This is a genomic window from Marinobacter alkalisoli, assembly GCF_045449795.1.
Lineage (GTDB): Bacteria > Pseudomonadota > Gammaproteobacteria > Pseudomonadales > Oleiphilaceae > Marinobacter.
In genome coordinates this window covers 1-57,671 of the sequence record NZ_JBJJLB010000016.1, presented here as the reverse complement: position 1 = coordinate 57,671, position 57,671 = coordinate 1, and the positions used below count along the sequence as shown (strand labels likewise).

The following is a 57,671-nucleotide window of genomic DNA, read 5'->3' as shown; positions in this document are numbered from 1 at the left end:
AGCATATTGGGCGCCCGCATGTACTGGTCTGCGGCTATCCCCATGTGGGACAGGTGAATACCGGCACCCACGGACCACTCGTCATTGATCTCATAACCAATGGTGGGGGCCAGGTAAGTGGTCCTTTGCAGCGCTGTCGCCTGGGGCTGATAGCGGCCCGGATCGTCCTTGTCCCGGTAAAAACCGGCCGCCAGCGGCAGATAAAATGCGTTGGCGAAAGTCAGCTTGGAGCCCGGCGGATTAATGCTGATGCCCGCCGATGGCGCGATAGCCGGGCCCGGAGGCGCGCGCAGAATGCCATACCCCGGCAGGTACAACGCCACATTATTGGTGTGACTGTGGCTATTGGCGACCGGGTCCCGTTGTTCACCAGTGAGCGGATCGGTCTCCAGGCCATCAATACCGAATATTTCATAGCCATCCGGGGCATGGAAATCGGCATCGACATCGAGGTAAACACTCATCAGGTTTACTTCAAGCTGGCGTCCGTCCAGCTTGGTCAGACCCGCCGGATTGTAATGAATCGCCATAATTCCGGGCGGATCTGCCGTAACTGCGTTCCCCAGCGCCAGGGCCTTGGGGTGAATCGTCAGGTTCTGCGCGAGCTGGGCCTCGGCACCACACGAGATGGTCGCGGCGATCACCGCCCCGAGAATCTTCTTGTTGTGGCTGGTCATTCCCATGGAATCTTCCCTTCCCGTAAAACGTCAGCGGCTTCGATCACTCTTTGAGGCCGGAGAATTTGATGGGCAGGGACACACCCAGAGAAAAGTCCGGGGCATCCTCGGTCAGACCAATACCAAGGCTGGTATTCACGATGGTGGTGTCACTGACGCGGGTACCCAGTGAAAGACTGAGAAAGCCGGTCATCTGGTCCTGGGCAACCGCCTGGTCACCATTGGAAAAACTCAGGATGGTTTCATCGCTGTAACTGAGCTGGGCTGACACGCTGAGGGAAATATCGTAGGACAGGGAATAGGCAAACCCGGCTGAGCCTGACAGGCCGAAACCCGGCTCCACCTTCTCCAGCAACCGCGCCCCGCGAACCTGCTGCAGGCCGGATTCAGTCAGTTTATAGGTGGCGCTGAGGGAACCGAACACGACCACCGGGTCCAGCACCTTGGACAGACTCGCGCCGCCACCGATCGAATAATAGCCACTGCCAGTGGAGAGCTGCTCGTTAATATCAATTTCGTAGGGGCTGACACCCGTCTTCGAAGTGAGCGTTCCGAACAGGGTGGTGGACATCTTGCCCGGGACGTACGCAAACGGTTGCCAGCGGGCGGTAAAGGAAATATCCCCGAAATCGTAAACGCTGAGTTCGTCCTGGGTGTCGTACTTGACCACCAGCGGTACCCGGGTGCCAATCGTCAGGTTGTCCAGGAACCCATAGTCATAGGAGAAAGCGTTGGTGAAGTTGTGGGTGGCCGATGGCACGACATCGAGATTACGAACCGAACCGTTGGTAATGGCCAGGTCCAGCCGCTGATCAGCGGTGTAGCTGTAATCAAAGGAATAGTTCAGGGAATGGGAGCCTTTTTTCTGCAGCGAGTAGTTCTTCTCGGTTGCCTGAAAAACCTCTTCCAGTTGACGGGTGGAATCCTCGTCACCCTCCTGTTTCGATAGTGCCTCCCTCGCCTGGTCGACACTGCCTTCCTGTGACATCGCCATCCCGGGCAACAGGCCGGCTATAGAACAAAGGATAAAACCTCGCACAAACCAACGATTCATCCTGACTCCCTTAAATTCTGGTTTTATTATTCCTGATCCCCGGACACTGAATCCGGGCCATTAATTCCGGCGGTAATGAAGCTGCTTGCGCGTGTTCTCCACGCTGCCATCCGGATTGTTTTTCTGGCGTTCAAGCAGATTCTGAATGCGCCTGGCGGTTGATTCATGGAACTCGGGGACCTGCTGCAGCGCGAGCAGGGTCATGGTCTGGTCGTCTATGAAACGCAGATCCTCTTCCTTGAGCTCCAGGTAATCCAGCGGTTGGTCGCTACCCGGAAACACGATGAACAGCACGTTGTCATCCCACTTCTCTTCAAATTGGGCCAGGGTGAAGGAAATGTTCCCCACCGCCGGGTCAGCGAGATAGGCCCGATCGTCGCGAATGGTCCGGAGCACAACAAAATGTTTGAAGCCGGCGTGGTGAATCGGAACGATGGCGGGGTGGTCCAGGTCAATCAGATCGTCAATGCTGGCCTTGAATCCGCCGGAGGGATATCCCAGCGCTGTCACCAGGCGTTTCATGTCCAGCATGGAAAAGGCACGGCGCTGAACAATCCGTTCGCTCTCCCCGTAATGAAGCAGGCCTTCCATCACCTGGCGTTCGTTCAACGTCCGCCCGAGGTAGAAGTTCAATACCGTGGTGAGCGCCGCGCTGCCGCAACTGTAGTCATAGGCCTGGCGGACAATGTTACGGAACTTCTGCTCTACCAGTGGCTCTACCCGGACATCCGAACGCAATTCCACCGGCCCGCTGTCAACATCCTGTTCAATGACCACCGTGCCTCTGTCATAGGGCTCCACCACGGTTGCTTCCTGCACCATGGTAAAAGTTAGAATGGATCCGGCGAGCACCAGCAGCATGTCAGAAGAAGTCCCTGGTTATTATTGGTTTCGGTCTGTCGCACGTATTATTGAGTTACACGTTGTTACGGTAAGATACCGAAAAGCCCAGGGCCTTAAAGATAACTGTGCCTCAAATCTGTCGCTGCAGAAGAGGCCGTGGGGAAAGGTTTTGAGAACTGGTTCAAGGCATTGCCACCACAGGCACAGAAGTTGACTACCGGGGCGAAAGCCGGTATCACACCCATTGAAGTTGCCAGTAACCCAACCTGAAGATCCTGATGACAACAACACTTAACCCGGGGCGCCTGACATTTATCGCTGCCAAAAACCAGCGGCCCTTTTTACCTGCATCACTCCTGCCCAGGGAGAAATTCGATGATCTGCTGCACGGGCCGGAACCCATCAGTCTGCTGCTGGTTCATGCGCCAGCCGGCTATGGCAAAACCACCTGTATCGCCGAACGGCTTCAGGTACTTGAGACCAGAACCGCCTGGTATCGACTGGAGAGCAGTGACAACGATCCCGCCCGGTTTGCCGGCTATCTGGCCCAGGCGTTTGAGGTCCAGTCACCGGGCGCCAGCTCCGGCACGCTGGAAACGCTGCAAACCAGCGGCTACTCCGGACTGGAAGCCTTTCTGACCGATCTGCTGGCCGAGTTACCTCAGGACGATGAACCTCTGTACCTGGTCCTTGATGATTATCATCTGATTGAAAATCAGGCTGTCCACGACAGCCTGCGCTTCCTGCTTCGCCATCTTCCCTCCCACGTCACCCTGGTGCTGATAAGCCGCACCCTGCCCCCCGTCGGCGTCGCCCAGCTGCGCATGCAGGGACGGATGGGCGAAATCACTGCCCGTGACCTGGCGTTCAGCGCGGACGAGGCCCAGAGATACTTTGAAAAACGTTTGCCCTTCGAGGTTTCACGGGAAAGTATTGAGCGTGCAGTCAGGCGGGTGGAAGGCTGGATATCGGCACTGCAGTTGCTGTCTGCCTCAGCGGTTACCAGCATCGAGTTCGGTGACTTCGTGGACCAGTTGGAACACGGCAACCAGCATATCTTCGATTACTTTGATGAACTGCTCGGCCAGAGCCTGACCGAGCAGCAACGGACGTTCCTGCTGCGCACCAGCATCCTTGACCGCTTTAATGCCGCCATGGTCATGCGCGTGATGAATGACAACGATGGCCAGGCCCTGCTCAGCAGTCTTTTGGCCCTGGGGCTGTTTATCACGCCCGTTGACAATTCCGCTCTGTGGTTCCGTTACCACCCGCTGTTTTCAGTCTATTTACGCCACCTGCTGAGCTGCACTACCCGGGAGAACCAGCAGGAGCTCCATCAACGCGCAACCGATGCGTGGCTGGACCTGGATCACGCGGAAGAGGCCGCAAAACACGCCATTGCTGCGAAGGACTCAGACCGCATTACCCGAGTACTGACTGCCCATGGCCGCAAGTTCTTCACTGAAGGGCAGTTCAGCCTCCTCCAGCGCTGTCTGGACACCCTGCCCCAGGATGTCATTGCACAGGACCCGACCCTGACACTGCTGCGAGCCTGGGTTGCGCAGGGACAATACAGGTTTGATGAAGTCGAGAACTGGCTGTCTGCGGCGGAAACCCGCCTGCAGGCCTCGATGAACGAAGACACCCAGCGGGCGATCGAAGGCGAGTTCAGCGCCATTCGCGCCCAGGTTGCGATGAACTACGGGGACCATGAGCGGGCCCTGGCACTGGCAAAGGAAGCGATCAACCAGGAAGCCCGGTTTCTGCCAACCTCCCGGGTTGCGGCGGCGTCAGTGATCGGTGAGGCCCTGTTCGTTCAGGGCCAGCTTGAGGAGGCCCTGGAACGGATGCAGGATACCGAGCACCTCGCCCGCACCCACCATGCACACCAGAACGTACTCTGGGCCCTGTGTCAGCAGTCCGAGATCAGCGTTGCCATGGGGTTACTGCAGAAGGCCTATAACATTCAGGAGCGGGCATTCCAGTACGCCGAGGAAAACCACCTCAATCATCTGCCCATCCTTGAATTCCTGTTCCGGATCCGTAGCCAGATCATGTGGGAATGGCATCACCTTGAGAGTGCCGAACGTTGCGCCCTCCAGGGTATCGAGATTCTCGAAGCCCAGGGCGAGCGCTGGTATGTGCAAAGCCATACCTCGCTGGCAAAAGTCGCGCATGCCCGCGGCCGGCAAACTCTGTGCGCCGATTACATCGCCCGTATCCAGAAAATGCTGGCCGCCGGCGACTACCACCTGGACTGGGTCGCTAACGCCCATGCCACAATGCTGACCTACTGGGACGCGGTGCGCGATCATGACTCGATCCAACGGTGGCTGACCATTGCCCCGCCCTGCGACCCTACCGCTGCGACCAACCACTTCCACCAGTGCAACGGCCGCAACCAGGCAAGGGCCCTGATGAGCCTCGGGCAGTTCGAACAGGCCCTGCCGTTGCTGAACGCACTTACCGAAGTGGCGGAAAGGATCGGCCTGAGAACCGATCTCAACCGCAACCACATTGCCCTGGCCTATCTGTACTGGCAAATGGAAAGCCGGGACCAGGCCCTGACCCACATGAAAAGGGCGTTAACACTGGCCAGCACCACCGGTGCCGTGGGAAGTTTTCTGCGCATGGGGAAGGTGCTGATCGTTATCCTGAAGGCGCTGATCAATGAAGGCACCATTGACGGCATGGAATTGCAGCGTGCCGAGCGGCTGATTCAATTGGCCCAGCAGCAGCGGGATTTCAGCCGCGCGATCCGCATTTCACTGGACGAAGCCATTATCCAGGACATTATCGATCGGCCGGATGTGCCGGAGCTGATCCGGACGTCTCCCCTCACCCGCCGGGAATGGCAGATCCTGAGCCTGATTCATGCAGGCCTGTCCAATGACCAGATTGCGGAGCATCTGAAGGTGGCCTCCACCACGGTGAAAACCCACATTCGCAGCCTGTACCAGAAACAGAACATCAGCCATCGCGCCGAAGCCATTGAACTGGCCAAGGACCTTCTCAGCAAGATTCAGGGGGAGTGAACGCAAGTCAACGGTCCACGCGCCCTGAACAAGGCCGTCGGGCCGTTAATCCTCAGCACATTGTACGCAGACCGTCGTGTAGGGAAGCACCTGAAGGCGGCGCGGGTCGATTGCTTCACCACAGTGCTCGCACTCATCCCCCAAGCCTTCAGCTATGCGCGCGAGGGCATGTTCAATCTGACGGAGCTCGGAACGGGTTTCCGTTTCCAGGGAGTCCACCACCTCGTCATTCTGGGTCTGCACCGCCTGCTCTTCAAAATCCTTTTCCAGGGCGCCATCCTCACGGTGTTGGTGGGCTTCGAAACGGGAAAGGCGGGCCTTGAGATCCGCCCGAAGGGTTTCAAGTTCTGATTGTCGGTTAGTCATGGCAAACCTCCGCGGCTATCGGCCAATCCTATCATTGAGCCATAGACCTAAATGATAAGCTGAACCTTCCAGGAATGATTGTCAAAATTGCAATGCGGGTAAAGTCCGGGCCTCGCTGAGCCGCCAGAGATATGGCACTATCTCGCCCATCACTTCGGCGGAGCAAATCGGATGCTATACACAACCACAGCGGCAATAGCTGTCGCCCTCATTCTGTTCACCTGGCTCGGCGTTCGGGCCAGACTGGCGGACGGCGGTCTGGATGACTTTGTCACCGCCAGAAACTCTCAGGGCGCACGAGCGCTGGGTTTCAGTTTCCTGGCGTCTGGCATGGGCGGGTGGATACTGTTCGCGCCACCGGAAGTCGGTGCCCTGGTCGGTCCCCTGGCGCTGGCCGGCTACGCACTGGGGGCCGCCTTGCCGTTCATCGTATTTGCCTTTTGTGGCCCTGCGATCCGGCGCTTCCTGCCTCAGGGCCGGAGCATTGGAGAGTTCGCGCAGGCCTGCTACGGCAACAGTGTTCGCCGCTATGTATCACTTATTTCCGTGCTGTATATGCTGTGCTTCCTCACCGCAGAACTTACCGCCATTGGTGCCATCACCTCCATGCTTTCAAATATAAACGGCAATATCGCAGTGGTGGGTGTTGCCGCTGCAACTCTGATCTACACGGCTTGGGGCGGTTTGCGGGCAAGTCTTGTGACTGACCAGTGGCAGGCGTTCCTGCTGATTGCACTGCTGGTGATTGTCGGTGTGGTGGCAACTGACCGGCTGCCGGAAGTGAGCATGGAGCACGCCGCTTCGGTGCCGGTGCCCAGTGCACTGGCCGTGGCACTGACGCTGGTCATCGCGGTGACTGCCGCCAACCTGTTTCATCAGGGTTACTGGCAGCGCCTATGGTCCGCCCGCGATACCTCGTCCCTCCAGCGCGGTGCGTTCTTTGGCGGCATCATTACCATTGCCGTGGTGGCCGTGGTCGGATCGCTGGGAATCGCGGCGGCAATGAGCGGCATGGACCTGGGCTCCCCTCCCATTCCATTCTTTGCCATGCTCTCAGGTGCACCTGCCTGGCTGACCATCCCGGCCCTGGTACTGGCGCTGACCCTGGTCGCATCCTCTGTGGATACCCTGCAGAATGCCCTGGCCTCATTGGCGGTTACCGAAAAGAAAGGGCTGTCTCTCACCTCCGCACGCTGGATTACGGTATTGCTGATGATTCCCGTGGTGCTGGTGGCGCTGCAGGGCATCTCCGTGCTCCGGCTGTTCCTGATCGCCGACCTGCTGTGTGCAACCGCCGTGATTCCGGTCCTCATGGGATTGTGGAAAAAAATGTCGACCACCGCAGCCGTAGGCGGGGGGCTGGCGGGACTGGTCGGTGCCATCCTGCCCGGCTGGATCGGCGGTGGAACCCTGGGTGCCGGGCTGGAGGCAGCCAGTTTCCCCGGGGCCATTCCAACCCTGCCCCCCTTCCTTGGAGCGCTGTTGTGCTCTGTGATCGTCAGCGTGGTGCTGGCGACCCTTGCCGGCCGGAAACAGGCAACCTAAGCTCCCAGGACTGGCCGGAGAGTTTCAGCTGTCCGGCCAGCCCCGCCAGTTTCGATCATCTGCCTGAAATGGAGGCCGATCCTGCCTCCGCCCTCCTACTCCCCCCTCCTCCCCCCATCTACGCCAACAAAAAGTCAGACAGGAGGATGAACGCTTGCCAGCCCCACCGCACTATGGACGGATACGGAGTAAATAATAATTTTCACCATCAGGGTGTAAGCGAGGAAATATGATCAGGAACCCGGACTGGTGGCGCGGCGCCGTCATCTATCAAGTGTATCCACGCAGCTTCTACGACTCGAACGGTGATGGTATCGGCGATCTTCCCGGAGTCACCGCCAAGCTGGACTATATCGCCAGCCTGAATGTGGATGGGATCTGGCTGTCACCGTTCTTCACGTCGCCCATGAAAGACTTTGGCTACGACGTTGCCGATTACCGTAACGTCGACCCGATCTTCGGCACCCTGGAAGATTTTGACAACCTTATTGCCGAGGCCCACAAACGCGGCCTCAAGATCATGATCGATCAGGTGCTCAGCCATTCCTCCGACCAGCATCCGTGGTTTGTGGAAAGCCGCGCCAGTCGCGATAACCCCAAAGCGGACTGGTATGTGTGGGCTGATCCCAAGCAGGACGGCACAGTGCCCAACAACTGGTTATCCGTTTTTGGAGGCCCGGCCTGGTCATGGGACAGTCGCCGCAAGCAGTACTATCTGCATAACTTCCTGACCAGCCAGCCTGACCTGAACTTCCACAACCCGGAGGTGCAGGCTCAGGTGCTTTCTGATGTGAAGTTCTGGCTCGACCGTGGCGTCGACGGATTCCGCCTGGATGCCATTAACTTCTGCTTCCATGACGGCAAGTTAAGGGACAATCCGCCCAGTGAATCAGTCGCAGAGGGTTCCATTGGCGTTCGCCAGGAGAACCCCTACGCGTACCAGTTCCACAAGTACGACAAGACCCAACCAGAGAACCTGGATTTCCTCAAGCGTCTGCGTGCGTTACTCGACCAGTACCCCGGCACGACCACCGTGGGCGAAATCGGTGATGACCATTCACTACAGACCATGGCGGACTACACCAGTGGTGGCGACAAGCTCCACATGGCCTACTCGTTCGACCTCCTGACCGAACAGCACGGCGCGGATTTCTTCCGCAAAACCGTCAACACTATTGAAGACAAGCTCACCGATGGCTGGCCCTGCTGGGCGATCGGGAATCACGATGTGACCCGGATCGCCACTCGCTGGGAGGTGACATCCGACCAACAACTGAAGGCTTACATGGCCATGCTGCTGACCCTCCGCGGCAGCGTATGCATCTACCAGGGAGAGGAGCTGGGGCTGACCGAGGCCGAGCTGGCCTATGAGGATCTGGTCGACCCCTACGGAATCAATTTCTGGCCGGAGTACAAGGGCCGTGACGGTTGCCGTACGCCGATGGTCTGGCACAACCAGAAAGCCCACGGTGGGTTCTCCGATGCACAACCCTGGTTACCGGTTTACGAGAATCATTACAGCGCTGCTGTTGCACTCCAGAATGAAGACGAACACTCGGTTCTCGAAGCCTACCGTACGTTCCTGGGTTGGCGACAACACCAACCGGCCCTGCTCAAGGGCGACATCGAGTTTCTCGAATCGCCAAAGAACACCTTGCTGTATGCCCGCAGCTATGAGGGTGAAACCCTGTTCATTGCCCTGAATCTCAGCAACAATCCGGTGACGATCAACCTCCCGCAAGGAAGTGCCCAACTGGCGGGAAGCCCGGACTTTGTCGGTGGCCAGTGGCATGGACAGGAACTGCAACTTGGGGCCTGGGGCGTGGACATCGCCCGAGGCTGAGATAGCATTACACTGATCAAACAAGAAGAGTCTAGTTATGGCCAGCGTAACCTTACGCAACATCTGCAAGAGTTATGACGAAATCCAGGTTACACGTAACGTAAACCTGGATATTGAAGACGGTGAATTCGTGGTTTTTGTCGGCCCTTCCGGCTGTGGCAAATCCACGTTGCTGCGCATGATTGCCGGGCTGGAGGACATTACGTCCGGCGACATGTACATCGGCAACGACCGCGTAAACAACCTGCCACCCAAGGAGCGGGAAGTAGGCATGGTGTTCCAGTCCTACGCGCTCTACCCTCATATGGACGTGGCGGAGAACATGGCATTTGGTCTGAAGCTTGCCAAGACCAATAAAGCTGAAATCAACCGCCGGGTCGAGGATGCGGCAAACCTGCTGCAGCTGGACAAACTGCTTGAACGCAGGCCCAAGGACCTGTCCGGCGGCCAACGCCAACGGGTTGCCATTGGCCGTACCATTGTTCGCGAGCCGGCGGTATTCCTGTTTGATGAGCCGTTATCCAACCTTGATGCATCACTGCGCGTACAGATGCGTATCGAGATTTCCCGGCTGCACAAACGTCTTGACGCCACCATGGTCTACGTAACGCACGACCAGGTGGAAGCCATGACCATGGCCGACAAAATCGTGGCTCTGGACAACGGTGCCATTGCCCAGGTCGGCAAACCCATGGAGCTTTACCACTACCCCGCGACACGCTTTGTTGCCGGCTTTATAGGTTCGCCGAAGATGAACTTCATTGACTGCACGGTTGCATCCGCAAGCAGCCAGTCCGCGACCGTCGTATTGCCCGGCAACCATCGCCTGGAGGTGCCGGTCAATGGCTCGGAGCTCTCCGAGGGGGAAACGGTTACCCTGGGTATACGCCCGGAGCATCTGAACGAAAACCAGGAGGCTGACATGTACCTGGAAGGTGAAGTTCACGTGGTAGAGCGCCTTGGGTACCAGACTCTTGTGCACCTGGTAATCGATAACGTTGAAGGCGTTCTGACCATGCGGACCGACGGCAGTAACCCGGTACAGGAAGGCGCACCAGTAACTCTGGGCATGAACGCCAACAAGTGCCACCTGTTCCGTCAGGACGGCAGTGCCTGCCCCCGTCTGTTCCAGGAACCCTGCATAGATTTCTGAACTTTACTGACACCATTCCGGGGGCTGCAACAGCCCCCTTTTTTTTTGGCCAAAAAAAAGCCCGGTCAGTAGGGGGGATTCAGCCTGACCGGGTCGCGAAAGTTAACGCTGGAAGACGCAGGGATCGCGGAAAGGCCGTGCGGGATCTTCCGTCACGGCCTGGGAGAGAGACTTCAGAAAAACCAGGAGAACAGCAACGGCATCATCCCTTGACGCCACCGGCGGTCAGACCGCCCACAATCCATTTCTGGCAGTAAAGGAAGATCAGTGTGATGGGCAGCCCGGAGAGCACCGCTGCAGCGGCAAAATCGCCCCACAGGTAGTTCTGCTCGTACAGGTATTGTTGTGCACCTACCGCCAGAGTCAGCTTATCGGTATCAACCAGCAGTACCGACGCCATCGGGTACTCCATGATGGTCATAATAAACGCCAGGATGAACACCACCACCAGGATCGGCACGGACAATGGCAGAAGTATGTAACGGAACGCCTGCCAGGTGGTGGCCCCGTCCACTATGGCCGCCTCCTCCAGAGAGCGGTCGATGGAATCGAAGTAGCCCTTGATGGTCCATATATGCAGTGCCATGCCCCCCAGAGAAGCAACGATGACGGCTCCATGGGTATTGAGCCCCAGCCAGCTGACGTGATTGCCTATCTTGTCAAACAGGGCATACAGCGCCACCAGGGACAGCACTGGTGGAAACATCTGGAAAATCAGCATGGACTTGAGCACAAAGCCCTTGCCCGCAAAGCGCATGCGGGCGAAGGCATAGGCGCTGGTGGTGGACAGCGCCAGGATCAGCACGGCGGAAACCACCGCAATTTTGATGGAATTCCACAGCCACAGCAGTACCGGGAACGGAGGCTGAGTCACTGTGCCATCTTCCCCGGTATAGGGAATGCCAAGCGCCAGATACCAGTGCTCCAGCGAAGGATTCTCCGGCAGCAGGCTGCCGGAAGCGAAGTTACCGCTGCGGAAGGAGATGGAAATCACCATCAGCAGTGGAAAGAGAATGATCACGATGAATCCCAGCATCCCGAGATGGGACGCCAGAACGCGATACTTCGTGGAGCGGGGTTGAACCATCGCCATGGGTAGCTCCTTATACTTTGACTTTGGACAGTTTCAGGTTGATCAGCGACAGGGCGCCAACCACCAGGAAGATGGCTGTGGCGATGGCAGCCGCCAGGCCAAAGTTCTGTCCGGAATCCTGGAACGCAATGCGGTAGGTGTAGCTCACCAGTAAGTCAGTGGTGCCTGCAGGTGTGCTGGCGCCGATAATATCGGGCGCACCACCGGTCAACAGGGCGATCAGGACGAAGTTATTAAAATTAAAAGCGAAGCTTGCGATCAACAGCGGCATCAGCGGCTTGATGATCAGCGGCAGGGTGACATTGAACAGGTTATTCACCGGCCCTGCCCCATCCATGGCGGATGCCTCGTAAAGATCCCGTGGAATCGCCTGAAGCAGGCCCATGGTAAGTAACATCATGTAGGGGTAGCCAAGCCAGGTATTCACGATCAGGATCATGGTGCGGGCCAGAGCCGGGTCACTGAACCAGTCTGGCCGTATGCCAAACAGCCCCTCCAGCACCAGGTTGATCTCACCGAAGTTCTGGTTGAACAGGCCCTTGAACACCAGGATCGAGATGAACGCCGGCACCGCATAGGGCAGGATCAGCATGGTGCGATAGAAACCCTTGCCGCGGATCTGGTCCCACTGCAGCAGGTTTGCCAGCAGCAACCCAAGCGCCAGGGTAAACACCACCGTGGCCACCGCAAAGGACAGTGTCCACACGAAAATCTCGAAAAATGGCCCGCGAATAGTCGGGTCGGACACCACCTTCAGGTAGTTGTCCCAGCCAATATTCACCGTCCATCCCGGAGACAGGGCTTCACCATCGGCACTTCGGTAAAAGCCGGTGTCGTGATCCGGAAAATAGGTCACATCCGTCTGATTGTTGGTGATGCTGCCATTGTCGTGCAGGGTGAACTGACCACTGATCGCCGCAAATGAACGCAGGCTGGCCATGCTCAGCGCTCGACCGTCTTCGGTCAGCAGATCCAGTTGCGACAGCTCCGATCTGAGCTGAATGATGTCCCGTATCGCCAGTGGGTCTCCCACCGGCTTCGTTGAGGCGGGCAGAACCGGCACGTCCGTTTCCGAGCCGTCCAGCTCCATAGGTGCCGTGACCAGGTTCTGGTGCTCACCCTCCAGGTAAATCACGTAACCGGCATCGGTTTCGTACAAGCCGTAATCATAGCGAATGTCACTGGACTGATAGGTCCGGTCCAGCAGGTTATCCTGTACCTGCTCGAAGCTCAGGAGATTACTGGCACTGTAGTTGGTAAAACCAATGCCTACGGTGTACATCAGCGGGAAAATAACAAACAGCCCCATGCCGGCAACAGCAGGAAAGATGTAGCGGTGGGCGTAAAGTTTCTTGTTTACGAAAACAAATACCGCCGATGCCGTCAGCACCAGGAACAGCATCGCAAACACAAATTCCTGCTGGGCGTAGAGTGCCAGTATCAGGTAAAGCGCCATTCCCACCAACGCGGCCAGAGCGCCCCATTTAAGAGTCATTCGCATCATTGGAAGTCTGCTTTCGTGTCCATAGGAGGACAGGGATTCCGTTATCATTGTAGTCAGCCTGTTTAAAGCCGTCGCACCGATCGGCGACGGCAGATGTTCAACAACAGGTCAGCACAACCCAAAACACCGCCAGCCCGGTGGCTGACGGCGCTTTCGGCTGCTGCATTACCGGGTAATGCGCTGTGCTGCGGAGTTCAGGGCATCCTCAACGGATTGTCTTCCAGAAGTGATGTTCTGCAGAGCCGGCCCCATGGATGACCAGAACGCGCCCATGGCGGGCACATTCGGCATCGGCTCACCCAGTTCGGCGTTTTCGAAGGTTGCCGCGATGTTGGGATCAGCCGACAGCTCTTCCATGAATTCCTTGTTGGCAACGGCCCCCAGGGGTACGTCGTCATTCACCATCTTCAGCCCCTTGACCGACAGCGCATAGCTCTCCAGGAATTCAACCGCCAGGTCCTTGTTCGGGCTTGCGGAACTCAGCGTTGCTGCCATGACACCCACCATCGGCTTGCTTGGCTGGCCATCAACGGTTGGCAGAGTGGTCACACCAAAATTGATACCGCTCTTTTCCAGGTTGCCCCAGGCCCAGGGGCCGTTGATCATCATGGCAACCTCGCCCTTGTTGAAGCCGGACTCCATGGCGCTGTAGTCCGCACCACGGGGCATGACGTCCTCTTCAATCAGCGTGGCCAGCATGTTGGCGCCTTTCAGGGCACCTTCGTTGTTAACACCGGTATCTTTCACGTCATAGCTGCCATCGTCGTTTTGGGCGAAGATGTAACCACCAGCCGCGGCAATCATCGGCCAGGTAAAGTAGGTGTTGTTGTAATCCCAGAGAATGGCGCGCTTGCCATCTTTGGCGAGTTTCTCGTTAAGGGCGGGGAGATCCTCGAACGCCTTCGGCGGCTCGGGCACCAGATCCTTGTTATAGATCAGACCGATGGACTCGACCGCCATGGGGTAGCCGTACTTCTTGCCATCCACGGTGACCGCATCCCAGGTGAAACCGAAGTTGGCATCAACCGTCTCTTGGGACGGCTTAACCTCAGAGATAATGCCACTCTGAGCCCATTCCCCAAATCGGTCGTGTGCCCAGATGAAGATGTCCGGGCCATTACCGGTGGCGGCGGACTGCTGGAACTTGTCGGTTGCGCTGTCCGGGTGAGCCACTTCGACGGGAATACCGGTTTCTTCGGTAAACCAGTCGCCCACTTCCTGCAGGCCGTCATAGCCTTTGTCGCCGTTGATCCAGATCAGGAGCTTACCTTCCTCGATCTCGGCGTGGGCAGGAGCGGACAAACCAAAGGTTGCTGCAACAATGGAAGCGGCGAGCGTGCTGCGGATAAAAGTTCGACGATTCATCAGGTGATTCCTCTGCTTGTTCTAGCCTTATTCTTGTTGTCCGCCCTGGCACGAGGTTGGCCGGGCGGGCTTAACGCAAATCTTTTTATTGCGAGTAACCGAACTGTGTTGCAATTTGCCGTTGCTGGCATCAGCCCTGTTTTCATTCCCTGAGGCGTAGAACGGGGGAGTAGTGAGGAGGAGAAAATTCCGTCTACCCCCCTCCCCTCAACTCTGGTTTGATTGCGGTACCACAACAATAAACGGAACCGGAGCTCATTGCATGAACCGCCACCCGAAAAAACTCAGGTTAACCGCCAGCCTTGTGACGTGCCTCTCCCTTGCCGGCTGTGCCGGCGGTCAGTTAGAGACCACCGCCCTACCCTCCGGCAATCCGTCTGCTGCAAACGGCGACGGCCTGTGTATCGCCACCCAGTCGGCAATGACCGTTTCCGTGGGTGACACGTTTGCCGACGGTGAATGGGTGCGGGATTTCTACAGCGGCGAGAGGGCCCGGGTTGAAAACGGCGAAGTCACTTTGACACCTGCCCCGGAAGCCGAGGGCCTGTTATTGCTTGAGGCGGCAGATGCCCCCCAACAGAGTTTCAACTGGGCCGGTGCCACGGTGTATTTTACCGTGACCGACCGTTTCGCCAACGGCCGGACCGATAATGACCGGAATTACGGTCGCCAGCCCGACGGCAAGGACGAAATCGGCACGTTCCATGGCGGGGATTTTGCCGGCCTGACCGAAAAGCTGGATTACCTCGAAGCGCTGGGCGTCAATGCCGTCTGGATCACCCCGCCCTTCGAGCAGATTCACGGCTGGGTGGGTGGCGGCGACCGGGGAGATTTCCAGCACTATGGTTACCACGGCTATTACGCCCTGGACTTTACCCGGCCCGACGCCAACTTCGGTACCCGCGAGGAATTCCGCACCCTGGTGGAAGAAGCCCATGCCCGCGGCATTCGAGTGGTGATGGACGTGGTCATGAACCACCCGGGCTATGCCACACTCCAGGATATGCAAACCTTCAATTTCGGTGGGCTGCGGGAAGGTTTCGAAAAGCACCTGCCGGACCCGTGGGGCCACTGGCAACCGGAGTCCTGGGAGGATTTCCACGCCTACCACGCCCTGATCGACTACGACCACCCCAACTGGAGCAACTGGTGGGGCAAGGACTGGGTTCGCGCCGGCATCGGCGACTATGATACACCGCCGAACGCCTCCATTGACCCGGTTCGTGGGTCCCTGGCGTTTCTGCCGGACTTCAAGACCGGATCCGCCAAAACGGTTGACCTGCCGGTGTTCCTCCAGCACAAAGAGAACACCCACGCCAGACAGCTTGATGACGCTACCGTGCGGGATTACCTGATCACCTGGCTCACAGACTGGGTGCGGGAATTCGGTGTTGACGGTTTCCGGGTGGATACCGCCAAACACGTGGAGCCGGAAGCATGGCAGGAACTGAAGACCGAAGCCCAGAAGGCACTGGACACCTATCGCAGCAAGAACCCCGGGCAACCGCTGCCAGCGGAGGACTTCTGGATGGTGGCGGAGGTCTTCCCCCACACCGTCACCCGCAGCAGCTACTTTGATGCCGGCTTCGATGCGGTGATCAACTTCGACCTGCAGGAAGAAGCCCTTGCCGGTGCCGCCTGCCTGCCGGAGATGGAGCCCATCTACAGCAATTACGCAGACAAGATGAACAGCGACAAGCCATTCAACGTGATGAGCTACATCTCCTCCCACGACACCCAGTTGTTCAGCCGCATTGCCGATAACGATCCTGCCATGCAGAAGCGCGCAGCCAGCGCCTTGCTGCTCACACCGGGCACCAGCCAGATATTCTACGGGGATGAGACCGGCCGCCGATTCGGGCCTACCGGATCAGACGGCCACCAGGGCACCCGTTCGGATATGAACTGGGCCGACCTCGAAAACGGCAAAGCCGAACCGGTTTTGTCCCACTGGAAAAAGCTGGGGCAGTTCCGGGATCGCCATCCGGCCATTGGTGCAGGCGAGCACAAGCGACTTGGCACCGAACCCTACGTTTTCTCAAGAACCCATGGCAACGACCGCGTGGTCATCGCCTTCGGCAAGGAGTAACCGTGCAAAACACCCCAATTGAAGGATTCACACCGGAAACACCCCTGATTCTGGGGATGATGCGGCTCCACGACCATCCCGAACTCACCCGGCCGGCAAAGCTGGCCGATTGGGTATCAGCACGCGTGGATGAAGGGCTGACTGTGTTCGACCACGCCGACATCTACGGCGCCGGCGAATGTGAACGGCTGTTCGGTGACGCACTGCGGGCACATCCAGCCCTGGCCAAACGGGTTCGCGTTATCACCAAGGCAGGTATCGTACCGGCTGGCAAGGACCGTTCACCTTGGCAGGTAAAGCACTACCGTGCCGAAGCCGGTTACCTGGAGAGCGCCATCAACAAGGCCCTTGCGTCACTGGCCCTGGAGCAGATTGATACTTTTCTGATCCACCGACCTGACCCATTGCTGCAAGCGGGGGAAGTAGCCCGGGTCCTGGAAAACGCGGTATCGTCGGGAAAAGTGCGCCAGATCGGTGTGTCCAACTTCCTGCCGGACCAGTGGCGATGGCTGGCCCGAAATACCGACCTGCCACTGGTGTGCAACCAAAGCCAGTTGTCCCTAGACCACACCGGCCCGCTGTTTGATGGCACGCTGGAAGCTCACCTTACTGACGGGATGCGCTGGCTGGCCTGGTCTCCACTGGGTGGAGGTAACCTGGCAGAGCGGATTCCCGCCGATGTTCTCGACAGGGCGCAGCAGGAAACCGGACTGGATGAAACCGCACTGGCCATTGCCTGGTTGCGCCAGATTCCGGGAACGCCAGTGCCAGTGCTGGGTTCCATGAACCCTGACCGGATCCACTCCGCCCTTCAGGGTGCCCAAAGCCTGCTGCCCCGCCCGCTCTGGTACCGGCTTCTGGAATCCGTTCGCAACAGGGCTGTGGCCTGATACAACCGGATAAGACCCACCGACCCGACGGTGTCAGGTCAGCCGCTGTCCCGGGAGGCTAGGGACAGCGGCAGCGCACTGCAGGCATTAACTCTCGCGAGCTTCTTCCCAGGTCTTCAGCAATTCCTCGTAGCGAACGGTTTTGCCTTGCGGCTTTTCGTTGTCCAGCTTCGGCTTGGGCGCACCTGGCTGATCCAGCCAATATTGCGGGTCACGCGGCTCGTTCAGCTTCGGGCCACAGGTTTCCATTACGTTGGCGCGCTCGAGACGATGCAGGACACGATCCTGAGCTTCCGCCAGACCATCCAGTGCTTTCTGGGGCGTTGCCTCACCGCTGGCAGCCCGGGCAATATACTGCCACCACAGCTGGGCCAGCTTCGGATAGTCAGGCACGTTAGTGCCAGTGTCAGTCCACTGAACCCGGGCCGGACTGCGGTAGAATTCCACCAGGCCACCCAGCTTTGGCGCCAATTCAGTCATCTGCTGAGAGTTGATGTCAGACTTACGAATCGGGGTCAGGCCAGCGATGGTCTTTTCAAGAGAAACTGTCTTGGACACGGTGAACTGGGCGTACAGCCACGCCGCCAGACGACGCTCTTTTGGCGTGGATTTCATGAAGGTCCAGGAACCCACGTCCTGATAACCCAGCTTCATGCCCTCTTCCCAGTAGGGTCCACGAGGGGAAGGCGCCATACGCCATTTCGGTGTGCCGTCTTCATTAACGACTGGCAAGCCATCCTCGATCATGCTGGCGGTAAAGGCGGTATACCAGAAGATCTGCTGGGCAACGCCACCTTGCGCTGGTACCGGGCCGGCCTCGGAGAAGGTCATGCCCTGCGCCTCGGGCGGAGCGTACTTCTTCAGCCAGTCAACATACTTGTGGGTCGCGAAGACTGCTGCCGGGCCGTTGGTGGCACCACCCCGGCTCACGCTGGAGCCCACCGGATGGCACTCTTCAACGCGGATACCCCATTCATCCACCGGCAACCCGTTTGGAAGTCCCTTGTCGCCCGCACCGGCCATGGAGAACCAGGCATCGGTGAAACGCCAGCCCAATGAAGGATCTTTCTTGCCGTAATCCATGTGGCCATACACGCGCTCGCCATCTATTTCCTTGACGTGCACGGTGAAGAACTCGGCAATATCTTCGTAGGCAGACCAATTAACGGGAACACCCAACTCATAGCCGTAGAGATCCTGGAACTGCTCCCTCAGATCCTCACGCTCGAACCAGTCGGCGCGGAACCAGTAAAGGTTGGCGAACTGCTGGTCTGGCAACTGATAGAGTTTGCCGTCAGGACCCGTTGCAAAATCCAGTCCGATGAAATCATCAAGATCCAGCGTAGGCAGCGTCACGTCCTTGCCCTCACCGTTCATGATGTCCTCGACGGCCATAACCTTACCGTAACGGAAATGGGTACCAATCAGGTCAGCGTCGTTTACCCAGCCGTCATAGATATTGCGGCCGGACTGCATCTGAGTCTGCAGCTTCTCGATAACATCCCCTTCCTGAATCAGCGTGTGAGTCAGCTCAATGCCGGTGATCTCGCTAAAAGCTTCTGCCAGTACCCTGGATTCATATTCATGGGTAGCGATGGTTTCGGAGACAACATTGATCTCCATACCACGGAAAGGTTCGGCAGCCTTGATAAACCACTCCAGCTCCTTCATCTGCTCTTCTTTGCTCAGAGTCGAATTCTTGAATGCCTTATCAATCCACTTCTCGGCGGCATCAGAATACTGATCTGCGCTGACCTGAAAGCTAAGCCCCAACCCCACCGAGCCGATAGCAGCACTCAGGAGCAGGGTTTTCGGATATTTATTGTTGTTGAACATATCCAACCTCGTTCATTTTGTTTTGGTTTGTTCGAAACGCGACGTCTTTACTTCACTACACTGCGTTCCGGTTTTCCCTGTATAGCGTTTTGACCGCTGTTACTGACACCGGAGCCGAACCCACGTATTCGCTTCCGATCATTAGAAATGAAAATAGTTCGTTATAGAAATTTTACAACCGTTCTCAACGAGCAATTACAAAGATCTTTTAGCCATCCCTGGCAAACGAACATTTGACGTAACTCCCTGTCATTTCCCATCACCCCCAGCGCAACAGCACCAGGAGCCAGAGCACCGAGACCGCCAGCGCAACCCAAAGGGTGATATCGCTGACAGCCAGAAATGCCAGATGAATGTATGCCGCAGAAAGCAGACCTATGAAAAGCCTGTCTCCACGTGTTGTCGAAATTGGCAGGAAGCCCTTACGTTCCGTGCAAGGCGACACAATTTCGTAAACGGTCATCACGGCCAGTATTCCGGCAATCACTGCAAAGAAAATGGCTACGGACGGTGTCCAGTTCATCCACGCAATCATGAGAACTCTCCCTATACCCGGCCCAGCGCGAAGCCTTTGGCGATGTGATTACGAACAAACCAGACCACCAGTACGCCTGGAACAATGGTGAGTACACCGGCTGCTGCCAGCACGCCCCAGTCAATACCGCTGGCCCCGACCGTTCGGGTCATGATGGCGGCGATGGGTTGCGCATCCACGGAGGTCAGTGTTCTTGCCAACAGCAGTTCCACCCACGAGAACATGAAGGCAAAGAACGCGGCGACACCAATCCCCGACCGGATCATCGGCAGGAAGATCTTCACGAAGAATTTCGGGAAACTGTAGCCATCAATATAGGCCATCTCGTCGTATTCGCGCGGTACACCAGACATGAAGCCCTCCAGTATCCAGACCGCCAGCGGCACGTTGAACAGGCAGTGCGCGAGCGCCACGGCAATGTGGGTATCGAATAACCCCACCGACGAATAGAGCTGGAAGAACGGCAAAAGGAAGACCGCAGGCGGCGCCATACGGTTGCTGAGCAGCCAGAAAAACAGGTGCTTGTCACCCACGAACTTGTAGCGACTGAACGCATAGGCGGCCGGCAGGGCAACCAGCAAGGTGATAGTCATGTTCATGGACACGTAGATCATCGAGTTGATGTATCCCGAGTACCAACTGGAGTCCGTGAATATCACCGCATAGTTATCCAGCGTGAAATTCTGCGGCCAGAAGGTGAGCCCTCCCAGAATTTCACGGTTGGTTTTGAACGACATGTTCAAAAGCCAATAGATCGGGGTCAGCAAGAGCACGATGAACAGCGTCATCCCGATGCCCTTGGAACGTGAGTAGCTCATCACTCTCTCCTTATTTTTCTTTGTCGAGGTGAGTTATGGCGGTAAAGAACAGCCAGGACACCAGCAATACGATCAGGAAGTAGATCAGCGAGAATGCCGCCGCACGGCCTATATCAAACTGACCAATCGCCATGGTTGTCAGTGTCTGACTCAGGAAGGTTGTCGAGCTGCCAGGCCCGCCACCGGTGAGAACAAAAGGCTCCGTATAGATCATGAAGCTGTCCATGAATCGCAGCAGCACCGCAATCACAAGCACACTTTTCAGGCGAGGCAACTGGATGTAGCGGAACACAGCCCACTTTGACGCACGGTCAATTTCCGCCGCCTGATAGAAGGCCTCGGGAATGGCCCTCAACCCTGAATAGCACAACAGCGCAACCAGTGGCGTCCAGTGCCACACATCCATCAGCAACACCGTCAGCCAGGCATCCACCGTGTCGCCGGTGTAGTTGTAATCAAGACCGAGCGTGTTCAGGGCCCAGCCAAACAGGCCGATATCACCGCGACCGAAGATCTGCCAGATGGTGCCCACCACATTCCAGGGAATCAGCAACGGTATGGCCAGCAGGATCAGGCACAGCGAGGCCTTGATGCCGGACTTCGGCATCATCAGCGCCACACCAATACCAAGGGGAATCTGGATAGCCAGCACGGCACCGGAAAACAGGAATTGCCTGAGTAGCGACTCTCTCAATCGCTCATCAGCGAGCACTTCCCGAAACCACTCAGTGCCTACGTAATAGGCGTTACCCGGACCGAAGATGTCCTGAACTGAATAGTTCACAACCGTCATCAGCGGTATCAACGCTGAAAACGCAACAAGAATGAATACTGGCAGTACGAGCCACCAGGCACGATTGTTGGGAACCTTATTCATTGGCCCTTCTCCTCCACCAGAAACTCGTCCACGTACAGCTTCAGCCACTTTTCCGGGAAGCTGAGCTGAACCTGGCTGCCAACATCGAAATGCTGGTCCTCCGTCAGTCGGACTTTCAGTGTTTCGAAATCCAGCTTTACCGTCATGATCTTGTAGGTGCCCAAGTCCTCGACATCCAGCACCTCGGCTTCAAACGTATCGTCTGCCGCAATATCCGATGCCTGGATAAACTCCGGGCGGATACCGATCTTGAGATTGTTGGATTGCAGTCGCTGCAAAAGCTCAACCTGCCGGGCATCCATCGGTAGCACCGTACTGCCAAAGCAAACGCCTCGGGGGCATCGCTCCACCTCAACCAGGTTCATGCCGGGGCTGCCGATGAAATACCCCACGAAGGTGTGGTTGGGCTGCTCAAAGAGTTCCGTTGGCGTTCCGAACTGGACAATCTGGCCGTCGTACATCACCGCGATCTTGTCAGCGAAGGTGGATGCTTCCAGTTGGTCGTGGGTGACGTACACCATGGTGATGTCGAATTGCTCATGGATCTGTTTGAGCTTGCGGCGCAGTTTCCATTTGAGCTGGGGATCGATCACCGTCAGCGGCTCATCGAACAGGATGGCGGAGACATCGCCCCGAACCAGGCCACGCCCCATGGAAACTTTCTGCTTCTGGTCCGCGGAGAGGTTCTTGGCCTTTTTGTGCAGCTCGCTCTCAATTTCCAGAATCCCGGCAATTTCGTTCACTTTGGCCTTGATCTGGGACTTGGGCACACCGGTATTCTTGAGGGGGAACGCCAGGTTCTGGAACACCGTCATCGAGTCGTAGATAACGGGAAACTGGAAAACCTGGGCAATGTTCCGGTCCCGCGGAGACAATTCATTGACCCGCTTGCCGTCGAACAGCACATCGCCTTCGGAAGGCTGGAGCAGTCCCGAGATGATGTTCAGCATCGTGCTCTTGCCGCAGCCGGAGGGCCCCAGCAAGGCGTAGGCACCGCCCTTCTCCCAGACATGGTCCAGATGGCGGATTGCGTAGTCATCGGGCCCCGCCGGCGTATCGCTGTAACTGTGGGCCAGAGACTTCAAATGAATTTCAGCCATCAGATCGTCCCTCCTGTTACCTGCGTCGGGGTATGCACAAGCTTTTCGTCTTTATCGAATACAAACAGCTTGTGAATAGGCAGATAGATCTTGATGGGCGACCCGGTGTGATACTGGTGTACCCCCATCAGTTGCATCACCATCTCGAAGTGCCGGTTACGCACGTGCATGAAGGTTTCCGAGCCACTGATCTCGCTGAGTTCCACCTCCATGGACATCTCAAGGTCGTCCTCATTGTTGGGAACAAGCCCGATATGACTTGGCCGGATACCAAACCAGTAATCACCGGGCTCGATTTTCGCCAGCTCCCGGGTCAGTGCATGGTGAGAATATTCATCAAAGGTGACCTCGGTGTCGGTAACGCGCCCTTTGATCATGTTCATGGGCGGCTCACTGAACAGCTGCGCTGCCAGGGTGTTCACCGGGTTGCGGTAAACCTCCATGACCGGGCCGGACTGAACGATGCGCCCCTGGTCGAGCAGCGTGGTGACGCCCCCCAGCGCCAGCGCTTCGTTGGCTTCGGTGGTTGCGTAGATCGCAATGCACTGGCGTTCACGGAACAGATCCCGCAGTTCAGCGCGCAACTCCTCACGCAGTTTGTAGTCGAGGTTCACCAGGGGCTCGTCAAACAGAATCAGCGTCGCGTCTTTGACCAGCGCCCGGGCCATCGCTGTGCGCTGTTGCTGACCGCCGGACAGTTCCAGCGGATAGCGCTTCAACAGCGGGTCAATCTGCAACATGTTCGCGGTTTCTTTCACTCGCCGATCAATCTCACTCTCCTTCATCTTTGCCAGACGCAGGGGCGAGGCGATGTTTTCGTAAACCGTTAGATTGGGGTAGTTGATGAACTGCTGATAGATCATCGAGACATTGCGTTGCTGAACGCTTTGCCCGGTCACATCATGGCCGTTATAGATGAGGCGACCTTCGTCAGGCTTGTCCAGACCGGCCATCAGCCGCATCAGTGAGGTTTTACCAGCCAGAGTGCGCCCGAGCAGTACGTTGAACGACCCCGCCTCAAACGTGATGTTCGCGTCCCGGATGTAATCGACTCCATCCACGGCACGGGAGAGATTCTCCAGCGTTAAGGACATAGGCTTTCCTTTGTTGTTCTTGTTACACGTTATTCGCCGGCAGCTGACCGACGGAAATTCGATTTCGAATACACAAAGGCAAAGCCCGTACCAGTAAGGGCCATAATTAGGAACGAAATCCTATATTATTGTTTTTAATAGATTTAATATTGCATGTAATTTCATTACTGAAAACAAAAATGTTCGTTATCAAACTTTTTGTTCAGTTTGAACATTGACCTGAACAATCATTGAGCACATTATTGAACACCATTGCGAACAGATTCGTTGTACCCACCGGCCTGGACGGCCACCACAAAAACAAAACGAAATCGCAGGAACGCGGAGGACTCGCGTGAAACCACAACACGAACGGACGGAATACCGGTCTACCATTGCCGATTCCTGGAACCGCTGTCTCGGCTATGGGCTCCACCACGACCATGAACCTGAGCCGGCGAACCTTGACGACCAGGCACGTGAAGCTCTGGAACATGACTACGAAGCATTACTGAGCACCACAGAAACAGAAGTGCTGCCCTACTACGACAACATCATGTCCAACAGCCGCTGCCTGATCCTGCTTGCGGATTCCGAAGCCCAGGTATTGAAGGGCTGGGGCGATCGCCGTGTTACCGAGAGCTACCGGCACCCCTGGTTCAGCGCAGGGGCAAGCTGGCATGAGCGTCATGCCGGCACCAATGCCATCGGCACTTCCATTGCGATTCGATCGCCGATACAGGTGCAGCGAAACGAACATTTTCTCAAGCTGAACCGCGGCATCATCAGTTCCGCCGCCCCCATCTTCGATACCGACAGAACCCTGGTGGGTGTACTCAGCGCCTTCAGCGACGCCTACCTGCCCCAGGCCCACACCCTGGGAATGGTCCGGCTGCTATCGCAATCCGTGGAGAACCGTCTGATTGTCCGGCAACTGGGGGGAGACCATTTTATCCTTACCCTCAACACCACGGCGGATAACATCGACAGCCCCTGGTCCGGTCTGATCGCGTTTGATCAGACCGGGCGTGTTATTGCGTCCAATCAGCGGGCCGACCAGTTGCTCGGTGAACCGCTCTCCGGACGCAACCTGAACTCCCTGTTTATAGAAAACCGGAGCCAGATACTGAACCATTCCCACAACACGCCCCTCCAGCTCACAACCACCCAACGGGTGCGATTGTCGGGGCTCCTCAAACGCCCGGCATCGGTTCGCGCCCCCGGCCCGAAGCCGTTAGGTCCCGCGCCCCGACCCAGGCCATCGGAGCCTCGCCAATCCGGCGTTTCCCCGGGTGGTATCGAGTATGGCGACCCACGGGTCCGACGCTGCGCCAGCCAGGCCGGCAAGGTGCTGGAACGGGGGGTTCCGATACTGATCTGTGGCGAAACCGGTGTTGGCAAGGAAGTGATGGTCAAAGCCCTGCATGGGACCAGCAAGCGGCGGGGCCAGCCTCTGGTGTCGGTCAACTGTGCGGCTATTCCCCCGGAACTCGTCGAATCCGAGCTCTTCGGTTACGAGGCCGGTGCGTTCACCGGCGCCCGCGCCCAGGGCTCCCTTGGGCTGATACGAAAGGCCGACAAGGGCATCCTGTTTCTCGACGAGATCGGTGAAATGCCGCTTGCCGCTCAGTCCAGACTGCTGCGGGTACTGCAGGAACGGGAAGTTACGCCGGTGGGGTCGACAGAGCGCATCCCGGTGGACATCCTGCTGGTGTCGGCCACCAACCGCCCGTTATCCGACCGGATCGACAGCGGTGATTTCCGTGCTGACCTCTATTACCGCATCAACGGTTTATGCGTTGAACTGCCGCCACTGCGGGAGCGGATGGACAGGCGCGAACTCATCCGCAGAATTTACCAGGAGCACCGCGATGACGGCCAGCCTGCCTCCCTGAACACGGAGGTGATGGCGGCACTGGAAAACCATCCCTGGCCCGGCAACATTCGCCAGCTGGTGAACATCGTTCGTGTGGCTGTTGCCATTGCAGACGGCGATGAAGTGCAGCTCTGGCACCTGCCGGAGGACTTTCTGGCGGAATACGAAGACCGTAAGGAAACGACGCAAAAGCCGGTATTCGATGCCTCGTCGTTCCGCGAAACGCCCCAGGCCAACGATAACTCCCGCAACGACACCATGAACCAGACCCTCGTGGTCTATCAGCAGTGCATGGGAAACGTGTCTCGCGCTGCCAGGGAGTTGGCCGTCAGTCGCAACACCCTGTACAAACGCCTTCGGGATCTTGGGGTGAGGTAGTCAGAGTTTACGGATGGCCGTGCTCCAGCCCTCATACAGCTTGTCGCGCCGGGCCTTGGTCATCACTGCCTCGAAGCTTCGGTCGCAACGCCACATACTGCTCAGGTCATCGAGGGACTTGTAAACGCCAGCCTGAAGGCCCGCCAGGTAGGCCGCCCCGAGAGCCGTGGTTTCCACCAGCGCCGGTCGGTCGACCCGCGCCCCCAGAATATCCGCCAGGAACTGCAGTACCCAGTTGTTGGCAACCATGCCACCATCCACACGCAGGGTGATGGGCCGGATCCCGTCCTTTTCCATGGCTTTCTGCAGATCCTTGGTCTGGTAACAAACCGATTGCAGGCCCGCGGTCACAATTTCCTTTATACCGGTATCCCGGGTCAGCCCGAAAATGGCGCCACGGGCATTGGGGTCCCAATAAGGGGCGCCCAGCCCGGTGAAGGCCGGTACCAGATAGACACCGTGGTCCACCGGCGTGCCCTCAGCAAGCGGCTCGGTCTCGCATGCATCTCTGATCAGCTGCAGGCCATCGCGCAACCACTGGATGGCAGCACCGGCGATAAAGATACTGCCTTCCAGCGCGTAGACCGGTTTGCCATTCAAACGATACGCCACGGTGGTCAGCAGGCGGTGCTCCGACGTCAGTGCCTTGTCGCCAGTATTTAGCATCAGAAAGCAGCCGGTCCCGTAGGTACTTTTTGCCATGCCGGTTTTAAAGCAGGTCTGTCCAAACAGCGCTGCCTGCTGATCACCGGCCATACCCATGACCGAGACACCATCCAGACGCCCGTTACCCACAATCCGGCCGAAGTCCGCCGCCGAATCCATGACATCGGGTAACAGGGATTCCGGTATCCCGAACAGATCCAGCAGCTCCTGATCCCATTGCTGATCATGGATATTAAAGAGCATGGTTCGGCTCGCGTTGGTGGCGTCAGTACGATGCACCTTACCGGCAGTCAGGCGCCAGAGCAGGAAGCTGTCGATGGTGCCAAAGGCCAGCTCGCCCTTTTCAGCCCGTTGCCTGGCCCCGGGGACGTTATCAAGAACCCAGCGAATTTTCGTCGCCGAAAAGTAAGGATCGATCAACAACCCGGTTTTACTGTTCACCGACGGTTCCCGGCTCTGTTTTTTCAGGGTTTCGCACCATTCTGCGGTTCTCCGGTCCTGCCAGACGATGGCTGGATAGACCGGTTCACCGGTCGCCCGGTCCCAGAGTATGGTGGTCTCTCTCTGATTGGTGATTCCAACGGCAACCACCTCGTCGTTTTCGCTGCAGCCCTTGTCCATGACGTCATCACAGGTTTCCCTGACCGTGCGCCATATATCCTCGGGGTCGTGCTCTACCCAGCCGCTGGCGGGGTAGTGCTGGGAAAATTCCTGTTGGCTAACGGCGTGTATATTGCCGTCCAGCGTGAACAAAATGGCGCGAGAACTGGTGGTTCCCTGATCGATCGACAGAATGTACTGAGTCATGGTTGCTTTGCCTCGGGTGTTCTTATTTTTTCGCATTTTTACTTTTCTGAAAACAAAAGCCAACCCTTTTCACTAACGCGAAACACCCATACCGCCACAAGCCCCTAAAAAGGCTGCATAAAGACGTAAAACACTCTAGACTGACCGGGAGCAATGAATCGCTATTTCGTTCGTTACAGAAAACCGAACGCCGGAGGAAGTTGAATGGCACAGCGACGCAGGCAGGATCTGATCATGGAATTGATCCAGCAAAACGGCTTTGTCACGACAGAACAGCTGGTGGACCAGTTTAAAGTCACGCCGCAGACCATTCGCCGGGACCTGAACGATCTGGCCAGCCAGAAAAAACTCCGTCGCCACCATGGCGGCGCCGGTATCGATTCCAGCACGATGAACACCGCCTACCAGGCTCGCAAGATCATGGATCTGGAAGCCAAGGAACGTATCGCTGAAGCCCTGGTGGAGATGATTCCGGACAACTCCTCCCTGTTCATCAACATCGGAACCACCACGGAAACCATCGCCAAGGCGCTGCTCGAAAAAAACAACCTTCAGGTGGTAACCAACAACCTGCACGTTGCCTCTATTCTTTCCGCCAAGGAAGACTTCCATATCATCATCGCCGGCGGTGAAGTCCGGAATCGCGATGGTGGCATTGTGGGTGAAGCCACCCGGGACTTTATCAATCAGTTCAAGATGGACTTCGGCATCATAGGGATCAGCGGCATTCACGCTGACGGCTCATTGCTGGACTTCGACTACCGGGAAGTCCGCGTTGCCCAGTCCATTATCGAAAATTCCAGCCAGGTTCTGCTCGCCGCCGACCACTCCAAGTTTGGCCGCAATGCCATGGTTCGTCTTGGCAGCATCGCCCAGGCCGATCACGTGTTTACCGACGAGCCGCCTCCCGTCGAGATCCGCCAGTTGTTGCGCGAGAACAACGTGGAACTGCACCTGGTCTGACCGTCCCTGCTGATTACGGTTTTCGCTTCCTGAATGCTATTGAGAAGGCCCCCTGCTTGCTCGCCCTCTCCTTTTCGTTTTTTTTCTTTATTTTCCTTTACGAATATATCTTGCTTTCGCATAATGGATGAACACGTTATTGGCGTCAGGAGATGACACAGGATGGCCGAGGAGAACAACCAATTCGACGTTGTCGTTGTGGGAGGCGGTGTTAACGGAACGGGGATCGCAATGGATGCCGCGGGCCGGGGTCTCAAGGTGTTGCTTTGCGAAATGAATGACCTCGCCTCGGCGACATCCTCGAGCAGCAGCAAGCTGATCCACGGCGGATTGCGTTACCTGGAGCACTATGAGTTTCGACTGGTGCGGGAAGCCCTGGCAGAGAGGGAGTCCCTGTTGCGAAATTCTCCCCACATCATGTGGCCAATGCGCTTCCGGCTGCCCCACCGCCCTCACCTTCGCCCCGCCTGGATGATCAGAATGGGGCTGTTTCTCTACGATCACCTCGCCAAGCGGGAAGTTCTGCCGGGGTCGCGGTCCATCAGGTTCGATGAAAAGGACCCGCTCAAATCTGACATCACCAAAGGATTCGAATACTCCGACGGCTGGGTCGACGACGCCCGCCTGGTTGTACTGACGGCCAAGAAGGCACAGGAATACGGCGCTACCATTCTGACCAGAACCAAGTGCATCAACGCCGAGCGCGGAGCGGATTCATGGAATGTCTCGCTTCAGGACCTGAACGACGACCGCATTCAACACGTGTCTGCAAAAGTCATTGTGAACGCCTCCGGCCCCTGGGTAAGCCGCCTGTTCAGTGAGAGCCTCGCCATGAAGGCTCCGAAAGTCATTCGCATGGTCAAGGGCAGCCACATTGTTGTTCCCCGCCTGAACCGCGAGACAGAGGCTTATATTCTTCAGAACGAGGACGAGCGCATTGTTTTCGTCATCCCCTACGAGGACGAGTTCTCCCTGGTTGGCACAACCGATGTGGACTACGAGGGGGATCCGAAGAAAGCAAAAATTTCATCGGAAGAAACCAGCTACCTGCTGGATATTGTTAACTCCTACTTCAAGCGCCAGCTGACAGAGAGCGATGTCATCTGGTCCTATTCCGGTGTTCGCCCGCTGATGGACGATGAAGAAGGTGATGCCAAGAAAGCCTCCCGGGACTACTCGTTTGAGGTCAGCGCCGAAAAGGACATGGCCCCGGTAATTTCCGTATTTGGCGGCAAGATCACGACCTATCGCAAACTGGCAGAAGCCGCGACAGACAAGCTGTGTCAGTTCTTCCCGCACGCCAAAGGCCCCTGGACCAAAAACAGCGTTCTGCCCGGTGGTGACTTTGAAAACCACGACACCCTGGAGGCTCGCATATCCACGGATTATCCATGGCTTCCAGAAGTCGTCTACAGCCGGTATGTGCGCACCTATGGGACCAATGCCTATGACATTCTGGGCGGCGCGACATCCATTCAGGATTTGGGCTTCCGGTTTGCGGGTACGCTCTATGAACGGGAAGTGGAATACCTGATCAGACACGAATGGGCAATGACGTCAGAGGACATCCTTTGGCGCCGCACAAAACAGGGGCTATACGCCACTGACGAAGATGTCCGCGAGCTGGAAAGGTATCTGTCGGCTCAGGCAACCCCGCAGCCACAGACCGCGACTCTACACGACAGCGCGTGACTCGTTCTTTCAGGCATTATGCGTGGAAAAAGGCCCGAGAATGTCCCCGACCCGTTGCTGCAGTGCGGGTATCACATCCTTTTCAAACCAGGGGTTCTTTCGCAGCCAGAGATTGTTGCGGGGGCTGGGATGAGGCAAAGGTAATACTTCTGGCCAGTGCTTTTCCCAGTCCTTCACATTGTCCGTCACGGATTTTCGCGGTCCAGACAAGTGCCAGGCGTGGGCATACTGCCCGATCACCAGCGTCAACTCTATGTGTTTCAGTCGTGCCAGCAACGCTTCCCGCCAGGCTGGCGCGCATTCGGGACGCGGCGGAAGATCACCCGATTTGCCGGTACCGGGGTAACAGAATCCCATGGGCAATATCGCCAGCGTGCTCTCATCGTAGAAGACGTCACGACCAATCCCCATCCAGTCCCGCAGCCGGTCGCCGCTGGGATCATTGAACGGCAATCCGGTTTCATGAACCCGCCGGCCCGGCGCCTGCCCGACCACCAGTATCCGCGAGGATTCACTGAGCTGCACCACCGGTCTCGGCCCCAGTGGCAGGTGTTCCTCACAAAGGGTGCATCGACGAACCCTGGTAACCAATTCGTCAAACGACAACGAAGGGTAGAACTCTGTCATGACACCTTCCTGGCCCTCTTGATGGCGTACATGGCCTCATCCGCCCTCGCCAATAATTTGTCCGGATCACTTTCGCCAGCGCGACTGGTCACCCCGCCCACACTTGCCCCGGCATAATCCAGGGACTGCTCCGGCAACTCGAACTGCCCCCGGGTCGCGGCCCTCAGTCGGTCAAGGAACGCCTCCAGGCCAGATCGATCTTCCCCCGCCCTGGCCGCCGACAACACCACAAATTCGTCACCGCCGTAACGACTGGCCAAATCCCCCGAACGGATCACCTCCCGCAAGCGCTTTGTCATGCACTGCAAAAAGTGATCACCTGCATCATGCCCATAGTCATCGTTAATCTGCTTGAAGTTATCCAGATCGATAAAAGCAACATAGACACTGCCGCCGTTTCGATGGGTAGCAGCCAGCATTCGTGCCAGCTCTTCCACCAGATAACGGCGATTGGCCAGCCCGGTCAGCGGGTCATGAAGGGCATACACCGAGAGTTCCTGGTTGGCTCGCTCAAGCTGCTCGTAATACTCTGCCCGGTCCGCCAGCAGAGACAGGTAATTGGAACAACTGATGATGATCTGCCGGTCGTTCTCCGGTTCCGCCGGCACCTGCTCAAGGATCAGCAGAATACCTGCCACCCGCCCCTGATCTGTCTCAACACTGACCAGCGCGGCACTGGCATCGCTCGACAATCCTGCCTCCGGAGGAAGCGTTTCCAGTGCTCCCGGCCCATCAGCACTGACAAACGGGTCAGGGTGGACATTGTCGAACAGCGCATCTGTCAGCGGGATCAAGGCATCGGTCTTTTTAACAACCTCCAACCAGGCACTATCGGCCTGAACCAGGGCGCTGACGCTCTGGCCACTTCGGACAAACGGCACCGCCCTGAACCAGCCCCCGCGTTCCTCGAGCAAGGACGCGGTGTGTATCAACGCGGAGTCCAGGGTATCCGACCGGAAACACAATTCACCGATCTCAGAAATCAGCGCCAGCGATTGCAGCTTTTTCTCGGCCTTATTGGCCCGACGGATGGAGGCCTTGGCAGCAGCGTCTCTGGCAATCTGATAGGCAATCAGCTCGGAGCAGAGTTCCAGTAGATCAAATACCTCCTGATCTACCTTCGTGGCGCGGCTACTCGCACCGCAGAGAGTGCCGTAAATGCTCCCGTCCAGGTTACTGACGGGAACAGAGAGATAGGTCTTCAGGCCCAGCTCCCGAGCAGCCTCGGAATCACCCCAGACACTCTCAACGTCCTCGGTAAAGTACAGCTTTTCATCCATTGCGCGCTTACACAGAGTATCCAACCAGGGAATCTGCATTCCTTCCGGGAGATTGATACTTCCGGAGTTGTCCGCGAAAAGAATGACCTGAACACCTTGAGATTCATCAATCATCGTCAGGTAGGTGGATTCCAGGCCGGTAATGCGTTGCAACAGCAAAAGAATGGGACGGGTAAGTTGTTCCAGGTTTTCGGCACCCGACAATGAGCGGGCGAAATGGGTCAGTAACAATTCCATGCCGGGTAATGACTACTTGTATTGATGGCAATTTGGTACGTCTGTATCTGCCCGTACCTGTTAGCTCCAGAATAGACTCTTCCGTTGGCCACGGCCATACCCTGGACGGTCACCGGCCTTGTATGACTCGCGATCCTGGCATGGAATTATCCGCTTACACCTCCGGATTTGTCAGTGCTTCCGCTGCGCCCAGCAGACCGGTGTATGGCTCGGTCACTACAAACACCGGTGTAGCTTCCAGCAATGGTCGCATGCGCCCCTTATCCTCAAAGCCATTGCGGAACGGACTTTCCAGAAAGAAGTCGAGGAAGCGGGGCAGAATACCACCACACAGATACACCCCCCCGGTACCACCCAGGGTCAGCACCCCATTGCCGGCCACCCTGCCCAGCAGTTCACAGAAATGGCGGAGAGTATGGCGGGCCAGTGCGTCGTTATCCTCCAGCGCCGCTGCTGTGACTTTTTCCGGTGCATCCAATGCTGCGGGAACGCCCTGTATCTCAGCATGGGCCTGGTACAGATTCAGCAACCCCTGCCCACAAAGTATTCGCTCCACAGACACCCGGCCAAAACGGGCTTTCAGAATACGCAGGATTTTCATCTCGTCTTCATCGGTGGGCGCAAAGTCCACATGCCCACCCTCGGTCATCAGCGGCACCCAACCTTCGTTGATTGGCACCAGACCGGATACCCCAAGACCGGTTCCAGGCCCTATCACCAGCCTTGCACGGCGACTGTCGCCCGGTCCGCCGCAGACATGCACAAGATGTTCTTCCGGAACGTGAGGAACGCCCAGTGCCATGGCAGTGAAATCATTGATTACCTTGAAGGTCCGCCATCGGAACTGCTGGCGGACCTCATCGGTATCAAAACACCAGTGATTGTTGGTCATTCGCACCCGCGTCCCCGTCACCGGGGACGCCACTGCAAGACAGGCCTCTCCGACCTCGGAAACCCCAACCCTGGCGAGATAATCAGTCACCGCATGGTCGAGGTTACGGTAATTACCGCAGGCCAGGACTTCGATAGCCCGGGGCTGGAAACTGCCACGCTCTACCAGTGCAAAGCGCGCATTGGTGCCACCGATATCGCCCACCAGGGAGTAATGTGTTGCCGTCATGCCTCGTGATTCCAGAAAAAGCTGGCGCCTTCCTCGGGGTTGCTGGCCGCACGACGCATCCAGCCAAACAGCTCCCGACCGTAGCCGTGATGATACCCAGTAAGATCTGCTTTTACAGGTTCACGGGCGGCAAATTCCTCTTGGTCCACTTCGATGGACAGCCTGCCCCTTTCGGCGTCCAGGCAGACCAGATCGCCATCCCTGACCCGGGCCAGCGGACCGCCGTCCAGCGCTTCGGGGTAGACGTGAATGGCGGCAGGCACTTTACCAGAGGCGCCGGACATGCGGCCGTCGGTCACCAGGCCGACCTTGAACCCCCGGTCCTGAAGCACGCCCAGGTATGGCGTCAGCTTGTGCAGCTCGGGCATGCCGTTGGATTTGGGCCCCTGAAAGCGGACAATCACTACGCAGTCCTTGTCGAGGCTGCCGGATTCAAACGCTGCTTTCAGGTCGTTCTGATCGTTGAATACCACTGCGGGCGCTTCCACCATCCTATGCTCACGCGCAACGGCAGACACCTTGATCACACCCCGGCCCAGATTACCGTCCAGCACCCTCAGCCCGCCATCCGGCGCAAACGGTTCCGCCGCGGAGCTGAGCACATCAGGCAGCAGGCTTTTTTCGGGCGCTGGCTGCCAGACCAGTTGATCGCCTTCCAGGTCCGGCATTTGGGTATAGCGATCAAGGCCATGCCCTACAACCGTTTCCACGTCGTTGTGGAGGTAGCCGGCATCCAGCAGCTCGCGAATCAGGAACGGCGTGCCGCCAGCCTCGTGGAACGCGTTTACATCTTCCTGGCCGTTGGGGTAAATGCGGGTCATCGATGGCACAACGGAAGACAGCTCCGCGTAATCGTTCCAGTCGATGATAATGCCCGCTGCCCGTGCAATGGCGATCCAGTGAATCGTATGGTTGGTGGAGCCACCGGTCACCAGCAGTGCAACGAGGGCATTTACAATGCTCTTCTCGTCAACCATGTCGCCCAGACCAAGCTCGCCGCCGTGGGGCTTGGACAGTTTAATGACCTGCTCCGTAGCGGCCCGGGTGAGCCGGTCACGCAGTGGTGTATTCGGATTAACAAAGGCCGCGCCCGGCAAATGCAGCCCCATCACTTCCACCAAAAGCTGGTTGCTGTTGGCGGTTCCGTAGAAGGTGCAGGTGCCCGGGCTGTGGTAGGACTTGCTCTCGGCCTCCAGCAACTCGTCCTTGCCCACCTTGCCTTCCGCATACAGCTGGCGAATCCGCTGCTTCTCCTTATTGGGGAGCCCTGACGGCATCGGGCCGGCGGGCACCAGAATGGTCGGCAGGTAGCCAAAGCTCAGGGATCCGATCAGCAGGCCCGGCACAATCTTGTCACAAATACCCAGTAGCACCGTGGCATCAAACATATTGTGACTCAGGGCCACCGCTGTACTCATGGCGATGGTATCCCGGGAAAACAGGCTCAGTTCCATACCCGGCTGCCCCTGCGTAACCCCATCACACATAGCGGGTGTGCCGCCGGCAACCTGGGCAACCGACCCCATACCCCGGGCCGCTTCACGAATCACATCCGGGAACTTTTCATAGGGCTGATGGGCCGAAAGCATATCGTTGTAGGCAGAAACCATGGCCACATTCGCCTTGTTCATAAACTTCAGGGTGTCTTTGTCCCCCTGACTGCAGGCGGCGAAACCATGGGCCAGGTTACCGCAGGAGAGAGAGCTCCGGTGCGGCGACTGGGCCTTGAGTTCGTTCATGCGGTTGAGATAGTCCTGCCGGCTGGCACGGCTGCGCTCAATGATTCTCTGTGTAACCTTGTCAACGGTCGGATGCATGGTGGGCTCCGTAGCAAATATTATTAATATCGTCACTTTTAGACGTAATTTTACTTTCTTTATTGGATGATTTCATCCATTAATCGTTCATTTCTTCTCTTTTTGTTGTTATATTTACTACATCACAATCGGAAATCGAACAAAAAATAACCACAAGAGGAGTCAGAGAATGACTATTCGCATCGCAATCAACGGTTTTGGTCGCATAGGCCGCAATGTCCTTCGCGCCCTTTATGAAAACAACTACCGGGATCAGATTCAGGTCGTTGCCATCAACGATCTGGGCGACGCTGAAACCAACGCACACCTGCTCAAGTATGACAGCGTTCATGGCCGTTTTGACGGTGTGGTCAACCATGACGCAGAGTCGCTGACTGTTAACGGTGATCGCATCGCTATTACCGCCATCCGCAACCCCGAAGAGTTGCCATGGAAGGATTTCCATATTGACGTGGTCCTCGAGTGCACCGGGCTCTTCACCAAACGTTCCCAGGCCGAGGCACATTTAACGGCGGGCGCTCGCAAGGTGATCATTTCGGCGCCCTCGCCCGATGCCGATGCCACCGTGGTTTACGGCGTTAACCACGACAGCCTGACTGCAAGCCACGACATTATCTCCAACGCCTCCTGCACCACCAACTGCCTGGCACCGGTGGCAGAGGCGCTCCACAAGGCTGTCGGTATCGAAAGCGGTCTGATGACCACCATCCACTCCTACACCAATGACCAGAAACTGAGCGATGTATACCACTCCGACCTTTACCGGGCCCGCTCGGCAACCCAGTCGATGATCCCCACCAAGACCGGCGCGGCCGCTGCCATCGGCAAGGTTATTCCCGAGCTTAACGGAAAACTGGACGGGCTCGCGGTCAGGGTGCCCACCATCAACGTTTCGCTGGTCGACTTCGGCTTCATTGCTAACCGGGAAACCTCCGTTGAAGAAATCAATGAAGCGGTCAGGGTGGCAGCGCAGGATAGCCCGATTCTGGGTTACAACACCGAAAAACTGGTCAGCGTGGACTTCAACCATAGTGCGCTTTCCAGTGTTTTTGATGCCAACCACACACGGGTACTCGGCCGTCACGTAAAAGTCATGGCCTGGTACGACAATGAGTGGGGTTTTTCGAACAGAATGCTGGATAATGCCATCGCCCTGATCAAAGCCGGCCAGTAAAGTTGGTCGGCTGGCGAACATCCGCTAGCCTATTCGGAATGCCTCCCATCAACCAAAGGACAACAAACATGCTCAGGCGTACCAAGATCGTCGCCACCCTCGGCCCCGCAACCGACTCCCCGGAATCCCTCGCCGCCATTATTGAAGCGGGCGTTGACGTAACCCGGCTTAATTTCTCTCACGGCAGCGCCGAAGAACACATTAATCGCGCTCGCCGCGTCCGTGAAACGGCAGCCAGCCAGAATCGCTTCGTGGCGCTTCTGGCGGACCTTCAGGGTCCCAAGCTGCGTATCGCCCGCTTTACAGAGAACAAGGTCACCCTGAAGGCAGGCCAAACGTTTATCCTCGACGCCGCAATGGACAAAGAAGCCGGCACCGAAGAGCGTGTGGGTATCGATTACGAGCAACTCATTGAGGACGTGGAACCTGGCGACATCCTGGTTCTGGATGACGGCCGCATCGAGATGGAAGTGACCTCGGTAGACGCCACCAGCATTACCTCCAAAGTCCTTATTGGCGGCCCCCTGTCCAACAACAAGGGCCTGAACAAGCGTGGCGGCGGCCTCTCCGCCGACGCGCTGACAGAAAAGGACAAACAGGACATCGTGACGGCGGCCCGCCTGGGCGCGGATTACGTGGCGGTGTCTTTCGTTCGAACTGCTGAAGACATGCACATCGCCCGCCGGCTACTGAAGGAAGCCGGTTCCGATGCGGGACTGGTCGCCAAGATCGAGCGCGCGGAACTGGCCCACGACGTGGAAGCCCTGGATGCGGTGATTGAAGCCTCCGATGCCGTGATGGTTGCCCGTGGTGACCTGGCGGTAGAGATTGGCGACGCCGAACTCGTGGGTGTACAAAAACACATTATCTCCCGCGCCAGGGTACTGGACCGCGCCGTAATCACCGCCACCCAGATGATGGAGTCGATGATTACCAACCCCATGCCCACACGGGCCGAGGTTTCAGACGTGGCCAACGCCGTCATGGACTACACCGATGCGGTGATGCTGTCCGCGGAGACCGCCGTAGGCGACTACCCGGTAGAGGCAGTGGAAGCCATGGTGCGCATCTGTCTCGGCGCTGAAAAGCAGCCCTCCATGCACCAGTCGAAGCACCGGATTCACGAGAGCATGGAGCAAGTGGACGAAGCCATTGCGCTGTCCGCCATGTACGCAGCCAACCACCTGGATGGTGTGTCAGCGATCATCTGTATGACGGAAACCGGCGCCACGCCACGACTGATGTCCCGCATCAAATCGAGCCTGCCGATTTTCGCCTTTTCCCGTCACCACTCCACCCAGCACCGGGTTGCGTTGTTCCGGGGCGTTCAGACCGTTCCGTTCGACTCAGCCAAGATCCCCAACGAACGCACCAACGCGCTGGCGATCTCCGAGCTGATCAGCCGGAATGTGGTCAAGGAAGGCGACCTGGTGGTGATGACCAAGGGCGATTACGTGAACGCCCAGGGTGGAACCAACACCATGAAGATTGTTCGGGTTGGGCAGGATATTCGCTGATTATTCTGTCCCGGGGGCGCCAGGGAGTGCGAGCACTCCCTGGCGCCCAGCACCAAATACCTCACTGAGATTCACGCTAACCACTGCTGTTAACGGTATGAATCCAGCTTGTGCATCAGGCTTTTTTTCACAACCGGCCACTCGAGGTTGATGATGGAAAATACGACCGTGTCACGGTAGCCACCATCCGGCATTCTTTGATGGTTACGTAAAACCCCATCCTGTTTCGCACCTAATCTCGCAATCGCAGCCCTGGACTCCAGATTATGCCAATGGGTACGGAACTCCACAGCTATGGCATTCAGATCCTCAAAAGCATGGCCCATTAACAGCAGCTTGCACTCCGTATTGACCGGGGACCGCTGATAGCTTTTGGCGTACCAGGTGTAACCAATCTCGACGCGATTGTTCTGGCTATCCGCATTGCAAAAACGTGTTGAGCCAATGACCTTGTTGGATGCTTTGTCGATGACGACGAACGGTAACGCCCTACCCGCTTCCTTTTCAGACAACGCTTTTTCAATGTAGCTGTGAATGGTGTCGCGTCCGGGCACACCGGTAAACCACAGCCTCCAAAGCTGACCGTCTGACGCCGCTTCCACCAGTGCGTCAGCGTGGTTCCTGTGCAGTGGAGCCAGCTTGACCGTGTCAGATTCCAGCACGACATCCCGAAGCCATCGGTTTTCATCCATCATTTCAAATTCCTTTTATTGGGTACATTTCCGATCAATGCCGGGCGCGAAACAGGAACTCCCCCGCCACCATGTCATTGTGGACGGCCTCCAGGATGGAGGGATCCAGGGCGTCTTCCCGTAAATCGTGCAGGCCGCAGCTCGCGAGAGCCTTACGCACCCGCACGTTGGGCCCCAGGTATTCATAGAGCACCCGGGCGCAACAGGGCATGCGTTCGCTGTTATCAGACACACCGATCTTGAGCCCGGTGAGCCGGCTTAAGCGGTTGCGGAAGCTGGGAAACAGGATGGTCTGAGTGATTTCGTGGCGATTCAGGGTTTCATAGTCCACCAGGAACAACCGGTCCGTCAGCAGGTAGGCCACCCCCTGATATTGGTTGTGACAGTACGGTTCGTGCTTGCTGGGACGCATCCGCTCGGTACGCTGGAACACCACCTGGTCGCCCCGACGTTCCAGGCACACCAGGTTCTGCAGCAGCTTGCCCGGCGTCGACATCGACAAATAGTACTCATAATAATAGCCGAGGTAGCGATCTATATCGTTGCGCCCCTCCTGACCCAACTGATCCAGGTGTTCGAGAAGGGTTTCATCATTCCCCTGCCGTTTCTTCTCGGGAACGGGCCTTACCCGCACCAGCCGCTGGAACTGCCAGTGCGGCAGCAGGATTTCCTGTTCATCAACCCCAAAGAAGTCACACAGGCGGCGCAGGATATTTGCCGAGGGCCTGTGCTGACCACTGAGGTACCGGTTAAATTGCGGGCGGTTGATGTCCAGACGACGGCACACCTCCGCAATCGACTTGTAGTAGCTGCACAGCAACCTGAGGTTCTGAGCCAGGTCCTGATGCGTGCCGCCATCATCCATCGTGTTCGCCCTCTCATCCGGAAGCGCCAGCCTGCGCTGACGCGTGTTGGCGCTAATGGTGCGCCAGATCGCACCATGTTGACGCCAGTCTACGAATTCTACCAGTCGCCCCGGGCTGGTTAAATAAAACCTCCTGATAAAAACAACCACCGGAGTTCCCTATGTTGGAGTTACTCAATGACCTGCTTTGGGGCAAGGTCCTGATTGCCCTGCTCGTTGCCGTTGGCATCGGCTTTACCGTTGCATCCCGCTTCGTCCAGTTCCGCTACTTTGGCCGCATGTTTCGCATCCTTAGCGCCAGCCAGGCTTTCCAGCGAGACAAACACGGCCATCTCAGCTCTTTCCAGGCCCTGTTACTGTCGGTCGCCGGCCGCGTCGGCGGGGGTAACATCGCAGGCGTGGCGGTCGCCATCACCCTCGGCGGCCCCGGCGCGGTTTTCTGGATGTGGGTCGTTGGCCTGATGGGTATGGCCACCAGTTTCCTCGAATGCTCCCTGGCCCAGACCTACAAACAGGCAGAGGCCGACGGCACCTACCGGGGCGGCCCGGCACACTACATCGCCCGGGGCATGGGCCCGAAATGGAAATGGCTGGCGGGCGTATACTCGGTGTTGCTGCTGATGACCTTCGGTTTCGGCTTTACCGCGCTGCAGTCCTACGCCGTGGCCACCTCCGTGGACGATGCCTTTGGGGTGCCAGTCGTCGCGACCGGCATTGCACTCGCGGTGCTGGTCGGTGTGATCATCTTCGGCGGGGTAAAACGCATCGCCCGTGTGACCGAATTTCTGGTGCCGATCATGGCAGGCGGCTACCTGCTGATTACCACGGTCGTGCTTGCCCTGAACCTGGAGCAGATCCCCGATGTATTCATGCTCATCGTCAACAGCGCTTTCGGGCTTGAGCCGGTTGTTGGCGGCGGCATTGGCGCAGCCATCATGATGGGCGTCAAGCGTGGGCTGTTCTCCAACGAGGCAGGCCTGGGCAGTGCCCCCAACGTGGCAGCGGTTGCCTATGTGCCCCACCCGGCCAACCAGGGCGTGGTGCAGTCGTTCTCAGTGTTTATCGACACGCTGATCATCTGCTCCTCCACCGCCTTCATTATCCTGCTCAGCGGCATCTACGAGCCGGCGGGCATGGGCGATGTGGGCGGCGTAGCGCTGACCCAGTCTGCCCTGGCAGATCATGTCGGCGACTGGGGCCGCAGCTTTGTGAGTATCGCGCTGCTGCTGTTCGGGTTCAGCACCATCCTCTACAACTACTACCTGGGCGAGAACAGCATCAGCTTCTTCAGTTCCGCCAACCTGAAATTCTTCAACATCTTCCGGGTCGCCGTCATCGGCCTGGTATGTTGGGGCGCCACCACCGACCTGGGCACTGTCTTTGGATTTGCCGATGTCACTATGGGGCTGCTTGCCCTGGTCAACCTGATCGCCCTGTTGTGCCTGTTCAAACCCGGCCTGCGCGTGCTGGAGGATTTTGACCAGCAGATCGCCGCCGGCATTGAACAACCGGTGTTCGACGCCGCCCGCTTCAAGGATATGAACGTGGACGCCGCCGCCTGGACCATCGAGCCCGAAGATCTTGAACGTATCACCTCGCAGGAAATAGCTACCAATGAACACCCGTCTCGAACATGATCTCCTGGGCGACCTGGCAGTGCCCGCAGACGCCTGGTACGGCATCCAGACCCAGCGCGCCCTGGACAACTTCGCCATCACCGGCGTGCCCATAAGCCACTTCCCGGATTTTGTCCGCGCTCTGGCAATGGTCAAGAAGGCCGCCGCGCTGGCCAACCGGGACCTGGGGGTACTCGCCCCCCACAAGGCGGAAGCCATCGTGGAGGCCTGCGACGACATCGTCGCAGGCCAGTTGCACGACCAGTTCGTGGTGGACCTGATCCAGGGTGGAGCCGGCACCTCCACCAACATGAACGCCAACGAAGTGATCGCCAACCTGGCACTGACCAAGCTGGGCCATAGTCTCGGGGACTATCAGCACCTGCATCCCAACGATGACGTTAACCGCTCCCAGTCTACCAACGATGCGTATCCGACAGCGGTGTGCCTCGCGGTCCAGTTCGCTGCCGCCCCTCTGGAGCGGGCCATCATTCAACTGAAGGAACGCCTGGAGGCAAAAGGCCGCGAATTCGCCGACGTGGTGAAAATGGGACGCACCCAGTTGCAGGACGCCGTGCCCATGACCCTGGGACAGGAGTTCGAGGCCTTTGCCGTCAACCTGGGCGAGGATATCGACCGCCTGCACGAAGCCAGCCTGTTGCTGTGTGAGGTGAACCTGGGCGGTACCGCCATTGGTACCGGCATCAACACCCCGCCCCGCTACCAGGCCCTGGCGGTGCGCTACCTGGCGGAGATCTCCGGCAAACCGGTGGTGTCCGCCAGCAATCTGGTGGAAGCCTCCTCCGACATGGGTGCCTTCGTGCTGTTCTCGGGGATACTCAAGCGCTTTGCCGTCAAGCTCGGCAAAATGTGCAACGACCTTCGGCTGCTGTCCAGCGGGCCAAGAACCGGGCTCGGCGAAATCATGCTGCCAGCACGGCAGCCGGGCTCTTCCATTATGCCCGGCAAGGTCAATCCCGTGATCCCGGAAGCCGTCAACCAGACCGCCTACCAGGTGATCGCCAGCGACCTGGCCGTCACCATGGCAGCGGAGGCCGGCCAGTTGCAGCTCAATGCCATGGAGCCGCTGATTGTCTACAACCTGCTGAACTCCATGAAAATGCTGGAATCCGCCTGCACCATGCTCGACGAGCGCTGCATCAAGGATATCCGCGCCAATGTCGAACAGTGCGCGCGCCACCTGGACAACAGCATCGGCATCATCACCGCTCTGGTGCCGCGGATTGGCTACGCCAATGCCACCCGTATTGCCAGCCAGGCGCTGAATTCCGGCGCCACCGTGCGTGAGTTGGTGCTGGCCGAGTCGCTGTTGCAACCAGAGGAACTGGACCGCCTGCTCAGCCCCCGCTCAATGCTCGCTCCCGTCGGGGACAGCGCATGAACCGCAAGTTACTGTTGGTCTATACCGGAGGCACCATCGGGATGGTGTCCTCCGGTAAGGGGTACGTACCCAGCGCGGATTTCAGGGGCCGCCTGCAGAGGTACCTTGACCTGCCCGGCCTTGACGTTATTGAGCTGGACCGGCTGATCGACAGCGCCAATCTCACTCCATCGGATTGGACCGGTATCGCGCGGGTGCTGGTTCGCCACTGGGACAACTACGACGGCTTTGTGGTGCTTCACGGTACAGACACCATGGCTTATACCGCCTCGGCCCTCTCCTACATGCTTCGCGGCTGCGACAAACCCGTGATCCTGACCGGTGCCCAGATTCCCCTGGACCAGGAACGGAGCGACGCCCTGGATAATGTAACCACCGCCCTGGCGATGGCGGCCATGCCACAACTCCAGGAAGTCTGCATCTGCTTCCGCAACCGACTGCTCCGTGGCAACCGGGCACGAAAAGTCAGCACCAACGGACTCGATGCGTTCGACTCCCCCAACGCCCCCTGGCTTGGTGAGGCAGGTATCGATATCAGTCTCCGCGACGAAATGCGGCTGCCTTCAGACCATCCGGACTTCCTGATACCGGAATTTGACAACCGTGCCGTGGCCGCACTCACCCTCTACCCTGGCATTCCCGCTGCCCTCGTTCAGGCAACATTGGGACTACCGGGGCTCAAGGGCCTGATCATCCACAGCTACGGTGCCGGCAACCCGCCCGACGCCAACCCCGCGCTGATCCAGGCCCTGGAACATGGCGTCAATCAGGGAATCACCATCCTGAACATCACCCAATGCTTGCAAGGCAAGGTGTCCCAGAACGCCTACGCAACCGGCGCGGCACTGGACAGGATCGGCGTTATCCCCGGCTCGGATCTGACACCAGAGGCGGCCTTCGCCAAGTTGCACTACCTGTTGGCCACAGGTCATAAGGGGCAGGAACTCAGGAATGGCCTGATGCAGCCATTGTGTGGCGATAGTGGGAAGCCGCCCCATCGTTCCGAACCCGCTTTGCCGTTAGACTAAGCCACGGGCGTCGATCCCCACGACGCCATTGTGGTCCGCTTTCCGGAACGCCCTCTCACAAGCATGTATCAGTGCAGATTGAAATGATCGCGTGATAACATTCCCGCCCTATCGCGACAACCGCCAGAGTTATCAAACGCATGTCAGACAAGAGATCAGGATGACCTATTCCATAGCAGTGATTGGCAGCGGCATGGCAGGCTTGGCGGCAGCCTATCGGGCGCGTCGCGCCGGCCACGATGTCACCGTATTCGAAGCCAGCAACGGTCATGGCATGGACGCCCACGCCCTCACGGTGGATGGCGGCCTGGTGGATGTGCCCCTACGCGTGATGAGCCCGGACGCCTGGCCCAGCGTACTTCAGCTCGCCAAAGAAGTGGGCGTGGGCACCTTCGAAGTAGGCGTACACACCTCTTGCAGTTGGACCAACGGTCACACCTGGTTTCGCAGCGGGGAGATTCCGATACTCGGCTGGCCCTGTCTCGGTTCCTGGCGCTATCTGAACACCCGCGCACTGCGAATGGCTAAAGGCATCTGGCAACTGAGTCGCCTGACTCAGAAGCTGGCGCGGGATAAAACCGACGTCACTCTCGGCGAAGTCCTTAAGCACCAAAACTTCGACCCGTTATTCTGGCGCGGACTGGTGCTTCCCATACTCTCCACTATCTGCACCTGTGAAGAAAAACACCTGCTGAACTGGCCAGCAGCGCAACTGCTCTCGTCACTCCACGGCATTCTCTTCGGCTCGGAGCTCTATCGCCTGGAGGGTGGCACCGCGGCGTTGGTCGAAGGCTTGGCCGTAGACCTGCCTCTGTACTCCGGCAGCCCCGTTGCACAGGTCGAAGTCAGCGACCTGGGGGTGAAGGTCTACAACCAGCGGGGGGACGGTGGCGTGTTTGACCGGGTGATCGTCGCTACCCAGGCTAATCAGCTGAGTTTTCTGGATGACACACAGTTTGGTGACGAACGGAAAGTGCTGGAAAACATCGGGTTCGACGCGGGCGAGCTCTGGGTCCATCAGGACCCACGCTTCATGCCCTCGAAAAAAGAGGACTGGACCGCGCTGAATTTCCAGATGGACGAGGCGCTGGAAAAACCCATGTTCACCGTCTGGGTCAATGAAGTGGAACCCACGCTCACCGGCAGCGCGCCCGTGTTCCAGACCTGGAACCCGCTGTTCGAACCGGACCCGGACACGGTGCTGGCCCGGGTAGCGCTGGAGCGCGCCGTCGTCCACCGTGGCACAGCGCGCGTTCACGAGGCCCTCGGCCAGTGGCACCGCAGGCCCGGCCGAAAAGTCTTCTTCTGCGGTTCCTGGGCCTACGAAGGCGTGCCGCTGCTGGAATCCGCCGTGCGCTCAGCCAATGCCGTGGTGGACGCCATCAATCAGCCTCCGTCCGCATAAACATCGAACGGATGACTCAGCTCCCGGCTTCGCCCAGGGAGCGTCCAGATAGCTGGCTCGAGCTCCGGAACATCTAATCAGGGCGTGTCGCCCCGCCCTGGTCCGCCTGATATAGTCTGGTTATAAACAGCGATGGCGGACCGAGATATGTCACATAATATGGGATTGATCGAACGGGTCGAGCATATCCGCGAACTGACACCCCTGGATGCGGCCGAGGAACTGGCCCGGCTGCCGGCGGACGATATCCAGTTCATTCTCTCTCGGTTGCCCGCTGAACAGGCCCTCACCGTAGCCTCCCACCTCGCCGAAGTAGCCGCCCCGGACGAGTCGGCCACCCGCGCGGTGCTGACCGGCATGGAAGAAACCATCGGTGAGCTGATGACCCCGGCAGCGGCGATGCTTCCGGCCAGCTATACCGTCGCCGAAGCGCTGACCTTCATGGTAAAAAGCGCCGACGTCTCCGAGATCAGTTACATTTTCGTGACCGAGGAGCATCGCCTGGTGGGGGTGGTGGGCATGCGCGACCTGATTCTCGCCAAGCCCTCTGAAGTCCTGGCCAGCATCATGGTGCGCGAGCCTTTCGCCTTTCACCAGGACACACCAATCGAAGAAGCAATCGGCGAAGTGCAGTACCGGCACTACCGCATGTACCCGGTGGTGGACGAGCAGCAGCACGTGGTGGGCGAGGTGCGTGGCTGGAAGCTGTATGAACGCATCGCCTCGGAACTCACCGCCCAAGCCGGCTCACAGTATGGTGTAGCAAAGGAAGAGCAGATCAATACACCGGTGCTGACGGCCTTCCGCATGCGACACCCCTGGCTACAGGTGAACCTGATCACCGCTTTCGCTGCCGCCTTCGTGGTGGGCATGTTCGAAAGCACCATCGCACAGATCGTCGCCCTGGCCGCCTTCCTGCCAGTGCTCGCCGGCCAGAGCGGCAACACCGGCTGTCAGGCGCTGGCGATCACCCTGCGCGGCATCACCCTCGGGAAGATACAGGACTATCCGATCAGCCGATTGTTGCGCAAAGAGATTCTGCTGGGCGCGCTCAATGGCGCCGCCGTGGGCGTGATCGCCGGCATCGCCATGTTCGCCTATGCCCTGTCCACCGGCTCTGCCAACCCGGCCATGCTCGGCCTCGTCATTTTCATTGCCATGATCGGCGCCTGTATCGGCAGCGGCATCTTCGGCGTTGCGGTACCGTTGCTGCTCAAACGCTTCGGCGCCGACCCGGCCACCGCCAGCAGTATCTTCCTGACCACCTTTACCGACATCATCGGCATGGGTCTGATGCTGTTCCTGGCCACCTCGCTGGTGCTGTAGGCTTTATTTTGTGCTGGCTTGTATTTACTCCCAACCGAACCGCTTGGGGTCCGTTTGATCCCGAAATTCGTCCGATAATTCCATGACTTCTTCAAACTCATCCAGGGCCTGAGTGCAGAACTGCTCTATGGCTTTTTCCTTGATGACTTTGAACTTTTTCCAATCACTCTCTTTCATGCCCCTCCCCCCTTGTGCCTGCGCTTGTTAAACGAAAATTCGCCCATTGGTCACGGGTGATTCTCCATTCGACATGGCTCCAGCCTTTGCTTCGCATCCACTCAGGGCTCGGCCGTATGATTGCCGTAGCACCCAGTGCATTTACAAGGCGTGCTATGCGCGAATTAGCACTGACAGTGCCGCCGTATATGGTATGAAGATTGAGCGTACCAAACCCAAACTCAACCAAAGCATGCATGACTTCCGTAGCGTACGCATACCGCCCCCAATACTCTGGTGCCAGTTCAATTCCCAGCTCTGCAGTACCTTTCTCCTCACCGCCGCTCCGCAAGCCACAACAGCCGACGAGTATTTGGGGATCCCCGCGCCGAATGATAGCAAGCTGAAAATTTACCCTTGGCTGTTCCGCAGCCCATGCTCGAAAAAGTTCAAGAAGTTTACGAGCATGCTCCGTCGTCGTGTGTTCCGTTCCATAGAACTCATGAGAGCGAGGGTCTCTATGATACGCCTCAAATGCATCGGAATCCGTGTCATTGAAATCACGGAGCAGGAACCTCCTTGTCGTTAACTCCACTACCCTGCCCCTCAGTTCGTTTAACGCTCGGCTCATGCCCCGGTTTGCCTAGTGACCCCGACCAGCAATCCCCATGCAATTGGCATAGAAGGTGGTGGTCGCAGGCCAGTCAGAGAAGATACCAATTACCCCGACATCGCGGGCCAGCACATCTATCACAGTGAAAACATCACCATCATTATTGATGGCGTCGGTGATGGTCTGGTGGTACCAGCCACCTCCGTCAGCCAGCGGTCCGCTGCGTTCAACCGTCCAGGCAATCAGGTCCAGCCCCGCAGTCCTGGCGTTTTCAGCGTACTCCGACGGAATGATTTCCTGGTGGGCATCCAGGGTCAGCATCTTCCATAATGCCGGTGCCAGAATATTAACCCCTTGTGCGGAGAGATCCTCCATCCAGGCCAGGGACGAGTTTTCCGGCGTCAGCGGGGCCTGGTCCAGGAACACCGCCTGTTTTCCAAACCGGGGCGTCTCATTGACCCAAAACAGCACGTCGTCCAGCAGGAACGACTGCGGCCATACATCCGCCGGACTTACGCCCGCATCAATGTAGTCCTGAATCATCTGGCGGGCATAGTCTTGTTGGCTATAATCCCCTTCAAACGGCATATCCACCACAGGTGTTTTCAGTTCCGGTGTGAACTTCACACCCAACGCCTTGAACAACTCAATGCTTTCCTGGTGTGTCAGCAGAGTACCGCGGCTGCTGTACAACTCGGTACGCCAGTCGGCCGTCCCTTCCAGGTACTCCTCAGGGGTGGTTGCCATTGGGTTGAATGCGTCCATCTTGCCTTCCAGGGACTTGAATTCTTCCAGAGTGATATCGCTGGTACGGCATTCTGCCTGCGCCTCGGTGCCGCTTTCCGGATCCGCCGGCACAAACGGCTGGGTGCATTTTGCGTTCAGTTCGGGAATGGCCACGATATTGGTGGTGGTGTGAAGGTCGTTTTGGGCATGGCGGCAGACCAGTTCCCTGTCCTTGGTGAAGGCAACGTCGCATTCCAGGATACCCGCGCCCATTTGAGCAGCTGCAACGTAGGACTCCATGGTGTGCTCGGGGAACTGCAAGGGCGCACCCCGGTGACCGATCGAGAAATCCGTAGGCCTGAAGTTTTTGCCATGGCAGGACTGCAGGGTGTCTTTTAGTGGCCCATCGTCCATGTCATTCACCAGCCAGAAAGGCCTGGGTCCGAGATGAACCTGGCGCTTGCCTCGGTGGATTTTACCATTCAGATCCGGCCATTTATCGTGCCAGTTTTCCAGGCCCGGGGGCACCCAGTTCTCGCCTTTGCCATGCCCACCCGGCGCAGCATTAACGACGGAGAACAGTGACATCAGTAATGCCACAACCAGTAACATGCGTAACTTCATAACAAGCTCCCTATGTGATGAATGACACTCCACGACTACTATCAGCGGGGTGGGTTACGTTGTAGTGACGATTTGGTGACTGGCCCGGCCTGGTTGTACAGATACATGTCCACTGTAAAAGCCATCAATATTGCAACCGTGACCTGCCCTGGTCATGTTTTCTGAATATCCAGTTTCATTTCCAGCAGGGATCCCTGAAAACCAAACTTTTCATATGCCCGAACAGCGGAACCATTCTCCGCATACACGTCGAGATAGAAGTTGGTGACTCCTTGAGATTGGCCCCAACGAACCAGATCCTGCAAAATCACTTTGTTCAGCCCAAGCCCTCGATATTCCTCAGCCACGTACATGAAACCGAGGTATCCGTGACTATCATGCTCCAAGGCAGGCTTTGAGTGGCGGACCTGAACGTATCCAGTGGCGATAACGACTCCAGAAATCTCTCCCACTACCAACCTACTGAACTGATCAGCCATCAGTTTTTCGATATCGTAATAGTAAGCATCCTGTTCTTTCAGAGACGCGTTAAATGGACGCTCAGCGTCAATCACTTTTTGCTCCAGAGCCATGAGACCATCATGGTCTTCACCCCGTGCTTCCCTCACAACTAATCCATCTAAATTCATCAATACTCCAATGCAACTTTGAAAGACCGGCCGCGCACTGGCGCGAATTATTAATTGGTTACCCCAATGTACCACTTGGGCTTAATGCGCCCTAAGTCCCGGCGAGTATTTGATTTCAGTGTTTTTTTGGAATCCAGCACCATTTCTTTGCCGCCTTCTCTGACAAACACTACCCAATGCCAGAATGGCTTGCCCTGCTCCGTGTGCCACTTGATGGCCATGAGTGCCTTGTCCGGAAGGCGCTCCCAGGACTCGAATGGTGTTTCTTTGGGGGAAACCGAAATGCCGAACTCACGCAGGAGTTTCCGGACGTACTCAGTGTCCGACCAAAGCGCTTTGTCTGCGGCATAAATACCCAGAGCATTCGCTCTCTTTTTGGCCTCAGCATAGGTGACGCCGGCAATTGCGGCACTTGCAGCGATGCCGCAACCGGTTACTTCTTCCTGGATGACGGGTTCCATGTCTTTCCCAATTCACATTGAACTTACCGGGGCCAAAAGTCTCATGTCGCTGTTATGAAACCCTGCCCGGCGAAACGGGTTTCACCAAATCAGATAGTACCCCGCGACCGATTACACGCTATTGGGACCATCTTTCATCTTGAGCACGTCATCCATACGTTCCAAGTACGCAGGAATCGAGGCGTCCTCCAATGCAGCATGCTTGAGCGGCGTCTCTAGCGGTACCCGTGCGATATTGAAAAGGAACGCATAAAGAATCGCATCAAACGAGGTCACTTGGTCACCTACCGCATACTTGTGCTGACTTAGCTGCCAGGCCATCGCAGTAAGATCCGCAATGCCGGTGGCGTAGACCTCAGCCAATGGATAACGACCATAACCCTGCCCGATGAGGCTTTTTCTGATACCTCTTCGCGCCGCACCCGCCACCAAGTGGCGAGCCGCGGATGGCACCATGCCAAAAAACGCATCCCTGGTGTTGGGCCAGTACTTGTCGTCTATCCACCGTGACAAGACGATAGTGAAGTAAAGACTCTCCTCACACGTACGACGCAGCAAATGGCCGGAGGCTAATTCAGCCGCGGAAAGCTGTCCGTCTAGCGGGTCACCGTATGTCATCTTCAGGTACGCCAGGATGTTGCCACTGTCGGGAACTTTCTGTGACTGGTCAATGATGAATGGGAGCTTGCCTCTTGGCCCTTTGAAAGGAAGAGTGCTCTTGGTCTGATAGGGAATCCCTGCCAAACGACAGTAAGTCTCCACCTTGAGACAGAACGGGCTTGCATTCAAACCCCACCCCGGCGCGAATTGATGTATCTCGATCACGGCATCTCCCCGAGTCTGATTTTCCCAAATAAAGTGCACCCAAGCCTATGAACTATCGCCAGTTTTGAGAACCAACAAGACGAGTGTTTGTCAGTTCCCAGGACGCGAACTGGCACAGTAACTCGGTTTTCAGCCCAACACTGAGCGCTGAGAAAGCCCGGCGTTGCGGATGAATCCTTAGATCCTTACCGGTACCTGTTATTGCCATGCATTCGCAGGTCCTTCCTCATAGTACTGATGCACCTTTCAGTGCCTCCCGTATGAAATCTGCCTTAGCCGCGGTATATGCCTCTCTATCTGACCTGAATTCTTCTGCCCACAGCCGCTTTTTCTGCTCATACTGTTCTGCTAGTTCAGTGTGGGCACGAAGTAAGTTCCGAAACGCCAAGCGCCGATCCCATTCGTGACTACCGTACACCACAAGGTGCAGGTGATGTGTCCGGCGCCCTTCGGCCCATCGCATAAGCCAACGCCGATCAACTAACGAGGCATTGAACTCCATTGATGTTGTATATTTTGCATGGCATAACGGTTCCATTAATTCATCGGCACGCGATATCGAATCCACTCCAGCCAGAATATCAATGATCGGCTTGGCTGAAAGGCCAGGTACTGCTGTGCTGCCAATGTGCTCTATCGCCAAAAAGTAATCAGGAAACAAACGAAGGAGGCGGTCTCGCTCTTCTTCAAATATGGTTGGCCAGTTCTCGTCATACGGGAAGATTGTCACCGGCTCCTGAATTGCTCTATTTAGGGATTCTTCTTCGTCCATGACCCACCATCTATAGCAATATGACGCCGCTCAGCACGCGCGGCTACGGAATGTAGGCGAAGCCGCGTTGTAGTAAACGTCTTCGTGACTGGCCCGGTTATACAGACTTTGCCACCAACATCTCAGTGGCGCCTTTTTGGAAACGGTAGCTCACAGCCTGCAGCGAAACATCAATACCGTCTGCGGATAGTGCCGTCATGACCGAATCCAAATGCTTCGAGGCCTCTCCATCCAGAGAGATAACCGGAAAGACGCGAACCTCGGAGGCAACTCTGCACAGTTCCCGCATTGATGCCAGGTGAGCCACCTCATCTACGTGGGCACTGTAGAGAAAAAGGTAGTGGGAGCAGAGAGCCAGATCGAAATCGGAGTCAGGGAATGGCAACGAAGGCAATGATGCTGATACATACCGCCCTTGGCGACAACCGGTATCAAAGTCAGAAAGAAACTTCGACATGGCTTTCATCCGAACGTTGCCAAGCTCTCCAACGCTGCCCAGTGAGTCCCAGATATAGCCGTCTGCCCCCTGTTTCATCTTAGCCATGATGTCCGGATACACTTCATCAATCCGGCGACGTATCTCCTTCGTCTCGAACTGATACACCGGATCACAAGACGTGATTTGGCTCCCCCGTTTCGTTGCCTCCGCGTTGAAGCTCGCTGGGCCGTCACCACAGCCAAGAATCCGCTTTTTCAGATCATCTTCTGATAATCCGAACATTGCCTGGTATTCTTCAAAAGACCGACCCCATGGGACTACGTTTGCTAACTCCAATTCTGACTCTCCCTAGTCTGTATAACGCCGCTCAGCCCGTGCGGTTACGGAATGTACGCGAAGCCGCAATGCAGTAACCGTCGCCGTGACTGGCATGGTTAACTGTCGCTCCCCCCATAGTGCGACCTCAATACTTTATGACGGTGCCTGAAGACGAACCGGTAAACCGGTGCCAGAATAAATGCCATTAGGGGCAACCTACACTGGAACTCGACGGTATCGGTAACCCGGCAGGATGACCCGTTCAAATCAATGTCCCGACAATGATGCCACAACTTGTTGGTTAGAGAACTGGACTCCTCCACAAAACCACGTTGGCGATCAATGCTCTGGAAAAAGAACGTATGCCGATCGATGGGAATGAATCCGAAAAGTAGTATCCAGCTGGAAAAAAGTATCCTGCCTGTAGGCCACTCAATGATTGCCTGGTTAGACCATTTGGGAGGTGCGGTCATGCGGATGAGAGGACTCAGCTCCGAATTGACCCCCTTCATGGTAAGAAGTCCGCCGACCTCCTTCGGACTGACTTCAAGATTGCTCGATACTTGAAACTTCACCACTGCCCTCCGTGACTGTGATGGTTACATGGCAATCACACCATACCTTTGAAATCCGGCTTTGCCATTGGAATTCTTTTTCAAAAACTCGTCAGATTCAGTGTCGCCAGCCAGGATATCGACATCAATCCATTCGTGGTCAATATTCAGCAGGTTGCAAACGAGCTGAACCTTGTAGCAGTTGCCTGATTTGGTATCACCGTAAATCTTCACGCACTCTCCTTTGCTATGTAAAACGCCGCCCATCACCGGTGGCAAAACCGGAGCAAAGCGGAGGTTTTGGCATCCGGTGGATGGGATGGTTATACCTCTTCAACGGCTCTTGTCATATATGTCGCGTCTTCCCCATACGCGGAAAGGTCTCGCTTTAGCGGCTCATCCACGTCCACAACCTCAAAGCCATTACGTTTCCAGTACGATGATGCCCCCTGGATAGCGACAAGGAACAACCGTTCATATCCCCGCTGTTTTGCGGTATCTAGCACCGCATCCAACAATTGTTTTGCTGTACCAGCCTTACGGGCATTAGGGCTCACCGCCATATCGTGGATGCACAGGCTGTCCGGATCTGACGGAATAGAATACTCGACGCGATCCAGATCCAATATTTCTCCGAATACCCACGGCAGAGCAACGACATAACCCACGACACTTTCGCTCTGAACTGCCTTATAACAGAAATCCGGGTAAGCAGAGAGCTTTGCGGAAAACGAATCTGCTGACTCCAGGAAATCCTGGCTGTAGCACTCCCGCTGTATGCGCAACACCTCCGGGAGGTCAGGCTGCGATAATCTTCTGATCTTCATGGTGACACACATCCCCGCCAAATTTGGTATAACGCCGCAATCACGCACTTGTCGCGTGCACGGCCTGGTTATGCTGTGCTGGATGGTCACTTACCAGTCGTCCATACATCGCCGAGTCAGAGACGATGCCGTTGACTTCCCAACGCTGCTTTAGCAGGCCCTGAGTTTGCTTTGTTCATATTGTTTCTTTTGGAATAGATCAGAGGCGCGATCATATAGAGGTTTTGCCATGGGATTTCGCCGATCCTTGCTGCCTCGATAGCCTCTGACAACGACCCCTCGACTTCCTTAAGCCATTCCAGGCCAGCGCCTCGAAACTCCGGCAACATCAAACGCGTAGAATTTGGTGCCAGGTACCGGATTATGAAAATAAGGCTCAATTTCAGTAAATCCCATTTTCTCGTACAAGGCTTGCGCTTTTCTCGTGGGAGGTACTGCATCCAGAACAAGTCGGTCGTAACCTAACTCTTTGAGTTTTAGCACGAGGTTTTCCATAAGCAACCACCCGATACCGCTCCCTTGCTGGTCCGGACGGACGTACAAGCGCTTTACCTCCGCTGTATGTTCATCGATTCTCCTGAAGCCAACACCACCAGCAACGGCAGAGCCCACCATTGCAAACGTGTATTGTCCGCTTGGCAAAGAAAAGAGTGTTTCCAGGCTGGCCATCTCTCCCTCGAAATCCTGGTAGGAAAGATCAATGCCGAGCCAATCCGTGTACTCATAAATTAACCGTCGGAGTTCCCCGCTATCGGAGGGAAAACGCACATCCCTGATTACCATCAACTACTCCCTGTTTTTCGGTCAGTGCTTAATGCCAGCCATCAGCCGCGCGAAGTATGAGCGTCGGCTACGTGGCTGTGTTCAGCATGATGGGCAATTTCATCTGCTATCCGAGGCAGCAAGGCCTTTGGCAGACAATGCCCAAGCCCGTCAATTTCTACCAGTCGACCATTAGGCAACAAATTCGCAATGTGCTTGCCATGGGGTGGCGGATTGAGAGGATCCTCAGAACCCTGAATCACCAAGGCCGGAACGCTCACCTTCCTCAACTCCCTCCCCCTGGAAAGAGGTACTGGCGTTGTCATTGCGTGATTTCCAGGCTGTGTCCAAGTTCCAGCATGATCTATACATCGTTGCTCACGCAGTCGAAAATCCGACGCATCAAACTCAAGCTTTTCTCCCGAGAGGAGGCCCCACTCTTTCACGCGACGATCAAGTTCTTCTTCCATGCTCTCTGAGGGCTTTGCTCGTGCAGAAAGCGCTTCAAGCACTTCTTTTTTGGGAAGGGGTAAACCATCCGGTGAGCTCTCTCCTGAAAAGGCCCGTCCGATATTTCCTACGAAGTCCACATCAAGTGCTGCTCCACACATAAGGGTCAAGCTGTGGAGCCGATCCGGATGATCCAACGCAAGCAGTTGACCTAATGTCGCTCCTATCGATAAGCCTACAGTATGCGCTTTGTCTACTTCCCACGCGTCGAGAATCGAAACTGCATCTGACGCCAGGTCCTCCACGGTATAGGGGGCATCATCAAACTCAATGAAGGTAGAGCGCCCCGTATCACGATGATCATACCGAATCACTCGATATCCCTTGGACACGAGCAGCTCAACGAAATTATCCGGCCACATGAGGGCCGATGCATTAGCGCCAGCGACGAGAAGAATTGTATCGGCTCGACCAGAACCGACTGACTCACTCCAGAGTGATCTGCCGTCCACATTTACAAATTTTTCTGGCATTCAAACCCCTTCCATATTGCTACCCAAAACTGCTGAACGCCAAGCCCACCGGAGACCTTGCTAGAGCGGAGAAAAGGGCATCCGAGTGACACGCTTAGTTATCTTGCACTTGGAACCTCGCCGGTCTCAACAAGATTTATAAATTGCTCCGCACTAAGAAACTGCACTCCCTGAGATTCAGCTTTCTCGATTTTTTTTGGACCCGCGTTTTCACTACCCACCAGATAGTCAAGCTTCTGGGTCATCGAAGCGACAACCTTGAAACGATCATAATGCGCAAGACTGGTGAGCTCTTCTTTTTTACTTGTACCGAAGGGACTTTTTCTACAGCCTCAACGCTTGCAGCATACGCGCTCTTAGAATGTAGTCGAAGGGTAAGCGTCCGGCCATCACACCTTGTCAGTAATAGCCGGCTTCCAGTTGTGAGGCAATAGCTCATCGATGGCGTTGTTCTTCTGCATCGGGAGACGGGTCAGCACATCCTTCAGATAGGCATACGGATCATGTCCGTTCAGCTTCGCCGACTGGATCAGAGTCATGATGGCAGCCGCACGCTGACCACTGCGCAGTGATCCCGCGAACAACCAGTTGGAGCGGCCCAGCGCCCAGGGCCGGATCTGGTTTTCCACCCAGTTGTTGTCGATGGGCACAGCACCATCGTCCAGGTAGCGCGTCAGCGCTGCCCAGCGTTTGAGGCTGTAATCCAACGCTTTGGCCGTGCCGGAACCATCCGGCACTTTCTGGCGATGCGCCAGCATCCACTGATGCAGCGCATCAGCAATCGGCTTGGCTTTTGTTTCCCGGATTTCCTGCCGCTTGTCCGGTGGCAGGTCTTTGGTGTCCCGCTCGATTTCGTAGAGCCTTCCGATGTACTCCAGCGCCTTAGCGGCTAGCTCGCTCTTGTTGGCTTCGTGCAGATCGTAGAACTTGCGCCGGGCGTGGGCCATGCAACCGATCTCGATGATGCCGTTGCCGAACCCGGCCTTGTAACCAGCGTAATCATCACAGACCAGCTTGCCCTGCCAGTCACCCAGGAAGGTGCGGGCGTGTTCGCCTGCACGGCTGGGCGCGAAGTCATAAACGGTGGCTTTCAGGTCCGAGAACGGTGTGGTGCAGTAAGCCCAGACGTAGGCCTTGTGGGTTTTCTTCTTGCCCGGGGCCAGCATGCTGACCGGGGTTTCATCGGCATGCAGAACGCTGTGGTCCAGCAGGGTGTTTCTCAGCGCATCCACCAGGGGCTGTAACTGCACACCGCAGGCACCGACCCATTCGGCCAGGGTGGAGCGCGGAATTTCGAGGCCGGCGCGACCGAAGATGCGTTCCTGACGGTACAGCGGTAGATGATCGGCGTACTTGGCCACCAGGACCTGAGCCAGCAGACCAGCGGTGGGAATGCCCTTGTCGATCACCTGCGGTGGCACCGGTGCCTGGACCAGGGTCTCGCAACTGTCACAGACCCACTTGCCCCGGATGTGGCGTTCCACCGTGAACTCGCCCGGAACGTAGTCCAGCTTTTCGCTGACGTCTTCGCCGATGCGCTTGAGCTGGCAGCCGCAGCGGCACTGAGTGTTTTCGGGCTCGTGGTGGATCAGGGTGCGGGGCAGTTCCGGCGGCAGCGGGGTGCGCTTGGGCTTTTGCTTTGGCCGGGCAGCTTTCTGCTCCTCGGTCATCGCCTGTTCCAGCTCGACTTCGATAGCCGCCAGGTCGCTGTCGATCAGTTCATCCAGCAGTCGTCCCTGGACGGCGTCCAGTTGCTCGCTGCGCCGGGCATACTTATGGCGCTTGAGGATGGCCACTTCGTGAGTCAGCTTCTCGATGACCGCATCACGGTGCACCAGGGCCCGCTCCTTGTTCTCGACACGATCGAACAGTTCCGTGGCAAGAGCACGGAGCTGATCGGCAGAGAGTTGGTCGAGATCGGGGCGCTGAGTCATGCCCGTCAGTATGCCAAGTCCATGTGCCGCAAGCGATTCGCGGTTCTGGCTATGGCGATATCACTCAGCTTATGGTTACAGAATGGAGATCACGCCTTCAGCGCCAAGGCGTTGCCAGGGCAGGCCCTGAACCAGAGCGGATAACTGTTCCTCAGTCAGGCGCAGTTGGTCACCGCGCCAGGCTTCGCCCCAGTGGAACTTGCCCCGATTCAGCCGGCGAGCACAGAGCCAGATGCCCAGGCCATCGTGGATCAAGACCTTCATCCGGTTGCCCCGTTTGTTGGCAAACAGGTAGGCGCAATGCGGCCTGGCAGAACCGAAGACCTGAATAACCCGAGCCAGCGCTTTGTCTGGCCCGGCTCGCATGTCCAGCGGCTCAGTGGCCAGCCAGATCTCGTCAATGCGGATCATCCCAGCAGATCCCGCAACAGGGCGGCACACTGGTGGGCCTGCTCCGCAGGCCACTCCACCACCACCGCACCACCGGCGCGGGGAATCTCGATGCGGATGGTGCTACGCTTATCCGAGACCGATTGGTTGCCCGGTGCAGAGGTTGCAGCAGGCAGATTAACCGGAACAAATCCCGGTGTTGCTGGTGTTTTATCCGCTCGCTGCGCTTCACTCATCCAGCGCCGGACCATGTTGGCGTTGAGACCGTTATCCAGTGAAATCCGGGAAACGGAGGCCCCGGGTTCCAGGCATTTGGCGACAATCTCGGCTTTGAATTCGCGGGAAAACCGGCGACGGCGTTGGTAGGGCTTGGTTACGCTTAATTCGTTCATGTTAAGTGTCCACTAGAAAATAAGTGGACACTATCCTGACGTTGGCAGCGCCGTGCTCAAGATGGGATCACCGGACGCTTAC

Annotated in this window: 51 protein-coding genes and 2 pseudogenes (1 of these 53 running past the window's edge); 16 read left to right on the top strand and 37 right to left on the bottom strand. The window is 57.1% G+C overall.

Annotated elements, in window-relative coordinates; all coding sequences use genetic code 11:
* The 3 genes in view from ACJO3M_RS04860 to ACJO3M_RS04850 are tightly spaced (at most 60 nt apart) and all read right to left on the bottom strand, a layout consistent with a single transcriptional unit that may run on beyond the window.
* Positions 1-683, bottom strand: the beginning of a protein-coding gene (locus tag ACJO3M_RS04860; protein WP_407000193.1) for an OmpP1/FadL family transporter. The gene continues 943 nt to the left of window position 1, outside the view; 683 of the gene's 1,626 nt are visible here — the first part of the coding sequence; the start codon lies at positions 681-683; the stop codon falls past the left edge of the window.
* A 37-nt stretch (positions 684-720) separates the two neighbouring features.
* Positions 721-1,731 carry a transporter gene (locus ACJO3M_RS04855; protein WP_407000191.1) on the bottom strand — a complete coding sequence of 337 codons (1,011 nt, stop codon included), beginning with the start codon at positions 1,729-1,731 and terminating at the stop codon, positions 721-723.
* Positions 1,732-1,791: 60 nt separating this feature from the next.
* Positions 1,792-2,592, bottom strand: a complete 801-nt coding sequence (locus tag ACJO3M_RS04850) for a C39 family peptidase (protein ID WP_407000189.1) — start codon at positions 2,590-2,592, stop codon at positions 1,792-1,794.
* A gap of 260 nt (positions 2,593-2,852) precedes the next feature.
* Between ACJO3M_RS04850 and malT the strand changes: the two genes are divergently transcribed.
* Entirely contained in the window at positions 2,853-5,609 is a 2,757-nt protein-coding gene (malT, locus tag ACJO3M_RS04845; RefSeq protein ID WP_407000187.1) for an HTH-type transcriptional regulator MalT, read from the top strand.
* 45 nt (positions 5,610-5,654) lie between these two features.
* Here the strand turns inward: malT and ACJO3M_RS04840 are convergent, their stop codons facing one another.
* Entirely contained in the window at positions 5,655-5,975 is a 321-nt protein-coding gene (locus ACJO3M_RS04840) for a TraR/DksA family transcriptional regulator (RefSeq protein ID WP_407000185.1), read from the bottom strand.
* Between the two features lie 171 nt (positions 5,976-6,146).
* Between ACJO3M_RS04840 and ACJO3M_RS04835 the strand changes: the two genes are divergently transcribed.
* The 3 genes from ACJO3M_RS04835 to malK all read left to right on the top strand — a co-directional run bounded on the left by ACJO3M_RS04835 (position 6,147) and on the right by malK (position 10,516).
* Complete coding sequence (locus ACJO3M_RS04835; RefSeq protein WP_407000183.1) at positions 6,147-7,520, top strand: sodium:solute symporter family transporter; 1,374 nt, start codon at positions 6,147-6,149, stop codon at positions 7,518-7,520.
* 229 nt (positions 7,521-7,749) lie between these two features.
* On the top strand, positions 7,750-9,363 hold the full coding sequence (locus ACJO3M_RS04830) for an alpha-glucosidase family protein (RefSeq protein WP_407000181.1): 1,614 nt from the start codon (positions 7,750-7,752) through the stop codon (positions 9,361-9,363).
* A 37-nt stretch (positions 9,364-9,400) separates the two neighbouring features.
* A complete protein-coding gene (gene malK, locus ACJO3M_RS04825; RefSeq protein WP_407000179.1) occupies positions 9,401-10,516 on the top strand; it encodes a maltose/maltodextrin ABC transporter ATP-binding protein MalK in 1,116 nt (371 codons plus the stop codon).
* 202 nt (positions 10,517-10,718) lie between these two features.
* Here malK and malG read toward each other — a convergent pair whose 3' ends face one another.
* From malG to malE, 3 genes are all read right to left on the bottom strand, one after another.
* Positions 10,719-11,609, bottom strand: a complete 891-nt coding sequence (gene malG / locus ACJO3M_RS04820) for a maltose ABC transporter permease MalG (RefSeq protein ID WP_012137814.1) — start codon at positions 11,607-11,609, stop codon at positions 10,719-10,721.
* A 10-nt stretch (positions 11,610-11,619) separates the two neighbouring features.
* Positions 11,620-13,113 (bottom strand): maltose ABC transporter permease MalF, encoded by a 1,494-nt coding sequence (gene malF, locus ACJO3M_RS04815; RefSeq protein WP_407000177.1) that lies wholly within the window; start codon positions 13,111-13,113, stop codon positions 11,620-11,622.
* 165 nt (positions 13,114-13,278) lie between these two features.
* Positions 13,279-14,478, bottom strand: a complete 1,200-nt coding sequence (gene malE, locus ACJO3M_RS04810) for a maltose/maltodextrin ABC transporter substrate-binding protein MalE (RefSeq protein WP_407000175.1) — start codon at positions 14,476-14,478, stop codon at positions 13,279-13,281.
* A 262-nt stretch (positions 14,479-14,740) separates the two neighbouring features.
* Here malE and ACJO3M_RS04805 point away from each other — a divergent pair, with 262 nt between their 5' ends.
* Positions 14,741-16,567, top strand: coding sequence for an alpha-amylase (locus ACJO3M_RS04805; protein WP_407000173.1), 1,827 nt, complete (start codon positions 14,741-14,743; stop codon positions 16,565-16,567).
* A 2-nt stretch (positions 16,568-16,569) separates the two neighbouring features.
* Positions 16,570-17,457 carry an aldo/keto reductase gene (locus tag ACJO3M_RS04800; RefSeq protein WP_407000171.1) on the top strand — a complete coding sequence of 296 codons (888 nt, stop codon included), beginning with the start codon at positions 16,570-16,572 and terminating at the stop codon, positions 17,455-17,457.
* Positions 17,458-17,544: 87 nt separating this feature from the next.
* Here the strand turns inward: ACJO3M_RS04800 and ACJO3M_RS04795 are convergent, their stop codons facing one another.
* From ACJO3M_RS04795 to ACJO3M_RS04770, 6 genes are all read right to left on the bottom strand, one after another.
* Entirely contained in the window at positions 17,545-19,293 is a 1,749-nt protein-coding gene (locus ACJO3M_RS04795) for an ABC transporter substrate-binding protein (RefSeq protein WP_407000169.1), read from the bottom strand.
* Between the two features lie 259 nt (positions 19,294-19,552).
* Complete coding sequence (locus ACJO3M_RS04790; RefSeq protein WP_407000167.1) at positions 19,553-19,828, bottom strand: DUF2160 domain-containing protein; 276 nt, start codon at positions 19,826-19,828, stop codon at positions 19,553-19,555.
* Positions 19,829-19,839: 11 nt separating this feature from the next.
* Positions 19,840-20,646 carry a carbohydrate ABC transporter permease gene (locus tag ACJO3M_RS04785; protein WP_407000165.1) on the bottom strand — a complete coding sequence of 269 codons (807 nt, stop codon included), beginning with the start codon at positions 20,644-20,646 and terminating at the stop codon, positions 19,840-19,842.
* Positions 20,647-20,656: 10 nt separating this feature from the next.
* Positions 20,657-21,523 carry a carbohydrate ABC transporter permease gene (locus ACJO3M_RS04780; protein ID WP_407000163.1) on the bottom strand — a complete coding sequence of 289 codons (867 nt, stop codon included), beginning with the start codon at positions 21,521-21,523 and terminating at the stop codon, positions 20,657-20,659.
* Positions 21,520-22,623, bottom strand: coding sequence for an ABC transporter ATP-binding protein (locus ACJO3M_RS04775; RefSeq protein ID WP_407000161.1), 1,104 nt, complete (start codon positions 22,621-22,623; stop codon positions 21,520-21,522). The genes ACJO3M_RS04780 and ACJO3M_RS04775 overlap by 4 nt, the downstream gene beginning before the upstream one ends.
* The gene (locus tag ACJO3M_RS04770) at positions 22,623-23,717 is read right to left on the bottom strand and encodes an ABC transporter ATP-binding protein (RefSeq protein WP_407000159.1); all 1,095 of its coding nucleotides are present in this window, start codon (positions 23,715-23,717) and stop codon (positions 22,623-22,625) included. The genes ACJO3M_RS04775 and ACJO3M_RS04770 overlap by 1 nt, the downstream gene beginning before the upstream one ends.
* 334 nt (positions 23,718-24,051) lie before the next feature.
* On the opposite strand from ACJO3M_RS04770, the gene ACJO3M_RS04765 reads away from it, so the two are divergent.
* On the top strand, positions 24,052-25,950 hold the full coding sequence (locus tag ACJO3M_RS04765; protein ID WP_407000157.1) for a sigma-54-dependent Fis family transcriptional regulator: 1,899 nt from the start codon (positions 24,052-24,054) through the stop codon (positions 25,948-25,950).
* On the opposite strand, the gene glpK is transcribed toward ACJO3M_RS04765, so the two are convergent.
* Positions 25,951-27,423: a glycerol kinase GlpK gene (gene glpK / locus ACJO3M_RS04760; RefSeq protein ID WP_407000155.1), complete on the bottom strand. Its 1,473-nt coding sequence runs from the start codon at positions 27,421-27,423 to the stop codon at positions 25,951-25,953.
* A 204-nt stretch (positions 27,424-27,627) separates the two neighbouring features.
* Between glpK and ACJO3M_RS04755 the strand changes: the two genes are divergently transcribed.
* The gene (locus ACJO3M_RS04755; RefSeq protein WP_407000153.1) at positions 27,628-28,386 is read left to right on the top strand and encodes a DeoR/GlpR family transcriptional regulator; all 759 of its coding nucleotides are present in this window, start codon (positions 27,628-27,630) and stop codon (positions 28,384-28,386) included.
* A 162-nt stretch (positions 28,387-28,548) separates the two neighbouring features.
* A complete protein-coding gene (glpD, locus tag ACJO3M_RS04750) occupies positions 28,549-30,078 on the top strand; it encodes a glycerol-3-phosphate dehydrogenase (protein ID WP_407000151.1) in 1,530 nt (509 codons plus the stop codon).
* Positions 30,079-30,087: 9 nt separating this feature from the next.
* Here the strand turns inward: glpD and ACJO3M_RS04745 are convergent, their stop codons facing one another.
* From ACJO3M_RS04745 to edd, 4 genes are all read right to left on the bottom strand, one after another.
* Positions 30,088-30,705 (bottom strand): uracil-DNA glycosylase family protein, encoded by a 618-nt coding sequence (locus ACJO3M_RS04745; protein ID WP_407000149.1) that lies wholly within the window; start codon positions 30,703-30,705, stop codon positions 30,088-30,090.
* Complete coding sequence (locus ACJO3M_RS04740) at positions 30,702-32,222, bottom strand: sensor domain-containing diguanylate cyclase (RefSeq protein ID WP_407000147.1); 1,521 nt, start codon at positions 32,220-32,222, stop codon at positions 30,702-30,704. The genes ACJO3M_RS04745 and ACJO3M_RS04740 overlap by 4 nt, the downstream gene beginning before the upstream one ends.
* A gap of 154 nt (positions 32,223-32,376) precedes the next feature.
* Positions 32,377-33,342, bottom strand: a complete 966-nt coding sequence (locus tag ACJO3M_RS04735) for a glucokinase (protein ID WP_407000145.1) — start codon at positions 33,340-33,342, stop codon at positions 32,377-32,379.
* The gene (edd, locus tag ACJO3M_RS04730) at positions 33,339-35,159 is read right to left on the bottom strand and encodes a phosphogluconate dehydratase (protein WP_407000143.1); all 1,821 of its coding nucleotides are present in this window, start codon (positions 35,157-35,159) and stop codon (positions 33,339-33,341) included. Before edd ends, ACJO3M_RS04735 begins: the two co-directional genes overlap by 4 nt.
* Before the next feature lie 169 nt (positions 35,160-35,328).
* Here edd and gap point away from each other — a divergent pair, with 169 nt between their 5' ends.
* Both gap and pyk read left to right on the top strand, forming a co-directional pair.
* Positions 35,329-36,333, top strand: a complete 1,005-nt coding sequence (gap, locus tag ACJO3M_RS04725; RefSeq protein WP_407000141.1) for a type I glyceraldehyde-3-phosphate dehydrogenase — start codon at positions 35,329-35,331, stop codon at positions 36,331-36,333.
* A 68-nt stretch (positions 36,334-36,401) separates the two neighbouring features.
* Positions 36,402-37,850 (top strand): pyruvate kinase, encoded by a 1,449-nt coding sequence (pyk, locus tag ACJO3M_RS04720; protein WP_407000139.1) that lies wholly within the window; start codon positions 36,402-36,404, stop codon positions 37,848-37,850.
* A gap of 89 nt (positions 37,851-37,939) precedes the next feature.
* Here pyk and ACJO3M_RS04715 read toward each other — a convergent pair whose 3' ends face one another.
* Positions 37,940-38,545, bottom strand: a complete 606-nt coding sequence (locus tag ACJO3M_RS04715; RefSeq protein WP_407000137.1) for a GNAT family N-acetyltransferase — start codon at positions 38,543-38,545, stop codon at positions 37,940-37,942.
* Between the two features lie 31 nt (positions 38,546-38,576).
* Positions 38,577-39,557 carry a helix-turn-helix domain-containing protein gene (locus ACJO3M_RS04710; protein ID WP_407000135.1) on the bottom strand — a complete coding sequence of 327 codons (981 nt, stop codon included), beginning with the start codon at positions 39,555-39,557 and terminating at the stop codon, positions 38,577-38,579.
* Between the two features lie 11 nt (positions 39,558-39,568).
* Here ACJO3M_RS04710 and ACJO3M_RS04705 point away from each other — a divergent pair, with 11 nt between their 5' ends.
* The 5 genes from ACJO3M_RS04705 to ACJO3M_RS04685 all read left to right on the top strand — a co-directional run bounded on the left by ACJO3M_RS04705 (position 39,569) and on the right by ACJO3M_RS04685 (position 46,184).
* The gene (locus ACJO3M_RS04705; RefSeq protein WP_407000133.1) at positions 39,569-41,044 is read left to right on the top strand and encodes an alanine/glycine:cation symporter family protein; all 1,476 of its coding nucleotides are present in this window, start codon (positions 39,569-39,571) and stop codon (positions 41,042-41,044) included.
* Positions 41,022-42,425, top strand: coding sequence for an aspartate ammonia-lyase (locus ACJO3M_RS04700; protein ID WP_407000131.1), 1,404 nt, complete (start codon positions 41,022-41,024; stop codon positions 42,423-42,425). The genes ACJO3M_RS04705 and ACJO3M_RS04700 overlap by 23 nt, the downstream gene beginning before the upstream one ends.
* On the top strand, positions 42,422-43,453 hold the full coding sequence (locus ACJO3M_RS04695; RefSeq protein ID WP_407000129.1) for a type I asparaginase: 1,032 nt from the start codon (positions 42,422-42,424) through the stop codon (positions 43,451-43,453). The genes ACJO3M_RS04700 and ACJO3M_RS04695 overlap by 4 nt, the downstream gene beginning before the upstream one ends.
* Before the next feature lie 160 nt (positions 43,454-43,613).
* Complete coding sequence (locus tag ACJO3M_RS04690) at positions 43,614-44,858, top strand: FAD-dependent oxidoreductase (protein ID WP_407000127.1); 1,245 nt, start codon at positions 43,614-43,616, stop codon at positions 44,856-44,858.
* 147 nt (positions 44,859-45,005) lie between these two features.
* Positions 45,006-46,184, top strand: coding sequence for a magnesium transporter (locus ACJO3M_RS04685; protein ID WP_407000125.1), 1,179 nt, complete (start codon positions 45,006-45,008; stop codon positions 46,182-46,184).
* A 24-nt stretch (positions 46,185-46,208) separates the two neighbouring features.
* Here the strand turns inward: ACJO3M_RS04685 and ACJO3M_RS04680 are convergent, their stop codons facing one another.
* The 17 genes and pseudogenes from ACJO3M_RS04680 to tnpA form a co-directional block, all read right to left on the bottom strand.
* Positions 46,209-46,361 carry a hypothetical protein gene (locus ACJO3M_RS04680; RefSeq protein ID WP_407000123.1) on the bottom strand — a complete coding sequence of 51 codons (153 nt, stop codon included), beginning with the start codon at positions 46,359-46,361 and terminating at the stop codon, positions 46,209-46,211.
* Positions 46,348-46,971, bottom strand: a complete 624-nt coding sequence (locus tag ACJO3M_RS04675; protein ID WP_407000121.1) for a GNAT family N-acetyltransferase — start codon at positions 46,969-46,971, stop codon at positions 46,348-46,350. The genes ACJO3M_RS04680 and ACJO3M_RS04675 overlap by 14 nt, the downstream gene beginning before the upstream one ends.
* Positions 46,972-46,983: 12 nt before the next feature.
* Positions 46,984-48,303, bottom strand: coding sequence for a glycerophosphodiester phosphodiesterase family protein (locus ACJO3M_RS04670; RefSeq protein ID WP_407000119.1), 1,320 nt, complete (start codon positions 48,301-48,303; stop codon positions 46,984-46,986).
* 152 nt (positions 48,304-48,455) lie between these two features.
* Complete coding sequence (locus tag ACJO3M_RS04665; protein ID WP_407000118.1) at positions 48,456-48,932, bottom strand: GNAT family N-acetyltransferase; 477 nt, start codon at positions 48,930-48,932, stop codon at positions 48,456-48,458.
* A 50-nt stretch (positions 48,933-48,982) separates the two neighbouring features.
* Complete coding sequence (locus ACJO3M_RS04660; protein WP_407000116.1) at positions 48,983-49,393, bottom strand: hypothetical protein; 411 nt, start codon at positions 49,391-49,393, stop codon at positions 48,983-48,985.
* Between the two features lie 111 nt (positions 49,394-49,504).
* Positions 49,505-50,218 (bottom strand): glutathione S-transferase family protein, encoded by a 714-nt coding sequence (locus ACJO3M_RS04655; protein ID WP_407000114.1) that lies wholly within the window; start codon positions 50,216-50,218, stop codon positions 49,505-49,507.
* Between the two features lie 226 nt (positions 50,219-50,444).
* A complete protein-coding gene (locus ACJO3M_RS04650) occupies positions 50,445-50,990 on the bottom strand; it encodes a GrpB family protein (RefSeq protein ID WP_407000112.1) in 546 nt (181 codons plus the stop codon).
* Positions 50,991-51,087: 97 nt separating this feature from the next.
* The gene (locus tag ACJO3M_RS04645; protein ID WP_407000110.1) at positions 51,088-51,765 is read right to left on the bottom strand and encodes a class I SAM-dependent methyltransferase; all 678 of its coding nucleotides are present in this window, start codon (positions 51,763-51,765) and stop codon (positions 51,088-51,090) included.
* 98 nt (positions 51,766-51,863) lie between these two features.
* On the bottom strand, positions 51,864-52,322 hold the full coding sequence (locus tag ACJO3M_RS19255) for an Rv1443c family protein (RefSeq protein WP_504362676.1): 459 nt from the start codon (positions 52,320-52,322) through the stop codon (positions 51,864-51,866).
* Between the two features lie 60 nt (positions 52,323-52,382).
* Positions 52,383-52,568: pseudogene (locus ACJO3M_RS04640) on the bottom strand (thioredoxin domain-containing protein); the annotation flags it as partial.
* Between the two features lie 56 nt (positions 52,569-52,624).
* A complete protein-coding gene (locus tag ACJO3M_RS04635) occupies positions 52,625-53,128 on the bottom strand; it encodes a GNAT family N-acetyltransferase (protein WP_407000108.1) in 504 nt (167 codons plus the stop codon).
* Between the two features lie 288 nt (positions 53,129-53,416).
* Positions 53,417-53,911: a GNAT family N-acetyltransferase gene (locus ACJO3M_RS04630; RefSeq protein ID WP_407000106.1), complete on the bottom strand. Its 495-nt coding sequence runs from the start codon at positions 53,909-53,911 to the stop codon at positions 53,417-53,419.
* A gap of 41 nt (positions 53,912-53,952) precedes the next feature.
* Positions 53,953-54,873: an alpha/beta fold hydrolase gene (locus tag ACJO3M_RS04625; RefSeq protein WP_407000104.1), complete on the bottom strand. Its 921-nt coding sequence runs from the start codon at positions 54,871-54,873 to the stop codon at positions 53,953-53,955.
* A gap of 98 nt (positions 54,874-54,971) precedes the next feature.
* Positions 54,972-55,181 (bottom strand): annotated as a pseudogene (locus ACJO3M_RS04620) (BRCT domain-containing protein); the annotation flags it as partial.
* A gap of 81 nt (positions 55,182-55,262) precedes the next feature.
* Positions 55,263-56,807 (bottom strand): IS66 family transposase, encoded by a 1,545-nt coding sequence (gene tnpC, locus ACJO3M_RS04615; RefSeq protein WP_406999692.1) that lies wholly within the window; start codon positions 56,805-56,807, stop codon positions 55,263-55,265.
* A 75-nt stretch (positions 56,808-56,882) separates the two neighbouring features.
* Positions 56,883-57,218 (bottom strand): IS66 family insertion sequence element accessory protein TnpB, encoded by a 336-nt coding sequence (tnpB, locus tag ACJO3M_RS04610; RefSeq protein WP_406999690.1) that lies wholly within the window; start codon positions 57,216-57,218, stop codon positions 56,883-56,885.
* On the bottom strand, positions 57,215-57,589 hold the full coding sequence (gene tnpA, locus ACJO3M_RS04605; protein WP_406999688.1) for an IS66-like element accessory protein TnpA: 375 nt from the start codon (positions 57,587-57,589) through the stop codon (positions 57,215-57,217). Before tnpA ends, tnpB begins: the two co-directional genes overlap by 4 nt.
* Positions 57,590-57,671 lie beyond the last annotated feature (82 nt).

Bases quoted from the DNA above. Each gene is read 5' to 3' on its own strand.
- ACJO3M_RS04855 (WP_407000191.1), bottom strand. From the start codon at position 1,731: ATGAATCGTTGGTTTGTGCGAGGTTTTATCCTTTGTTCTATAGCCGGC.
- ACJO3M_RS04850 (WP_407000189.1), bottom strand. From the start codon at position 2,592: ATGCTGCTGGTGCTCGCCGGATCCATTCTAACTTTTACCATGGTGCAG.
- malT (WP_407000187.1), top strand. From the start codon at position 2,853: ATGACAACAACACTTAACCCGGGGCGCCTGACATTTATCGCTGCCAAA.
- ACJO3M_RS04840 (WP_407000185.1), bottom strand. From the start codon at position 5,975: ATGACTAACCGACAATCAGAACTTGAAACCCTTCGGGCGGATCTCAAG.
- ACJO3M_RS04835 (WP_407000183.1), top strand. From the start codon at position 6,147: ATGCTATACACAACCACAGCGGCAATAGCTGTCGCCCTCATTCTGTTC.
- ACJO3M_RS04830 (WP_407000181.1), top strand. From the start codon at position 7,750: ATGATCAGGAACCCGGACTGGTGGCGCGGCGCCGTCATCTATCAAGTG.
- malK (WP_407000179.1), top strand. From the start codon at position 9,401: ATGGCCAGCGTAACCTTACGCAACATCTGCAAGAGTTATGACGAAATC.
- malG (WP_012137814.1), bottom strand. From the start codon at position 11,609: ATGGCGATGGTTCAACCCCGCTCCACGAAGTATCGCGTTCTGGCGTCC.
- malF (WP_407000177.1), bottom strand. From the start codon at position 13,113: ATGATGCGAATGACTCTTAAATGGGGCGCTCTGGCCGCGTTGGTGGGA.
- malE (WP_407000175.1), bottom strand. From the start codon at position 14,478: ATGAATCGTCGAACTTTTATCCGCAGCACGCTCGCCGCTTCCATTGTT.
- ACJO3M_RS04805 (WP_407000173.1), top strand. From the start codon at position 14,741: ATGAACCGCCACCCGAAAAAACTCAGGTTAACCGCCAGCCTTGTGACG.
- ACJO3M_RS04795 (WP_407000169.1), bottom strand. From the start codon at position 19,293: ATGTTCAACAACAATAAATATCCGAAAACCCTGCTCCTGAGTGCTGCT.
- ACJO3M_RS04790 (WP_407000167.1), bottom strand. From the start codon at position 19,828: ATGATTGCGTGGATGAACTGGACACCGTCCGTAGCCATTTTCTTTGCA.
- ACJO3M_RS04785 (WP_407000165.1), bottom strand. From the start codon at position 20,646: ATGAGCTACTCACGTTCCAAGGGCATCGGGATGACGCTGTTCATCGTG.
- ACJO3M_RS04780 (WP_407000163.1), bottom strand. From the start codon at position 21,523: ATGAATAAGGTTCCCAACAATCGTGCCTGGTGGCTCGTACTGCCAGTA.
- ACJO3M_RS04775 (WP_407000161.1), bottom strand. From the start codon at position 22,623: ATGGCTGAAATTCATTTGAAGTCTCTGGCCCACAGTTACAGCGATACG.
- ACJO3M_RS04770 (WP_407000159.1), bottom strand. From the start codon at position 23,717: ATGTCCTTAACGCTGGAGAATCTCTCCCGTGCCGTGGATGGAGTCGAT.
- glpK (WP_407000155.1), bottom strand. From the start codon at position 27,423: ATGACTCAGTACATTCTGTCGATCGATCAGGGAACCACCAGTTCTCGC.
- ACJO3M_RS04755 (WP_407000153.1), top strand. From the start codon at position 27,628: ATGGCACAGCGACGCAGGCAGGATCTGATCATGGAATTGATCCAGCAA.
- glpD (WP_407000151.1), top strand. From the start codon at position 28,549: ATGGCCGAGGAGAACAACCAATTCGACGTTGTCGTTGTGGGAGGCGGT.
- ACJO3M_RS04745 (WP_407000149.1), bottom strand. From the start codon at position 30,705: ATGACAGAGTTCTACCCTTCGTTGTCGTTTGACGAATTGGTTACCAGG.
- ACJO3M_RS04740 (WP_407000147.1), bottom strand. From the start codon at position 32,222: ATGGAATTGTTACTGACCCATTTCGCCCGCTCATTGTCGGGTGCCGAA.
- ACJO3M_RS04735 (WP_407000145.1), bottom strand. From the start codon at position 33,342: ATGACGGCAACACATTACTCCCTGGTGGGCGATATCGGTGGCACCAAT.
- edd (WP_407000143.1), bottom strand. From the start codon at position 35,159: ATGCATCCGACCGTTGACAAGGTTACACAGAGAATCATTGAGCGCAGC.
- gap (WP_407000141.1), top strand. From the start codon at position 35,329: ATGACTATTCGCATCGCAATCAACGGTTTTGGTCGCATAGGCCGCAAT.
- pyk (WP_407000139.1), top strand. From the start codon at position 36,402: ATGCTCAGGCGTACCAAGATCGTCGCCACCCTCGGCCCCGCAACCGAC.
- ACJO3M_RS04715 (WP_407000137.1), bottom strand. From the start codon at position 38,545: ATGATGGATGAAAACCGATGGCTTCGGGATGTCGTGCTGGAATCTGAC.
- ACJO3M_RS04705 (WP_407000133.1), top strand. From the start codon at position 39,569: ATGTTGGAGTTACTCAATGACCTGCTTTGGGGCAAGGTCCTGATTGCC.
- ACJO3M_RS04700 (WP_407000131.1), top strand. From the start codon at position 41,022: ATGAACACCCGTCTCGAACATGATCTCCTGGGCGACCTGGCAGTGCCC.
- ACJO3M_RS04695 (WP_407000129.1), top strand. From the start codon at position 42,422: ATGAACCGCAAGTTACTGTTGGTCTATACCGGAGGCACCATCGGGATG.
- ACJO3M_RS04690 (WP_407000127.1), top strand. From the start codon at position 43,614: ATGACCTATTCCATAGCAGTGATTGGCAGCGGCATGGCAGGCTTGGCG.
- ACJO3M_RS04685 (WP_407000125.1), top strand. From the start codon at position 45,006: ATGTCACATAATATGGGATTGATCGAACGGGTCGAGCATATCCGCGAA.
- ACJO3M_RS04680 (WP_407000123.1), bottom strand. From the start codon at position 46,361: ATGAAAGAGAGTGATTGGAAAAAGTTCAAAGTCATCAAGGAAAAAGCC.
- ACJO3M_RS04675 (WP_407000121.1), bottom strand. From the start codon at position 46,971: ATGAGCCGAGCGTTAAACGAACTGAGGGGCAGGGTAGTGGAGTTAACG.
- ACJO3M_RS04670 (WP_407000119.1), bottom strand. From the start codon at position 48,303: ATGAAGTTACGCATGTTACTGGTTGTGGCATTACTGATGTCACTGTTC.
- ACJO3M_RS04665 (WP_407000118.1), bottom strand. From the start codon at position 48,932: ATGAATTTAGATGGATTAGTTGTGAGGGAAGCACGGGGTGAAGACCAT.
- ACJO3M_RS04660 (WP_407000116.1), bottom strand. From the start codon at position 49,393: ATGGAACCCGTCATCCAGGAAGAAGTAACCGGTTGCGGCATCGCTGCA.
- ACJO3M_RS04650 (WP_407000112.1), bottom strand. From the start codon at position 50,990: ATGGACGAAGAAGAATCCCTAAATAGAGCAATTCAGGAGCCGGTGACA.
- ACJO3M_RS04635 (WP_407000108.1), bottom strand. From the start codon at position 53,128: ATGAAGATCAGAAGATTATCGCAGCCTGACCTCCCGGAGGTGTTGCGC.
- ACJO3M_RS04630 (WP_407000106.1), bottom strand. From the start codon at position 53,911: ATGGTAATCAGGGATGTGCGTTTTCCCTCCGATAGCGGGGAACTCCGA.
- ACJO3M_RS04625 (WP_407000104.1), bottom strand. From the start codon at position 54,873: ATGCCAGAAAAATTTGTAAATGTGGACGGCAGATCACTCTGGAGTGAG.
- tnpC (WP_406999692.1), bottom strand. From the start codon at position 56,807: ATGACTCAGCGCCCCGATCTCGACCAACTCTCTGCCGATCAGCTCCGT.
- tnpB (WP_406999690.1), bottom strand. From the start codon at position 57,218: ATGATCCGCATTGACGAGATCTGGCTGGCCACTGAGCCGCTGGACATG.
- tnpA (WP_406999688.1), bottom strand. From the start codon at position 57,589: ATGAACGAATTAAGCGTAACCAAGCCCTACCAACGCCGTCGCCGGTTT.